Annotated in this window: 53 protein-coding genes (1 of these 53 only partly in view); 30 read left to right on the forward strand and 23 right to left on the reverse strand. The window is 71.2% G+C overall.

The features are described 5' to 3' along the window. Nucleotides 1-83 precede the first annotated feature (83 nt). From rplK to FPT20_RS02815, 3 genes are all read left to right on the forward strand, one after another. A complete protein-coding gene (rplK, locus tag FPT20_RS02805; RefSeq protein ID WP_158862351.1) occupies nt 84-515 on the forward strand; it encodes a 50S ribosomal protein L11 in 432 nt (143 codons plus the stop codon). A gap of 73 nt (nt 516-588) precedes the next feature. Beyond that, nucleotides 589-1,278: a 50S ribosomal protein L1 gene (gene rplA / locus FPT20_RS02810; RefSeq protein ID WP_158862353.1), complete on the forward strand. Its 690-nt coding sequence runs from the start codon at nt 589-591 to the stop codon at nt 1,276-1,278. Between the two features lie 111 nt (nt 1,279-1,389). Beyond that, nucleotides 1,390-1,938 (forward strand): GNAT family N-acetyltransferase, encoded by a 549-nt coding sequence (locus FPT20_RS02815; protein ID WP_158862355.1) that lies wholly within the window; start codon nt 1,390-1,392, stop codon nt 1,936-1,938. Here the strand turns inward: FPT20_RS02815 and FPT20_RS02820 are convergent. Beyond that, on the reverse strand, nt 1,919-2,887 hold the full coding sequence (locus FPT20_RS02820; RefSeq protein WP_158862357.1) for an NADP-dependent oxidoreductase: 969 nt from the start codon (nt 2,885-2,887) through the stop codon (nt 1,919-1,921). The genes FPT20_RS02815 and FPT20_RS02820 overlap by 20 nt on opposite strands. Before the next feature lie 194 nt (nt 2,888-3,081). Here FPT20_RS02820 and FPT20_RS02825 point away from each other — a divergent pair, with 194 nt between their 5' ends. Next, nucleotides 3,082-3,828 carry a DUF998 domain-containing protein gene (locus FPT20_RS02825; RefSeq protein WP_233265366.1) on the forward strand — a complete coding sequence of 249 codons (747 nt, stop codon included), beginning with the start codon at nt 3,082-3,084 and terminating at the stop codon, nt 3,826-3,828. Here FPT20_RS02825 and FPT20_RS02830 read toward each other — a convergent pair. The 5 genes from FPT20_RS02830 to FPT20_RS02850 all read right to left on the reverse strand — a co-directional run bounded on the left by FPT20_RS02830 (nt 3,769) and on the right by FPT20_RS02850 (nt 8,678). Then, the gene (locus FPT20_RS02830) at nt 3,769-4,473 is read right to left on the reverse strand and encodes a YqaJ viral recombinase family protein (RefSeq protein ID WP_442786467.1); all 705 of its coding nucleotides are present in this window, start codon (nt 4,471-4,473) and stop codon (nt 3,769-3,771) included. The genes FPT20_RS02825 and FPT20_RS02830 overlap by 60 nt on opposite strands. Before the next feature lie 35 nt (nt 4,474-4,508). Continuing rightward, nucleotides 4,509-5,540, reverse strand: a complete 1,032-nt coding sequence (locus FPT20_RS02835; RefSeq protein ID WP_158862361.1) for a Gfo/Idh/MocA family protein — start codon at nt 5,538-5,540, stop codon at nt 4,509-4,511. A 10-nt stretch (nt 5,541-5,550) separates the two neighbouring features. Beyond that, the gene (locus FPT20_RS02840) at nt 5,551-6,282 is read right to left on the reverse strand and encodes a ThuA domain-containing protein (protein ID WP_442786468.1); all 732 of its coding nucleotides are present in this window, start codon (nt 6,280-6,282) and stop codon (nt 5,551-5,553) included. Nucleotides 6,283-6,284: 2 nt separating this feature from the next. Next, nucleotides 6,285-7,391 carry a Gfo/Idh/MocA family protein gene (locus FPT20_RS02845; protein WP_158862363.1) on the reverse strand — a complete coding sequence of 369 codons (1,107 nt, stop codon included), beginning with the start codon at nt 7,389-7,391 and terminating at the stop codon, nt 6,285-6,287. Nucleotides 7,392-7,487: 96 nt separating this feature from the next. Beyond that, nucleotides 7,488-8,678 carry an ROK family transcriptional regulator gene (locus FPT20_RS02850; RefSeq protein ID WP_158862365.1) on the reverse strand — a complete coding sequence of 397 codons (1,191 nt, stop codon included), beginning with the start codon at nt 8,676-8,678 and terminating at the stop codon, nt 7,488-7,490. Nucleotides 8,679-8,827: 149 nt separating this feature from the next. On the opposite strand from FPT20_RS02850, the gene FPT20_RS02855 reads away from it, so the two are divergent. From FPT20_RS02855 to FPT20_RS02870, 4 genes are read left to right on the forward strand one after another with little or no spacing between them, the layout of a single operon-like run. Further along, entirely contained in the window at nt 8,828-9,571 is a 744-nt protein-coding gene (locus tag FPT20_RS02855; protein ID WP_442786469.1) for a sugar phosphate isomerase/epimerase family protein, read from the forward strand. Further along, the gene (locus FPT20_RS02860; RefSeq protein WP_158862367.1) at nt 9,568-10,665 is read left to right on the forward strand and encodes a Gfo/Idh/MocA family protein; all 1,098 of its coding nucleotides are present in this window, start codon (nt 9,568-9,570) and stop codon (nt 10,663-10,665) included. Before FPT20_RS02855 ends, FPT20_RS02860 begins: the two co-directional genes overlap by 4 nt. Next, nucleotides 10,662-11,756, forward strand: coding sequence for a Gfo/Idh/MocA family protein (locus FPT20_RS02865; RefSeq protein WP_158862369.1), 1,095 nt, complete (start codon nt 10,662-10,664; stop codon nt 11,754-11,756). The genes FPT20_RS02860 and FPT20_RS02865 overlap by 4 nt, the downstream gene beginning before the upstream one ends. Next, nucleotides 11,753-12,817 carry a sugar phosphate isomerase/epimerase family protein gene (locus FPT20_RS02870; protein WP_199245653.1) on the forward strand — a complete coding sequence of 355 codons (1,065 nt, stop codon included), beginning with the start codon at nt 11,753-11,755 and terminating at the stop codon, nt 12,815-12,817. The genes FPT20_RS02865 and FPT20_RS02870 overlap by 4 nt, the downstream gene beginning before the upstream one ends. Before the next feature lie 21 nt (nt 12,818-12,838). On the opposite strand, the gene FPT20_RS02875 is transcribed toward FPT20_RS02870, so the two are convergent. After that, nucleotides 12,839-13,390, reverse strand: a complete 552-nt coding sequence (locus tag FPT20_RS02875; protein ID WP_158862371.1) for an isochorismatase family protein — start codon at nt 13,388-13,390, stop codon at nt 12,839-12,841. 53 nt (nt 13,391-13,443) lie between these two features. Between FPT20_RS02875 and FPT20_RS02880 the strand changes: the two genes are divergently transcribed. Then, nucleotides 13,444-14,028, forward strand: coding sequence for a pentapeptide repeat-containing protein (locus tag FPT20_RS02880; protein WP_233265367.1), 585 nt, complete (start codon nt 13,444-13,446; stop codon nt 14,026-14,028). Between the two features lie 137 nt (nt 14,029-14,165). On the opposite strand, the gene FPT20_RS02885 is transcribed toward FPT20_RS02880, so the two are convergent. Next, on the reverse strand, nt 14,166-14,837 hold the full coding sequence (locus FPT20_RS02885) for an ABC transporter ATP-binding protein (protein WP_158862373.1): 672 nt from the start codon (nt 14,835-14,837) through the stop codon (nt 14,166-14,168). Nucleotides 14,838-14,860: 23 nt separating this feature from the next. Beyond that, nucleotides 14,861-16,429 (reverse strand): ABC transporter permease, encoded by a 1,569-nt coding sequence (locus tag FPT20_RS02890; protein ID WP_158862375.1) that lies wholly within the window; start codon nt 16,427-16,429, stop codon nt 14,861-14,863. Nucleotides 16,430-16,664: 235 nt separating this feature from the next. On the opposite strand from FPT20_RS02890, the gene FPT20_RS02895 reads away from it, so the two are divergent. The 9 genes from FPT20_RS02895 to FPT20_RS02935 all read left to right on the forward strand — a co-directional run bounded on the left by FPT20_RS02895 (nt 16,665) and on the right by FPT20_RS02935 (nt 23,854). Further along, the gene (locus tag FPT20_RS02895; RefSeq protein WP_325064800.1) at nt 16,665-17,420 is read left to right on the forward strand and encodes a response regulator transcription factor; all 756 of its coding nucleotides are present in this window, start codon (nt 16,665-16,667) and stop codon (nt 17,418-17,420) included. After that, a complete protein-coding gene (locus FPT20_RS02900; RefSeq protein WP_233265368.1) occupies nt 17,417-18,973 on the forward strand; it encodes a sensor histidine kinase in 1,557 nt (518 codons plus the stop codon). The genes FPT20_RS02895 and FPT20_RS02900 overlap by 4 nt, the downstream gene beginning before the upstream one ends. Next, nucleotides 18,970-19,743: an alpha/beta fold hydrolase gene (locus FPT20_RS02905; RefSeq protein WP_158862380.1), complete on the forward strand. Its 774-nt coding sequence runs from the start codon at nt 18,970-18,972 to the stop codon at nt 19,741-19,743. Before FPT20_RS02900 ends, FPT20_RS02905 begins: the two co-directional genes overlap by 4 nt. A 243-nt stretch (nt 19,744-19,986) precedes the next feature. Further along, nucleotides 19,987-20,502: a 50S ribosomal protein L10 gene (gene rplJ / locus FPT20_RS02910; RefSeq protein ID WP_158862381.1), complete on the forward strand. Its 516-nt coding sequence runs from the start codon at nt 19,987-19,989 to the stop codon at nt 20,500-20,502. Nucleotides 20,503-20,555: 53 nt separating this feature from the next. Then, the gene (rplL, locus tag FPT20_RS02915; protein ID WP_158862383.1) at nt 20,556-20,945 is read left to right on the forward strand and encodes a 50S ribosomal protein L7/L12; all 390 of its coding nucleotides are present in this window, start codon (nt 20,556-20,558) and stop codon (nt 20,943-20,945) included. A gap of 233 nt (nt 20,946-21,178) precedes the next feature. Further along, complete coding sequence (locus FPT20_RS02920; RefSeq protein ID WP_158862389.1) at nt 21,179-21,322, forward strand: hypothetical protein; 144 nt, start codon at nt 21,179-21,181, stop codon at nt 21,320-21,322. 57 nt (nt 21,323-21,379) lie between these two features. Next, on the forward strand, nt 21,380-22,024 hold the full coding sequence (locus FPT20_RS02925) for a class I SAM-dependent methyltransferase (protein ID WP_158862391.1): 645 nt from the start codon (nt 21,380-21,382) through the stop codon (nt 22,022-22,024). Between the two features lie 59 nt (nt 22,025-22,083). Next, nucleotides 22,084-22,548: a MarR family winged helix-turn-helix transcriptional regulator gene (locus FPT20_RS02930; protein WP_158862393.1), complete on the forward strand. Its 465-nt coding sequence runs from the start codon at nt 22,084-22,086 to the stop codon at nt 22,546-22,548. Between the two features lie 67 nt (nt 22,549-22,615). After that, the gene (locus tag FPT20_RS02935) at nt 22,616-23,854 is read left to right on the forward strand and encodes an MFS transporter (protein ID WP_158862395.1); all 1,239 of its coding nucleotides are present in this window, start codon (nt 22,616-22,618) and stop codon (nt 23,852-23,854) included. Nucleotides 23,855-24,019: 165 nt separating this feature from the next. Here the strand turns inward: FPT20_RS02935 and FPT20_RS02940 are convergent, their stop codons facing one another. The 5 genes from FPT20_RS02940 to FPT20_RS02960 all read right to left on the reverse strand — a co-directional run bounded on the left by FPT20_RS02940 (nt 24,020) and on the right by FPT20_RS02960 (nt 28,607). Beyond that, nucleotides 24,020-25,030, reverse strand: a complete 1,011-nt coding sequence (locus FPT20_RS02940) for a LacI family DNA-binding transcriptional regulator (RefSeq protein WP_158862397.1) — start codon at nt 25,028-25,030, stop codon at nt 24,020-24,022. A gap of 12 nt (nt 25,031-25,042) precedes the next feature. Further along, nucleotides 25,043-25,282: a hypothetical protein gene (locus FPT20_RS02945; protein ID WP_158862399.1), complete on the reverse strand. Its 240-nt coding sequence runs from the start codon at nt 25,280-25,282 to the stop codon at nt 25,043-25,045. Between the two features lie 4 nt (nt 25,283-25,286). Further along, the gene (locus FPT20_RS02950) at nt 25,287-26,198 is read right to left on the reverse strand and encodes a carbohydrate ABC transporter permease (protein WP_158862401.1); all 912 of its coding nucleotides are present in this window, start codon (nt 26,196-26,198) and stop codon (nt 25,287-25,289) included. Then, on the reverse strand, nt 26,195-27,235 hold the full coding sequence (locus tag FPT20_RS02955; RefSeq protein WP_158862403.1) for a carbohydrate ABC transporter permease: 1,041 nt from the start codon (nt 27,233-27,235) through the stop codon (nt 26,195-26,197). The genes FPT20_RS02950 and FPT20_RS02955 overlap by 4 nt, the downstream gene beginning before the upstream one ends. 85 nt (nt 27,236-27,320) lie before the next feature. Further along, complete coding sequence (locus tag FPT20_RS02960; protein ID WP_158862405.1) at nt 27,321-28,607, reverse strand: ABC transporter substrate-binding protein; 1,287 nt, start codon at nt 28,605-28,607, stop codon at nt 27,321-27,323. A gap of 159 nt (nt 28,608-28,766) precedes the next feature. On the opposite strand from FPT20_RS02960, the gene FPT20_RS02965 reads away from it, so the two are divergent. Beyond that, the gene (locus tag FPT20_RS02965; protein ID WP_233265619.1) at nt 28,767-30,647 is read left to right on the forward strand and encodes an ABC transporter ATP-binding protein; all 1,881 of its coding nucleotides are present in this window, start codon (nt 28,767-28,769) and stop codon (nt 30,645-30,647) included. A gap of 72 nt (nt 30,648-30,719) precedes the next feature. Beyond that, nucleotides 30,720-31,961 carry an Nramp family divalent metal transporter gene (locus FPT20_RS02970; protein WP_158862407.1) on the forward strand — a complete coding sequence of 414 codons (1,242 nt, stop codon included), beginning with the start codon at nt 30,720-30,722 and terminating at the stop codon, nt 31,959-31,961. Between the two features lie 73 nt (nt 31,962-32,034). Here the strand turns inward: FPT20_RS02970 and FPT20_RS02975 are convergent, their stop codons facing one another. After that, nucleotides 32,035-32,706 (reverse strand): metal-dependent transcriptional regulator, encoded by a 672-nt coding sequence (locus FPT20_RS02975; RefSeq protein WP_158862409.1) that lies wholly within the window; start codon nt 32,704-32,706, stop codon nt 32,035-32,037. Nucleotides 32,707-32,794: 88 nt separating this feature from the next. Between FPT20_RS02975 and FPT20_RS02980 the strand changes: the two genes are divergently transcribed. The 4 genes from FPT20_RS02980 to FPT20_RS02995 all read left to right on the forward strand — a co-directional run bounded on the left by FPT20_RS02980 (nt 32,795) and on the right by FPT20_RS02995 (nt 36,917). Then, a complete protein-coding gene (locus FPT20_RS02980; RefSeq protein WP_158862411.1) occupies nt 32,795-34,159 on the forward strand; it encodes a cystathionine beta-synthase in 1,365 nt (454 codons plus the stop codon). Between the two features lie 28 nt (nt 34,160-34,187). Continuing rightward, nucleotides 34,188-35,333: a cystathionine gamma-synthase gene (locus FPT20_RS02985; RefSeq protein ID WP_158862413.1), complete on the forward strand. Its 1,146-nt coding sequence runs from the start codon at nt 34,188-34,190 to the stop codon at nt 35,331-35,333. Nucleotides 35,334-35,464: 131 nt separating this feature from the next. Then, entirely contained in the window at nt 35,465-36,577 is a 1,113-nt protein-coding gene (locus FPT20_RS02990; protein ID WP_158862415.1) for a glutamate--cysteine ligase, read from the forward strand. A 70-nt stretch (nt 36,578-36,647) separates the two neighbouring features. Next, nucleotides 36,648-36,917 carry a hypothetical protein gene (locus FPT20_RS02995; RefSeq protein ID WP_158862417.1) on the forward strand — a complete coding sequence of 90 codons (270 nt, stop codon included), beginning with the start codon at nt 36,648-36,650 and terminating at the stop codon, nt 36,915-36,917. 22 nt (nt 36,918-36,939) lie between these two features. Here the strand turns inward: FPT20_RS02995 and FPT20_RS03000 are convergent, their stop codons facing one another. Together FPT20_RS03000 and FPT20_RS03005 are read right to left on the reverse strand one after the other, a co-directional pair. Beyond that, nucleotides 36,940-37,119, reverse strand: a complete 180-nt coding sequence (locus tag FPT20_RS03000) for a hypothetical protein (protein WP_158862419.1) — start codon at nt 37,117-37,119, stop codon at nt 36,940-36,942. 33 nt (nt 37,120-37,152) lie between these two features. Continuing rightward, complete coding sequence (locus tag FPT20_RS03005; protein ID WP_158862421.1) at nt 37,153-38,739, reverse strand: Na+/H+ antiporter; 1,587 nt, start codon at nt 38,737-38,739, stop codon at nt 37,153-37,155. Between the two features lie 143 nt (nt 38,740-38,882). Here FPT20_RS03005 and FPT20_RS03010 point away from each other — a divergent pair, with 143 nt between their 5' ends. From FPT20_RS03010 to FPT20_RS03030, 5 genes are read left to right on the forward strand one after another with little or no spacing between them, the layout of a single operon-like run. Beyond that, nucleotides 38,883-40,190, forward strand: a complete 1,308-nt coding sequence (locus tag FPT20_RS03010) for a bifunctional glycosyltransferase family 2/GtrA family protein (protein ID WP_158862423.1) — start codon at nt 38,883-38,885, stop codon at nt 40,188-40,190. Next, nucleotides 40,187-42,334: a glycosyltransferase family 39 protein gene (locus FPT20_RS03015; RefSeq protein WP_158862425.1), complete on the forward strand. Its 2,148-nt coding sequence runs from the start codon at nt 40,187-40,189 to the stop codon at nt 42,332-42,334. Before FPT20_RS03010 ends, FPT20_RS03015 begins: the two co-directional genes overlap by 4 nt. Before the next feature lie 54 nt (nt 42,335-42,388). Next, nucleotides 42,389-43,762, forward strand: coding sequence for an APC family permease (locus FPT20_RS03020; protein WP_158862427.1), 1,374 nt, complete (start codon nt 42,389-42,391; stop codon nt 43,760-43,762). Between the two features lie 22 nt (nt 43,763-43,784). Beyond that, on the forward strand, nt 43,785-44,795 hold the full coding sequence (locus FPT20_RS03025; RefSeq protein ID WP_158862429.1) for a LacI family DNA-binding transcriptional regulator: 1,011 nt from the start codon (nt 43,785-43,787) through the stop codon (nt 44,793-44,795). Nucleotides 44,796-44,827: 32 nt separating this feature from the next. Then, on the forward strand, nt 44,828-45,943 hold the full coding sequence (locus FPT20_RS03030; protein WP_158862431.1) for a glycerate kinase: 1,116 nt from the start codon (nt 44,828-44,830) through the stop codon (nt 45,941-45,943). A 51-nt stretch (nt 45,944-45,994) separates the two neighbouring features. Here FPT20_RS03030 and FPT20_RS03035 read toward each other — a convergent pair whose 3' ends face one another. From FPT20_RS03035 to FPT20_RS03060, 6 genes are all read right to left on the reverse strand, one after another. After that, nucleotides 45,995-47,455 (reverse strand): xylulokinase, encoded by a 1,461-nt coding sequence (locus FPT20_RS03035; RefSeq protein WP_158862433.1) that lies wholly within the window; start codon nt 47,453-47,455, stop codon nt 45,995-45,997. 107 nt (nt 47,456-47,562) lie between these two features. Then, nucleotides 47,563-48,753, reverse strand: a complete 1,191-nt coding sequence (gene xylA / locus FPT20_RS03040; RefSeq protein WP_158862435.1) for a xylose isomerase — start codon at nt 48,751-48,753, stop codon at nt 47,563-47,565. Between the two features lie 87 nt (nt 48,754-48,840). Further along, nucleotides 48,841-51,162, reverse strand: a complete 2,322-nt coding sequence (locus tag FPT20_RS03045) for a glycoside hydrolase family 3 N-terminal domain-containing protein (RefSeq protein WP_158862437.1) — start codon at nt 51,160-51,162, stop codon at nt 48,841-48,843. A 69-nt stretch (nt 51,163-51,231) separates the two neighbouring features. Then, a complete protein-coding gene (locus tag FPT20_RS03050) occupies nt 51,232-52,128 on the reverse strand; it encodes a carbohydrate ABC transporter permease (RefSeq protein WP_158862439.1) in 897 nt (298 codons plus the stop codon). Beyond that, nucleotides 52,125-53,159, reverse strand: coding sequence for a carbohydrate ABC transporter permease (locus tag FPT20_RS03055; protein ID WP_158862441.1), 1,035 nt, complete (start codon nt 53,157-53,159; stop codon nt 52,125-52,127). Before FPT20_RS03055 ends, FPT20_RS03050 begins: the two co-directional genes overlap by 4 nt. Before the next feature lie 10 nt (nt 53,160-53,169). Continuing rightward, nucleotides 53,170-54,456 carry an ABC transporter substrate-binding protein gene (locus FPT20_RS03060; protein WP_158862443.1) on the reverse strand — a complete coding sequence of 429 codons (1,287 nt, stop codon included), beginning with the start codon at nt 54,454-54,456 and terminating at the stop codon, nt 53,170-53,172. 145 nt (nt 54,457-54,601) lie between these two features. On the opposite strand from FPT20_RS03060, the gene FPT20_RS03065 reads away from it, so the two are divergent. Continuing rightward, nucleotides 54,602-55,523, forward strand: the 5' portion of a protein-coding gene (locus tag FPT20_RS03065; RefSeq protein WP_158862445.1) for a LacI family DNA-binding transcriptional regulator. 77 nt of this gene lie beyond the right edge of the window; only the first 922 of its 999 coding nucleotides appear in the window; the start codon lies at nt 54,602-54,604; its stop codon lies beyond the right edge, outside the window.

Below are 55,523 nucleotides of genomic sequence, written 5' to 3' on the forward strand. Positions count from 1 at the left end.
CCGGGTCTCGGAAGGGCCGAGAAACCGGGAGAGCGGGAAGGGCCGCGGTCCGCCCCGCTCGAACACACAAAGAAGGAAGAGACATGGCACCGAAGAAGAAGGTCACCGGTCTGATCAAGCTTCAGATCAAGGCCGGCGCCGCCAACCCCGCCCCGCCCATCGGCCCGGCGCTCGGTCAGCACGGCGTGAACATCATGGAGTTCTGCAAGGCGTACAACGCGGCGACCGAGTCGCAGCGCGGCAACGTCATCCCCGTCGAGATCACCGTGTACGAGGACCGCTCGTTCACGTTCGTCCTGAAGACCCCGCCCGCGGCCGAGCTGATCAAGAAGGCGGCCGGCGTCGCCAAGGGCTCCGGCGTCCCGCACACCACCAAGGTCGGCAAGCTGACCCAGGCGCAGGTGCGCGAGATCGCCGAGCAGAAGATGGTCGACCTCAACGCGAACGACGTCGACGCGGCGTCGAAGATCATCGCCGGCACCGCCCGCTCGATGGGCATCACCGTCGAGGCCTGAGGCCCCGGCTCCCCAGACATCACCGTGGAAGAGCCGGCCAGGCTCGCACCACATTCTCGTTAGGAGAAAACTCATGGCACAGAAGTCCAAGGCCTACCGGGCCGCGGCCGAGAAGATCGAGGCCGGCAAGTTCTACACCCCGGCCGAGGCCGTCGCGCTCGCGAAGGAGACCGGTTCCGCCAAGTTCAACTCGACCGTCGAGGTCGCGCTGAAGCTCGGCGTCGACCCCCGCAAGGCGGACCAGATGGTCCGCGGTACCGTCATTCTTCCTCACGGTACCGGCAAGACCGCGCGCGTCATCGTGTTCGCGACCGGTCCGGCCGCTGAGGCCGCCCTCGCCGCGGGCGCCGACGAGGTCGGCGGCGCCGAGCTCATCGAGAAGGTCGCCGGCGGGTACACCGACTTCGACTCGGCCGTCTCCACCCCGGAGCTCATGGGCCAGGTCGGCCGTCTCGGCAAGGTGCTCGGCCCGCGCGGCCTCATGCCGAACCCGAAGACCGGCACCGTCACCCCGGATGTGGCGAAGGCCGTCTCCGACATCAAGGGCGGAAAGATCGAGTTCCGCGTCGACAAGCACGCCAACGTGCACTTCGTCGTCGGCAAGGCGGGCTTCACCGCCGAGCAGCTGAACGACAACATCAAGACCGCTCTCGAGGAGGTCGTGCGTCTCAAGCCGTCCGCCGCGAAGGGCCGCTACATCCAGAAGGGCGCCGTCTCGACGACGTTCGGCCCGGGCATCCCGCTCGACGTCAACGCGATCTGACGAGCGGACGACCGCAGGACAGCATCACCGACGGGGTCGGTTCCGGCAGCAGCCGGGACCGGCCCCGTCGCCGTTCTCGCGACCGGGCGAAGCCGTCCTAGGCTGGACGCCATGCCCGCCTCCGTCCGTCGCGCCGTCCCCGCCGACGCCGCTTCGCTCGCGGCCGTCGCCCGCGTCACCTTCCCGCTCGCGTGCCCGCCGCACACGACCGAGGCGGCCATCGCCTCCTTCATCGCCACGGTCCTGTCGGAGGAGCGCTTCGCCGATTACCTCGTCGACCAGCACCGCATCGTCCTCGTCGCCGAAGACGACGCAGGCGCGACGGTCGGCTACAGCATGCTCGTGCTCGGTGAGCCGACCGACGAGGATGTCCGAGCCGCCATCCGCACGCGACCGACCGTCGAGCTGAGCAAGTGCTACGTCCTCCCCGGGCATCACGGCGCGGGCGTCGCCTCGACGCTGATGTCCGAGACGCTGCGGGAGGCGTCGCTCACCGGTGCCGCGGCCGTCTGGCTGGGGGTGAACCAGCTCAACGCGCGGGCGCAGCGCTTCTACGGCAAGCACGGCTTCGAGCGCGTCGGCGCGAAGCGCTTCCTCGTGGGCGATCGGTTCGAGGACGACTGGGTGATGGAGCGCTCGCTCAGCCCTCGGCGACCTTGAGGACGATCTTCCCGCGGGTGTGCCCCTCCTCGATCGCGCGGTGCGCCGCCGCGATGTCGTCGAGCCCGTAGATCTCGTCGACGTGCACGCGGACGTTGCCCGACTCGAGCAGTCTCGCGATGACCGCCAGCGTGTTCCCGTCCGGTGCGACCTTGAAGTCGGTGCCGCGGACGCCGGCAGCCCGGATCTCCTCCGCGAACCCCGGCCAGCTGCCGGTCGGGGCGTTCACGATGAGGCCGCCCGGTCGCAGGACGGACAGCGACCGGCTGCCGGTGCTGTCGTGCACGTTGCCCACGAGGTCGATGACGACGTCGACCTCCTGCACGACGTCCTCGAAGCGCGTGGTCGTGTAGTCCACGACCTCGGAGGCGCCGAGTGTGCGCAGCCACGACGCCTTCGACCCGGAGGCGGTGGCGACGACGTGCGCGCCGAAGTACGACGCGAACTGGACGGCGAAGTGCCCCACGCCGCCGCTGCCGGCGTGGATGAGCATGCGCTGCCCCTCGTGAGCCTTGGCGACCTCCACGACCATGCCCCACGCCGTCAGAGCGGCCAGCGGCACGGCTGCCGCCTCGATGTGGGACAGCGTCGCGGGCTTGCGGACCACGCTGAGGGAGGGAACGGACACGTACTCGGCGTAGCTCCCGCCGAGCCGCGGCACCATGACCATGCCGAACACCTCGTCGCCCGGGCGGATCGGGTGGGAGTCGAACGGCGATTCGACGACGACGCCGCTGAAGTCGTGGCCGAGGATCGTCGGGAACGAGTGGATGGCCCCGAAGACGCCGCGCCCGGCGCGGGTCTTGGCATCGATCGGGTTGACGGAGGAGGCGACCACCTTCACGAGGAACTCCGCGTTCACCCGGTCGGGGTAGGGGGCGTCGCCGAGCCGGAGGGACTCCGGGTCGCCGGCTGCCTCGAGAAGCGCGGCCCGCATGGTCTTCGGCATTCGTGGTCCCCTCGTCTCGGCCACCGTCGGCGTGGCTGTTCCCCAGTCAAACCCCCGAATGCGTCGCCGGTGTTACGGTCGGGTCACCAGTTGTGAACATCGTGTTTCGCATACCCCCAGGACGTTCCCAGTCGGGGTCCGGTTAGGATGCTGCGACCCGGAGACGGGTACCCGAGAACCGGAGGAGTGACGACGTGCGACGATTGCTGGGCATCGTCCGCCAGCCGTTCGGCGCGCCGCTGTTGGCGCGCGGCTGGCAGCGAGCGGTGCCTCTCCTGCTCGCCGTCGGCACCGTGTGCGTGCTCGGGGGTCTGACGATCATCTGGGCGGCGCGGCTGACCTACTCGTACCCGGTCTACGTCAGCGAGCTCGGTGCGGTCGGCGCGCCCACCGCCGGCGCTTTCCGCGTGGCGCTCCTCCTCATCGCGGCGGGCGGTTTCGCGATCGCCCTGGCGAGCGGGCACGTGCGGTCCTCGCACCGCCTGCTGAACCGGTGGGCGCCCGCGGTGTCGCTCGCCTTCGCGGCCGTATGCTTCGTGCTGGCGTCCCAGGTGACGTGCACCTCCTACTGCCCGGTGCCGCTCGTCGATCCGCAGTCGACGGTGCAGGATCTCGTGCACACGGTGTCCGCGGTGCTCGGTTTCGCCGCGGCCTGCTTCGCGATGCTCCAGGTGGCTTTCAGTGCGCGCCTGCCCCGCGTCGCCCGCATGTCGCTGATCAGCTGCGCCGCGGTCGCGCTGATCACGATCGTCGGGGGGCTGCTCGCGCTGCTCCGCTTCGGCACGGACGTCGGATCGTGGCTCGAACTCGTCGGGACGACGATAGCGATCGCGTGGATCGCGGTGTACTCGACCGCGCTCGCGCGGGGCCGGGACCGCGAGTCAGGCGCCGACGGGGCGCGCGGTCAGCTGCCGCAGAAGGTCGATGAGGTCGCCGGCTAAGGCGACGAGCTTCTCGATCTCGGCCTCGTCGCGGTCGACCCAGCGGCACTCCGGCTCGTCGCGCAGCGGGACGAAGCCGTCGTGCTGCTCCCAGACGAAGAGCGTCCGCTCGGCGCCGAGCACGTACTGCTGCCACCAGATCTGGCGGAGGTAGTGCCGCGGGATGCTGCGGAACGGCTTGTTGGTGGTCTTGATCTCGGCCAGCTCGATCCGCCCGTCGATCCGCACGACGAGGCCGTCGGGCGTCGCGAGGTGCCGGCGGTCGCGCTCGGCGTGGTAGAGCGCGTCCGACGGCTCGATGCCGTGGGTCGCGGCGACCCAGCCGGCGATCTCGGGCTCGCGTGAGCGGCCGTGCTGGGTGAAGACGTTCCCGGTGAAGCCGGTCCCGTTGAGCTTGTCGTGGGCGGCAGCGCGCACCGAGCGGGCAGTGGAGAGCTTGGCGACATCGGTCGCGGTGATGCCCCGGCTGCGCGCGTACAGCCAGCCGGCGCGGTCGCTCGCCCGAGCGACGACGCGGGCGCGGTGACCGGTGAGGCCGGGCACGGCCGGGATCACGGGGACGGGCGCCGGTCGCGACGGGCTCAGCTCCGCGAGGACTCCGGGCCGGTACAGTTCCCGGGTTCGGAGCGGAGCGGAGTCGAGCACCCCTCCATTGTGCCGCGTCCCACCGGCACCCGCTGTCACCCCACGCCAGCGGCGCCCAGCCGGCGGCGTGCCTCGTCGATGACGGCCAGCGTGCCGACGGTCTCGTCGAGCGAGTGGAGGGGCGACTCGGTCAGCCCGTCCGTCACGTAACGCGCCAGCGCCGCCGCCTCGTACGACATGCCGTCCCGGTACGGCCGGCCATACGGATCGCGCCAGACCGCGGCGGGTGCACCGTCGGCGGTGTGGAGGCGCAGACCGCTCGGACCCCAGAACGGGCTCTCGAGCTCGATCCGCCCCTCCGCGCCGCTGATGCTCGCGAGCGACGGGGTGCCCGCGCGCAGCGTCGTGCTGAGCAGGGCCTGCGCCCCGCTCTCCGTCGACAGCACGAGGGCGGCCTGGTCGTCGACGCCCGTGGGTGCGAGCGAGCCGGTGGCGATGACGGAGGCGGGCTCGCCGAGCACGAAGAACGCCCAGGAGACAACGTAGACGCCGAGGTCGAGCAGCGCCCCGCCGGCGAGCGCCGGGTTCCACAGCCGGCTCGACGGGTCGTACGGCGGGTGGCCGCCGAAGTCCGCCGTCACCACCCGTACCTCGCCGAGGGACCCATCGGCGAGCAGCTGCCGGACGATGTCGGTCTGCGGCAGGTAGCGGGTCCACATCGCCTCCATGGCGAAGACCCCGGCGGCGCGGGCTGCGTCGACGATGTCACGCGCCTCCCGAGCGGTCGCGGCCAGGGGCTTCTCGACGAGCACGTGCTTGCCCGCCGCGATGGCGAGCAGCGCGTGCTCGCGGTGCTCGCTGTGCGGTGTGGCGACGTAGACGACGTCCACCTCCGGGTCGCCGACGAGGGCCTCGTACGAGCCGTACGAGCGGCCGACGCCATGGGTGGCGGCGAACGCGGCGGCGCGCTCCTCCGACCGCGACCCCACCGCCACGACGCGCTGGCGCGTGTGACGGTGGAGCGCGTTCGTGAAGTCGCGGGCGATCTCACCGGGGCCGAGCACGCCCCACCGGAGGACCGGTGCGTCGGCCGGATCGGGGTGGCGTGGCTCGGGGAGGATCGTCATGGCGTCCGCCTCACACCGGCTCGGGGTTGGACACCTCGGGTGCCTGACGGACGCCCGGGACGGGTGCCGCCCAGCGGACGCCGTTGGCGAGCACCCGCCGCACCTGGGGGTGGAAGTACACCGGGTACTCCTGGTCGCCCGGGCTGAAGTAGAAGATCTTGCCGCGGCCGCGCGTGAACGTGACGCCCGAACGGAAGACCTCCCCTCCGGTGAAGGAGCTGATGAAGACGACGTCGTCGGGCTTCGGGATGTCGAAGAACTCGCCGTACATCTCCTGCGCCTCGATCACGATCGGCTGATCGATCCCCTCCGCGATGGGGTGCGTCGGGGCCACGGTCCAGACGAGCTCGCGCTCGCCGCCCTCCGGGTTGCGCCAGCGCAGGGAGCACGTGGTGCCGAGCATCCGGATGAAGATCTTCGAGAAGTGGCCCGAGTGCAGGACGATGAGGCCCATTCCCGCCAGCACGTGCTGCCGGACGCGCTCCACGACCTCGTCGGAGACCCGGTCGTGAGCGATGTGCCCCCACCAGAGGAGCACGTCGGTCTCGGCGAGCACCTCCTCCGTGAGGCCGTGCTCCGGCTCCTCCAGGGTCGCCGTCCGGATGACGGCGTCGTCGCCGAGCAGGCCGCCCAGGCCCTCCGCGATGGCGCCGTGGATCCCGTGCGGGTAGATCGCGGCGATGTCGGGCTGGGTCGCCTCGTGGACGCCCTCGTTCCAGACGGTGATGCGCAGTGCGGACATGCTCAGACCCCCTCGGGTGCGGCGACGGGCGCCAGGCGGACCTCGGCGCCGGCGGCGGCCGATTCGTAAGCCGCGTCGATGATCCGCGCGCGCTCGAGCGCGAGCGACCCGTCCCAACGTGACCAGTTCTCCTCGTCGGCGACGTGCTCGAGAAACGTCTCGACGACGGCGAGGTGGCCCCGGCCGGGATCGGCGGCGACGGAGACGTCCTCCGACTCCTCGCCCTCCCCGGTGAAGATCGTCAGCTCGCCGCTCGGCGCGTAGTCGACGACGCGCAGGTCCGCGCCTCCCTCGGTGCCGTAGAGCGTGATGCCGAACTCGTCGCCGGCCGGGCGGTACGCGGCCCAGCTGGTCTCGAGCACGATCGAGCCGCCGTCCTCGAGGCGCAGGAGGACGCTCGCCAGGTCCTCGACCTCGTAGGCGGACCCGACCTGCTGCTTGCCGCCGGACGCGCCGCCGCGCCCGCGGACGCCGAGCTCGGAGTGCGTCACGGCGGAGACGGCCGTGACGGTGGGCTCGCCGAACAGGTGCAGGGCGTAGTCGAGGACGTGCACGCCGATGTCGATCAGGGGTCCGCCTCCCGCCATCTCGCGGTTCGTGAACCAGCTGCCGAGCGCCGGGATCCCCGCGCGCCGGAGCCAGATGGCCCGCGCGTGATACGGCCGTCCGATCTGGCCGGCGTCGATCGCGGCCTTCAGCGCCTCGATGTCGCCACGGCGGCGGTGGTTGAACGCCACCTCCAGGACCTTACCGGAGCGGTGGGCGGCGTCCACCATGGTCTGCGCCTCGGCGGCCGTGCGCGCGATGGGCTTCTCGCTGAGCACGTGGATGCCCGCGTCGAGCGCACCGACCGCGATCGGGGCGTGGAGGAACGTGGGGACCGCCACGCTGACGACGTCGAGGTCCCCGTCGGCGACGAGGTCCTTCCAGTCGCGGTAGCGGCGCTCGACGCCGTAGGTGTCGCCGAGCTCGGCGCGGGGGCCGTCCTCCATCCCGGCGATGGCGACCAGCTCGACGCCGGGGATCGCCGCGTAGGCGTCCATGTGCTGCTGGCCGGCCCAGCCGAGGCCGATGACGCCGGCGCGGAGGGGGGTGTTCGAGGTGCTCAAGGCACTCCTTTCCTGGGGTGGGGTCGTTTCTTGCGGGTGAGGGTCGAATCGATTCGAGACGGTGTGGGGGACGGGGTTCCGGCGGAAGCTCCGGCGTCAGCGGAGCAGGGAGCCCGGCGCTCCGGCCCGCGGGTCGAGCGCCCGCTGGATCACCATGATCGCCGCGCCGATCGCGCCGCCGGTCTCGCCCGAGCGCGACTGCGTGATCGTGAGGTTCTGCGTGGCGAGCGGCGTCGACCGCTGGTAGACCACCTCCCGCACCCCGGCGAGCAGCTGCTCGCCGACGCGCGAGAGACTCCCGCCGACGACGATCATCGACGGGTTGAGCAGGTTCACGCAAGTGGCGAGCACCGCGCCGAGGTCGCGCCCGGCCTGACGCACCGCCTCCTGGACCTCCGGATTGCCCGTCCGCGCCAGGTCGACGACGTCCGCGCTGGTCTCCGCCGGGATCCCGGCCGCGCTCAGCCGGCGGGCCACGGCGGGGCCGCTCGCGACCGACTCGAGGTCGGCGTCGTCGGCTCCGTGCCGGGGCGCGTCGGTGCCGAACGGCACGCGGACGTGCCCGAGATCGCCCGCCGATCCGGCCGCGCCGCGCTGGAGGCGGCCGCCGCTGATGATGCCCGCGCCGACGCCGGTGGCGACCTTGACGAACAGGAGGTCCTGCTCCTCCGGCCAGATGAGCGCCTGCTCGCCGAGCGCGAGGAGGTTCACGTCGTTGTCCACGAGGACGGGGACGGGGAAGACGCGGCGGACGTAGGCCGGGATGTCGAACCGGTCCCACCCGGGCATGATGGGCGGGTTCACCGGAAGGCCGATCGAGTGCTCCACGGGGCCAGGGACGCCGATGCCGACGCCGATGAGGTCGGACAGGGGGCGACCAGTGGCCGCGAACAGCCGCTCCGCCGAAGACAGCGCCCAGTCGAGGACCGGCTCGGGTCCCTCCCCGATGCTCAGGCGGACGGACTCGCTGACGGTCAGGGTGCCCGACAGGTCCGCGAGGGCGACGACGCCGTGGGTCGCACCCAGGTCGATCGCTATGACGACGCGCGAGCCCGGGTTGAAGCGGATCCGTGCTGGCGGGCGTCCGCCGCTCGAGACGTCGTCGCCCGCGGGGGCGACGAGCCCGGCCGTCGACAGCGCGTCGATCCGGGCCGCGATGGTCGAGCGGGCCATTCCGGTGAGCTCGGCCAGCTGCGCGCGGGTACGCGGGAGGCCGTCGCGGAGGATGGCCAGCAGTTCGGCGGCGTCCTCGGCGACGAGCACGTCCTCGCGCGCGCCGTCGGTCATACCGGGTATTGAACCACAGTGTCCGGCGAGCACCCAAAGTTTCGGCACGAACGCGCGACTTTTGTTTGACAACCGGCAGAAGTAGGCGGTTGAATGATCCCACGCCCCGCTGGGCGACCCCGGTCCCAACCAACTCGACGAGGAGAACTGTGTCGACGTCCAAACTCTCCGTGCAGCTGTACACGGTCCGCGAGCTCCTGACGGAGGACACGGCCGGGACGCTCGAGCGCCTCGCCGAGATCGGCTTCACCCAGGTCGAGCCCTTCGCCTTCCTGTCCTTCGGTGAGAAGCTCCGCGATGGGCTGAGCCGTGCGGGCCTCTCCGCGCCGACCACCCACCAGGGCTTCATCGGCGGCGACCTCGACGAGGTGTTCGCCGCCGCCAAGGAGCTCGGCGTCGAGACCGTCATCGACCCGTACGTCGCGCCCGAGCGCTGGCAGACCGCGGACGACGTCGCCGCGATCGCCCGGCAGCTCAACGAGGCCGCCGAGGTCGCGGCGAAGCACGGCGTGCGCGTCGGCTACCACAACCACGCCCACGAGCTGGAGAGCACGATCGACGGCGTGACCGCGCTCGAGTTCTTCGCCGGCCGCCTGGCACCGGAGGTCGTGCTCGAGGTCGACACCTACTGGGTGACCGTCGGCGGCGTCGACCCCGTGGAACTCCTGCCGAAGCTCGGCGACCGCGTCGTCGCCCTCCACATCAAGGACGGCCCCGGCACCACCGAGACGAAGGACCAGGTCGCGGTCGGCCAGGGCTCCCTCCCGGTCGAGCAGATCATCGCGGCGGCGCCGGATGCGCTCCGGGTCATCGAGCTCGACGACTCGCGCGGCGACCGGTTCCAGGCCGTCGCCGACTCGTTCGCCTTCCTCACCGCCAAGGGCCTCGCATGAGCGGCGGCCGCGTGGGCGTCGGCGTCATCGGCGCCGGCGTCATCAGCAAGGAGTACCTGGGCAACCTGACGTCGTTCCCCGACCTGGAGGTCCGGTTCGTCGCCGACATCGACCTCGACCGCGCAAAGGCGCAGGCCGAGAAGTACGGCGTCCCGGGCTCGGGCACCGTGGAGGAGCTGCTCGCCGACGACACCGTCGAGATCGTCGTCAACCTGACGATCCCCAAGGTGCACGTCGAGGTCGCGCTGCAGGCGCTCGCCGCGGGCAAGCACGTCTGGAGCGAGAAGCCGTTCGCCCTGGACCGCGCGAGCGGCCGCGAGCTGCTCGAGACGGCGCAGGCGAAGGGCCTCCGGGTGGCCACGGCTCCCGACACCTTCCTCGGCGCGGGCATCCAGTCCGCGCGGCGGCTGCTCGAGAGCGGCGGCATCGGCGCACCGCTGTCCGCCCTCACCCTCATGCAGGGACCCGGCCCCGAGTCCTGGCACCCGAACCCCGACTTCCTGTTCCAGGAGGGGGCGGGCCCGCTGTTCGACATCGGCCCGTACTACCTGACCGCGCTGGTGCAGCTCTTCGGCCCGGTCCGCCGGGTCAGCGCCGTGGTCTCGAAGGCGCGGGAGACGCGCGTGGTGGGCTCCGGCCCGCGCGCGGGCGAGGAGTTCTCGGTCACGGTCCCCACGCACGTCAGCGCCCTCTACGAGTTCGAGAGCGGCCAGACGGCCCAGTCGGTGTTCAGCTTCGACTCGCACCTCAAGCGCACGCAGTTCGAGGTCGCTGGCCTCGACGCCACCGTCGTCGTCCCCGACCCCAACACGTTCGAGGGCGACCTGCTCCTCCACGGCCCCGACGGCATCGACACGCTGCCGTCCACGGGGACGACGAGCACGCGCGGCATCGGCGTCGTCGAGCTGGCTCGCGCCATCCGCGCCGGCGTCCCCGAGCGGGCCTCCGGCGAGCAGGCGTACCACGTGCTCGATGTCATGATCTCGACGATCGAGGCGGGCGAGTCTGGTTCCCCCGTGGAGGTGCGGAGCTCGGTGGAGATCGCCCCGGCCCTCCCCGAGGACTGGGATCCGCGCGCCGCGACCCTGGCATGAGCACCGCCGGTTCACGCCTGCGCGCAGCCGTCGTGGGCGGCGGGTTCATGGCCGAGGTCCACTCCCGGGCGGCCCGTGCCGCCCGGGCCGAGCTCGCCGGCATCGTGTCGTCGACGCCGGAGCGCTCGGCCGCTGCCGCCGAGCGTCTCGGCATCGGGCGCGCCTACGCCTCCCTCGACGAGCTGCTCGCCGACGACTCGATCGACGTCGTGCACGTCACCACGCCGAACGCGCTCCACGCCGAGCAGGCCTCCGCAGTGCTCGCGGCCGGCAAGCACGTCGTCTGCGAGAAGCCGCTCGCGACGACCACGGCCGACGCCGAGGCGCTCGTCGCCGCAGCCCGGGGCCGCACGGCCACGGTGCCGTTCGTGTACCGGTTCCATCCGATGGTGCGCGAGGCGCGGGCGCGCTTCGCGTCCGGCGCGGCCGGCCGTGTGCTCACGGTGAGCGCGTCGTACCTCCAGGACTGGTTGCTCGCCTCCGGTGACGACAACTGGCGCGTCGACTCGGCTCAGGGAGGCCGGTCCCGCGCGTTCGCGGACATCGGCTCGCACCTCGTCGACCTCGTCGAGTTCGTGACCGGCGACCGCGTCACGCGGGTGTCGGCGACGAAGAAGACAGTATTCACCGAGCGCGCGGCGCACTCCTCGATCACCACGGAGGACGCCGTCGCCGTGGTCATCGAGACCGCCGCGGGAGCGATCGGGACCCTGCTGGTATCGCAGGTGGCGCCCGGGCGCAAGAACCGCCTCCTGCTCGAGATCGCGGGCAGCGAGGAGAGCGTCGGGTTCGATCAGGAGCAGCCCGAGACGCTCTGGGTCGGCCGGCGGCGGGGGAGCCTCCTCGTACCGCGCGACGCCGATCAGCTCAGCGAGGACGCCGCGCGCCTCTGCGTCGTGCCGTCGGGGCACCCGCAGGGCTACCAGGAGGCGTTCGCCGCCTTCGTCGCCGACACGTACGCGGCCGTCGCGGGCGAGGAGCCCGACGGCCTGCCCCGCTTCACCGACGGCCTGCGGGCCGTCCGCATCACGGACGCGGTGATCGACTCGGCCGAGTCTGGCACCTGGATCGGATTGGAACAGAACGCATGACGGACGCACAGACCACCGCCGCGGGCGCCGAGTCGGGCGGCACCGAGTCGGGCCGCACCCACCCCGTGACCCTCTTCACCGGCCAGTGGGCGGACCTGACCCTGGAGGAGGTGGCGAAGCACGCCTCCGAGTGGGGCTACGACGGCCTCGAGATCGCCTGCTCGGGCGAGCACCTCGATGTGTGGCGGGCTGCGGAGGACGACGCCTACCTCCAGGGCCGGCTCGATATCCTCGACCGGTACGGGCTCAAGGTCTGGGCGATCTCGAACCACCTGAAGGGCCAGGCGGTGTGCGACGACCCGATCGACTTCCGCCACCAGGCGATCGTCGGGTCGAAGGTGTGGGGCGACGGCGACCCGGAGGGGGTGCGGCAGCGTGCGGCGGAGGAGCTCAAGCTCACCGCCAAGGTCGCGCGCAAGCTCGGCGTCGACACGGTCGTCGGGTTCACCGGGTCGAGCATCTGGCCGTACGTGGCCCAGTTCCCGCCGGTGCCCGCCTCCGTCATCGACGCCGGCTACCAGGACTTCGCCGACCGCTGGAACCCGATCCTCGACGTGTTCGACGGCGAGGGGGTCCGCTTCGCGCACGAGGTTCACCCGTCCGAGATCGCCTACGACTACTGGACGAGCGTGCGCACCCTCGAGGCGATCGACCACCGCGAGGCGTTCGGCTTCAACTGGGACCCGTCGCACATGATGTGGCAGGACATCGACCCGGTCGGGTTCATCGTCGACTTCGCGGACCGCATCTACCACGTCGACTGCAAGGACACCCGTCTGCGGCCGAAGAACGGGCGCGCCGGTGTGCTCGGCTCGCACCTCCCGTGGGGCGACCCGCGCCGCGGCTGGGACTTCGTGTCGACCGGGCACGGCGACGTGCCCTGGGAGGACGCCTTCCGCGCGCTCGAGTCGATCGGCTACGGCGGCCCCATCTCGATCGAGTGGGAGGACGCCGGGATGGACCGCCTGCACGGCGCGAAGGAGGCGGTCGGGTACATCCGGTCGCTCCTCTGGAAGCAGCCGACGGCCTCCTTCGACGCGGCCTTCAGCAACCAGGACTGACGGCCGCCCGCCGCGCGCCGATCACTCGAAGCGGACGGCGGAGGCGTCGACGACCTCGGCCGTGCGGCCCGGAGCCCGGTGGTTCGCCCAGTACAGATTGGTGTGGGCGATCATCAGGTCGGGGGAGGGTGCGCCCCACGGGCTGAGGTCCTCGGTGGTGTGCGCGTCGCCGACCAGGGTCACGTCGTAGCCGCGCGTCAGTCCGCCGTGGATGGTCGACCGGATGCACTCGTCGGTCTGCGACCCCGTGACGACGATCCGGGCCGCCCCCAGGTCGGCGAGCACGGCCTCGAGGTCCGTCGCCTCGAAGGCGTCCGGGTAGTTCTTCGGCACGAGCGGCTCGGACGCGGCGGGCTCGAGCTCCGGCACGATCCGCCACTCCTCGCTGTCGACGGCGAGGTGCTCGTCCGAGTGCTGGACCCAGACCACCGGAACCTGCTCGCTGCGCGCGCGGTCGACCAGCTCCCGGATCGTGCCGACGACCTCGTCGCGACGGTGCGCGCCTCCGATCACGCCGTTCTGCACGTCGATCACCAGCAGTGCCGTGCCGTCGCGCCCCTCCAGAGTCGTCATCGTCCCGCCCCTCTCGTCACAGCGATGGTACTCGCCGCGGCTAGGCTCTGCGCGTGGAGACGATCCGGGGCGAGGACTGGTACGGGCGCGAGCTGGAGGGGGCGGAGTTCACCGGTGCCGTGTTCGACGACGTCGATATGACCGAGCTGCGCAGCACCGGCGCGGCCTTCACCGACTGCGTCTTCCGGAAGGTGCGGTTCAACGTCAGCGAGCACAGCGACTCGGCCTTCGTGAACTGCCGGTTCGAGCGCTGCAACTTCTTCGACGCGGCCTTCCGCCGCTGCAAGCTGACGGGAAGCGTCTTCACGGCGTGCGAGTTCGCGCTGCTGAAGGTGGAGGGAGGCAATTGGTCGTTCGTCTCGCTCGCGCGTGCCGAACTGCGCGGCGCGGCGTTCGAGGGGGTGCGGCTCCGGGAGGCCGACCTCTCGCGGGCAAAATGCCGGGAGGCGCGGTTCGAGGGCTGCGACCTCTCGGCCGCCGCCCTGGTCGGCGCGGACTTCAGCGGAGCCTCCCTCGTCGGGAGCGATCTGACGGGCATCGAGCCCGCAGACCTCGTGCTGCGGGGTGCGATCATCGACGAGCGCCAGGCCGTTGTCCTCGCCGAGGCGCTCGGGGTGGTCGTCGTGCCGGCGCGGTAGGCAACGGAGGACGCATATCGCGACACACCGTTGACGAGCGGGCAAGGGAGGGGATCCGGAGCGTGTCGACTCCGGATCCCCTCCCTTAGCCGCCGCGGACAGGAGCGAAGCGGGCAGGACCGGCGCGCCGTGCCGCGTCAGGCCACTTCGCGCAGCTGCCCGTGCTTGATGTGGAGGCGGCGCTGGGCTCGCTTCGCGACCGCACTGTCGTGGGTCACGATGATCACGGTGAGCCCGCGGTCGCGCCAGAGGCCCTCGAGCAGCTCCATGATCTCGTCGCGGGTCTCCTCGTCGAGGTTGCCCGTCGGCTCGTCGGCGAGGAGCACGTCGGGGTCCTTCACGAGGGCGCGCGCGATCGCGACACGCTGCTGCTGGCCTCCCGAGAGCTCCGAGGGGAGGTGATTCGCCCGGTCGGCGAGTCCGACCGAGGCCAGCGCCTCCGCGGCCCGGCGCCTGCGCTCAGCGGCCGTCACGCCGAGCGGGGCCAGCGCCGTCTCGACGTTCTCCTGCGCTGTCAGCGTGGGGATGAGGTTGAAGCCCTGGAAGACGAAGCCGATCTCCTCCGCCCGGATGCGGGCGAGCTTCGAGTCGCGCAGCTGCGACAGGCTGGCGTCGCCGAGCTCGACCGACCCCGAGCTGGGGCGGTCGAGCGCGCCGAGCATCTGGAGGAGCGTCGACTTCCCGCCTCCCGTCGGCCCCTGGATGGCGACCAGCTGCCCGTCCGGGATGGTGAGCGTGACGTCGTTGAGGGCGACGACCTGGCGCTTCGACTGCGTGTACGTCTTCGTGACGTTGGCGAGGGTGTACATGTTCTGCTCCTGGTGGGGTCGGTTCAGGCCACCGACCGCAGCGCGGCCGCCGGACGGAGACGGGAGGCGCGCCAGCCGCCGATGGCGCCGGCGAGCAGGCCGCCGAGCACCGCGAGGCCGACCGCGCCCACGATGATCCAGAAGGTCACGGGGGCGTGCAGGGCGACCTCGGTGGAGGTGGTGGCCGCCCGGCGCAGCGCGCTGAACGGGCCGGCGCCGCCTCCGCTCGCGGCGCCTCCGTTCCCGGCGCCTCCGCCGAAGCCCGCGCCTCCACCGAACCCGCCGCCGTTCCCGGCACCCGCGCGCCGGCCGGCAGCAGTGGCGAAGCCGTTTCCGATGCTGCCGGTCAGGGTGGGCGCGAGGGCGTTGACGACGAAGACCCCGAGGAGTCCGAGGGCGACGCCGATCACGCCGCCGATGACGCCCTGGACGACCGATTCGCCGGCGACCTGGCCGACGATGCGCCGGTTGGTCCAGCCGATCGCCTTGAGGGTGCCGAACTCGCGGGTGCGCCGGGTGACGCCGGAGATGGTGAACAGGATCGCGATGAGGAAGGCGGCCGCGAGCACGATGACCGAGAGCCACGTGCCGAGGTTGCCGACCAGCTGGCCGGCCGAGCCGAGGGAGCCGGACACGGTGGAGGCGAGATCGGCCTGGGTGCTCACGGTCGCGCCGGGCACCGCCTTCGTGAGCGCCGACTTGACCTGGTCGATGTCGTCGGCCGACGCGGCCTTCACGTAGACGGCGGAGATCTTCCCCGTCTGGCCGGAGAGCTTCTGTGCGACATCGAGCGGGATGTAAGCGTTGGAGGCGGTGGTCGAGTCCGACCCGGTGGCGGCGACGACGCCCACCACCGTGAAGTCGGTCCCGCCGACGGTGAGGGTGTCGCCGACGGCCTTGCTCGCGGTCTTCGCGTAGGCGGCGTCGAGGACGACGACGTCCTTGCCGGTGTCCGCGGCGGTCAGCCCGCGCCCGCTCGTGAGGGTGACCGAGGCGAGCGGCCCGACGGACTGCCCGGCGGGGTCGACGCCGAGCACCGAGAAGGCGTCGACCGTGAAGGAGCTGCCGCCCGCGCCGTCCGCCCCGCCTGTCGGGGCCGGCGTCGGCACGGCACCAGACTGGGCGGCCTGACGCTGCTGCCGCAGCTGCTGGAAGTTGGGGAGCGTTCCGCTGAAGCTCGTGTTCGTCAGCGACAGCACGCCCGCCGCCGACTGCACGTGCGCGACCTTCTTGGTGGCCGACAGCGTGGAGGCGTCCATCACCGTCGCCCCGCGCGTCGGCTGGAGGCGCGAGGTGTTGATCTGCCTCCCGGTGCCGGTGTCCGAGCCCGCGCCCGCGCCGAAGTCGAACCGGGGACCGCCTCCCTGCCCCTGCAGCGCGCCGGCGCCCTGGGCGGTGGCCGGCTCGGTCACCGTGATGTCGGTCCCGACGCCGTAGACCGACTGCAGAACGCTCTCCTGCGCCTGCTTCACGCCGGCCGAGACCGCGTTCACGATGATGACGAGGGCGATCGCGAGCGCCATGCCGATCGCGATGATGATCGTCTGTTTGCGGCGGCCGAGCAATTCCCGCCGCAGATAGGTCCCGAACATTGGCTTCCAAACTGTGAGATCGGACGAACTCTTTGCGGGAGGTTAAGGACCGGCGTTCGCAGGCGACTATGGCGTGCCTATGGATCAGCCGTGCGGCGGCCCTGGTTCCGGAGGGAGATCACAGACAGCGGGAACCACCTCGTGTTCGCCCCCACGCTGATCGGTAGCGCTCAGATACTTCATAGGTTCCGCAAAGTCAGCACGCAACGCCCTCCGCATAATGAGAAAGGTGACGATGAACACCCGAGCCGCGACCGGCGCCTCCACCCAGCCCCGTTCCCTGCTGCGCCGCGCCGACGGCACCTCGATCCGCGTGCTCGTCGTCGACGACGAGGCCACGCTGACCGACCTGCTCGCCATGGCGCTGCACTACGAGGACTGGGACGTGAAGACCGCCTCGAACGGCCAGCAGGCGCTGCAGCTGTCCCGCGAGTTCAAGCCCGACGTCGTGGTGCTCGACATCATGCTGCCCGACATCGACGGGCTCCAGGTGCTCTCGCGGATGCGGGCGGACGGCAACGAGGCCCCGGTGCTGTTCCTCACCGCGAAGGACTCGCTCGACGACCGCATCGCCGGGCTGACCGCGGGCGGCGACGACTACGTCACCAAGCCGTTCAGCCTGGAGGAGCTGGTCGCGCGCCTCCGCGGGCTGCTCCGCCGCTCACGCGCGGCCGTCGCGGACCAGGAGGACCCGGTGCTCATCGTCGGCGATCTCGTGCTCGACGAGGACAGCTACGAGGTCCACCGCGGAGGCGAGCAGATCCAGCTGACCGCCACCGAGTTCGAGCTCCTCCGATTCCTGATGCGGAACCCGCGCCGCGTTCTCAGCAAGGCGCAGATCCTCGACCGGGTGTGGAGCTACGACTTCGGCGGCTCGTCGAGCGTCGTCGAGCTCTACATCTCCTACCTGCGCAAGAAGATCGACGCCGGCCGGCCGCCGATGATCCACACGGTCCGCGGTGCGGGCTACATGGTGAAGGCGGCGCAGTGACCGCAGCCCGCGATGCGGGCGCTCCGACGGCCGGCCGGAAGCGCCGGTGGCCTCCGTTCGTCCGCCCCGTCCGGTCGTGGACGATCCGAAGCCGCGTCGTCCTCGTCGTCGTCGCCATGCTCGCCGTGCTCGGCGCCGTCATCGGCACGGTGAGCGTGTTCGCGCTCCAGAGCTCCCTGATGGAACGGCTGGACGCCCAGCTCACCAGCGCGCTCGTCCGCGGCCAGCACGCGGCCGACCGGATCAACGGGGGAGGGCCGACCAGCCCCGAGACGCAGGGCGTCGTCCAGACGCCCGGCCAGCCGACCGGGACGCTCGGTGCGGTGCGCAGCGCCAACGGAGGTCTGCTCTTCCCGCCCGTGGTGCTCTCCGATCACCCGCGGGGCAGCGAAGGCGACCAGCCGCTCGGCCCGCAGCAGGTCGCGATCAACGGCCTCGCCCTCCTGACCGTGCCCTCGGACGGCAAGCCCCGCACGGTCGACCTCGGGTCGGCCCTCGGGTCGTACCGGATCGCGGCCGCCACGCTCGACAACGGCGACAGCGTCATCATCGGGCTGCCCCTCAGCGACGTCCAGGCGACGATGAACCAGCTGACCCTCGTGATCGCGCTGGTGACGCTCGCGGGACTCGTCTTCGCGTTCCTCCTCGCGAACCTCGTCGTCCGGCTGGCGCTCAGGCCGCTCGAGCGCGTCGCGGGGACGGCCGAGCAGGTGGCACACATGCCCCTCGACCGCGGAGACGTCGCGCTCTCCGTCCGCGTCCCCGAGGAGGACACCGACCCGCACACCGAGGTCGGCCTCGTCGGGTCCGCGCTCAACCGCATGCTCGAGCACGTCGCCTCCGCTCTGACCGCGCGCCAGGCGAGCGAGCAGAAGGTGCGCCAGTTCGTCGCCGACGCGAGCCACGAGCTCCGCACGCCGCTCGCCTCCATCCGCGGCTATGCCGAGCTGACCCGGCGGTCGCCCCACGAGCTGCCCGCCGACGTCACCCGATCGGTGGGGCGGATCGAGTCGGAGGCCACCCGGATGACCTCGCTCGTCGAGGATCTGCTCCTCCTCGCCCGGCTCGACGAGGGCCGCGAGCTCGATCACGACCCGGTCGACCTGTCCCTGCTGCTGATCGACGCCGTCAGCGACGCGCACGCCGCCGGGCCCGGGCACGAGTGGGCGATCGACCTCCCGGAGGAGCCGGTGGAGGTGCTCGGCGACGCCCCGAGGCTCCACCAGGTCGTGATGAACCTCCTCGCCAACGCGCGGGTGCACACCCCCGAGGGGACCAAGGTCACGGCCGCGCTCGCCGTCGACCCCGAGGCGCGTGAGGCCGTGATCACGGTCGCAGACGACGGACCCGGCATCCCGGAGGGCCTCGAGTCGACGCTCTTCGAGCGGTTCGCCCGCGGCGACAGCTCGCGCAACCGGGCGACCGGGTCGACCGGGCTCGGACTCGCCATCGTGCAGGCGGTGGTGGAGGCGCACGGCGGCACGGTCGGCGTCACGAGCGTGCCCGGTGACACCGTCTTCACCGTGCGCCTCCCGCTGGCGGAGTCCGGATGACGACGGTGCTGCACACCGTCGCCTACGGCGATCCCGCCTCGCCGCCGCTCGTGTACCTCCGCGGGCTGCCCTCCGATCCCGGCCGGGCGCGCGGGCTTGACGCGGTGACCGAGCGCGTGATCCTCCGGGGCGCCTCCCGGTCGCACCGCGTGCACGCCGTCGGGCGTCCGGACCGGTTGACGAGCGGGATGGGGATGGCCGACGTCGCAGCCGTCTACGCCGAGGTCCTCCGGCGCAGGTTCGCCGGCCCCGTCGCCGTGATGGGCGTGTCCACCGGGGCCAGCATCGCCTTGCAGCTGGCCTCCGACCACCCGGGGCTCGTCGGGGCGCTCGTCGTGGCCGCGGGCGCCGCGACCCTCGGAACGGAGGGACGCGCCCTGCAGCGGCGGTACGCCGACCTTCTCGCGACGGGCCGTCGGGAGGCGGCGAGCGAGTTCGCTCTCGCGACGATGGATTCGCCGCTCCTCGCGCCCGCCGTCCGCCTCCTGACCCGGATCCTCCCCGGCCCGACGGATCCGGAGGCCGTCCGGATGCTGGTGGAGGCCGAGGACGGCTACGACGTCCGCGATCGGCTTCACCGCGTGTCCGCCCCGGTCCTCGTCGTATCGGGAGGGCGCGACCTCTTCTACCCGCTGACCGTGGCCCGCGACACCGTCCGGGCCCTCCCCGCTGCCGCGCACATCGTCTACCCGGGACGGTCGCACGCCGGGGTCCCGTTCCACCCCCGCTTCGGCTGGGACGTCGGCGCGTTCCTTCGACGGAACCCTTGATTTGCGCGGAGGGGCGCGCGTCCCGTACCCTTGACGAAGCCAAAGACCGCTGGTCGTCGTGCTCGCACGATCGAAGTCCCACTCCGGTGGGGGCCCGCGCAGGTGTATGAAGTGAACTCCGCGGTCCCTGTTCCAGGTTCCGCGTCGCCAGCTCCGTGCCTCTGCGCCGGAGCTTTTTTCTTTTCCCGCGGTCGAGGCGCACACCGCTCCCGCGGTGTGCGACAAGAAGATTGAGGAGTAGCCATGGCGAACAAGGAAGCCACGGTCGCCGAGCTCGAGACCCTGTTCACGAACTCGACCGCCGTTCTGCTGACCGAGTACCGCGGGCTCACTGTCGCTCAGCTCAAGACGCTGCGCAAGTCCATCAGTGAGCACGCGACCTACGCCGTGGTGAAGAACACGCTGACCAAGATCGCGGCCAACAACTCGGGAATCTCGTCGTTCGACGAGGAGCTCGTGGGGCCGTCCGCGATCGCCTTCGTGCACGGTGACCCGGTCGCCGTCGCGAAGTCGCTGCGTGACTTCGCCAAGGCAAACCCTCTGCTGGTGGTCAAGGGCGGTTACTTCGACGGTAACGCCCTGACCGCAGAAGAGGTAGGCAAGCTCGCCGACCTCGAGTCCCGTGAGGTTCTGCTGGCCAAGCTGGCCGGCGCCTTCAAGGCCTCGCTGTTCGGAGCCGCATATCTGTTCAACGCACCGCTGTCGAAGGCCGTTCGCACGGTCGACGCGCTGCGTGAGAAGCAGGAGTCCGCTGCCTGAGTCCGCAAGGACCGGGCCAGCGGTGAGTAACCACACACACTAAGGAGAGAACAATGGCAAAGCTGTCGACTGAGGAGCTGCTCGACGCGTTCAAGGAGCTCACCCTGATCGAGCTCAGCGAGTTCGTCAAGGCGTTCGAGGAGACCTTCGAGGTCACCGCCGCCGCCCCCGTCGCCGTGGCCGCCCCGGCCGCCGGTGGTGCGGGTGCCGCCGCCGAAGAGGTCGAGGAGAAGGACTCGTTCGACGTCGTCCTCGAGGCCGCCGGTGACAAGAAGATCCAGGTCATCAAGGAGGTGCGCGCCCTCACCAGCCTCGGCCTCGGTGAGGCGAAGGCTCTCGTCGACGGTGCTCCGAGCACCGTCATCGAGGGCGCCAACAAGGAGACCGCCGACAAGGCGAAGGCCCAGCTCGAAGAGGCTGGCGCCACCGTCACCCTCAAGTGATCCGGGCCCGCAAGGGCACCCATCGCTGACGAGCTGACAGGCTCGTCTGATCGCGACGCGGACTCCTCCCTAGAGAGTGTCCGCGTTGTGGAGGGCGTCGCCCCCGCTGCGGGGCGACGCCCTCCGTGCGTTTAAGCGACGTGCGGGCGCGGATGCTCATCCATCCACCGCGTCCGATCACGCCCGCCCGCGTGCATCGGTGTGCAAGGACGCACAACCGGAAGAGATCAACGATGAGTACCAGCACCTGGCGCGATATCCGCGCCGCCCTGCGTGACCTCGGTCACGCTTTGCTCCACGGCGAGGCCGTCGACGACGGCCGCCACCCGCCGGATACGCACCGCAGGCTCCTGCTCCACACCAGGCACCTGCGGTGACACCCCGAAGCGCCCCCGGCCGACCGGCCGGGGGCGCTTCCCGTCTAGACTCCGACCGTGATCGAACCAGCGGATGTCGCGCAGACCCGAGCCGCATACGACCTCGTCGCCGAGGACTACGCCGACCTGCTGCGCGGCCTTCTGGCTGAGAGCGCGGAGGACCAGGCCATGCTCGGCGCCTTCGCGCATCACGTTCTGGCAGGAGGCGGGGGAGCGGTCGCCGACCTCGGCTGCGGGCCCGGCCGGATCGCGGGACACCTCGCCACGCTCGGCCTCGATGTCTTCGGCATCGACCTCTCGCCCGGGATGATCGAGGTCGCCCGTCGCGACCACCCGGGGATCCGGTTCGGTGTCGCTTCGATGACCGACCTTCCCCTTGCCGATGGCTCGCTGGGCGGCGCCGTCGGCTGGTACTCGATCATCCACACTCCGGAAGAGCGGCAAGCGGGGCTGTTCGCGGAGTTCGCACGCGTAGTGCGGCCGGGCGGGTGGCTGCTGCTCGCGTTCCAGGTGGGCGATGAGGTCATCCACCTGACGCGCGCCTATGGTCACGACGTCGACCTCGACACGCGGAGGCAGCGACCGGAACGCGTGCGCGAACGGCTGGCGGCCGCGGGGTTCGAGGCCTTCGCGGAGCTCGTGCGGCGGCCCGTCCCTCCGGAGAAGTCGGAGCAGGCCTACGTGCTCGCTCGGCGCGCGTGACCGGGCCGACGCTCGCGTCGCCGATTGATTTATATAGGCTAACTATATATAATGGGTGCATGCCCGAGATCACTGAACTCCGTACGACTCTGGGCGACCTCGTGGTGGCCGCTCACCGTCTCACCCGTCTCGCCGCCCGCGTCACCGGCAGCACCGAGTCGCCCGCCACCTGGCGGACGCTGAGCGTCCTGCAGAGCACGGGCGCCATGCGACTCGGCGAGCTCGCGACCCACAGCCGGGTGGCCCAGCCCACCATGACGAAGATCGTCCGCAATCTGGTCGACGCCGAGTGGGTCAAGCGCATCGCCGACACCGACGACGCGCGCGCCTGGCAGATCGCCATCACCGCGAAGGGCGCCGCGGCGCTCCAGGCCTGGCGCGACGAGCTGTCCGCGGCCCTCGTACCCATGTTCGACGATGTCAGCGACGACGAGCTCGCGGCCATGAGCCGCACCGTCGAGATCATCGCCGCGCGCACCGAGCAGGCCCTCTCGCGGCCCGCGCTCGCCGGCGCCGCCGGCTGACCAGTCCCTCCCCACTCACCGCCTCCCGCCGGAGGCCCCACCAGTCGTCAGGAGCCACCGCATCTCCATGTCCCACGAACGCCCCACCAGCATCCTCAAGCAGCCCACCGCGGTGTGGGCCGTCGCCTTCGCGTCGGTCATCGCCTTCATGGGCATCGGCCTCGTCGATCCGATCCTCCCGGCAATCGCCCGCAGCCTCGACGCGACACCGACCGAGACCGAGATGCTCTTCACGAGCTACCTCCTCATCACCGGCGTAGCCATGTTCTTCACCAGCTGGATCTCCAGCCGGATCGGCGCCAAGCGCACGCTCCTCATCGGCCTCGCGCTCATCGTGGTCTTCGCGCTGCTCGCCGGGCTGTCGCAGAACGTGCCCTCGATCATCGGGTTCCGCGCGGGGTGGGGGCTCGGCAACGCCCTCTTCATCTCCACCGCGCTCGCGACGATCGTGGGGGCGGCGTCGGGAGGCACGTCCGCCGCGATCATCCTCTACGAGGCGGCGCTCGGGCTCGGCATCGCGATCGGGCCGCTGCTCGGCGGCCTGCTCGGCAGCTGGAGCTGGCGCGGCCCGTTCTTCGGGACGGCGACCCTCATGGCGATCGGTTTCATCGCGATCGTCGTGCTGCTGAAGAAGAATCCCGAGAAGCCAACCCCGACGAAGCTCTCCGCCCCGTTCCGAGCGCTCGCCCGACCGGCGCTCGGCTTCCTGGCCGCCGCCGCCCTGTTCTACAACATCGGCTTCTTCGTGCTGCTCGCCTACACGCCCTTCGCGCTCGCCCGCCTCGGCGTCGAGGACGCCCTCACCCTCGGCCTGATCTTCTTCGGCTGGGGAGTCGCGCTCGCCATCACCTCGGTCTGGGTTGCGCCCCTCCTCACCGCGCGGATGCCGCGCACCCGCGTGCTGTGGGTCGTCATGCCGCTGCTCGCCCTCGACCTGATCGCCGCGGGCCTCCTCATCGGCTCGATCGTCGCGCTCATCGTCGCCGTCGTCGTCGGCGGACTGCTCCTCGGCATCCTGAACACCGTGCTCACCGAGTGCGTGATGGAGGCGACGGATCTGCCGCGCTCGGTGGCGTCGAGCGCCTACTCCGGCGTGCGGTTCCTCGGCGGTGCCATCGCTCCGCCCGCGGCGACCCTCCTCGCCGACACGATCAGCCCGGCCACGCCGTTCTTCGCGGGAGGCGTCTCGGTGCTGATCGCCGCAACGCTGATCGTGCTCGGCCGCAAGCACCTCCAGCGGGTCGACGCGCCGCAGGAGACCGCCGTCCAGGAGGCGGAGGTGCTCAGCCTGGCCGACGCCGACTGAGCGGACGAGAGCAGAAGAGCCGCTCCGCCCGAAGGCGAAGCGGCTCTTCCCCGCCGGTCCAGGACCGGATCGGGCGGTCGCATCGGCGTCGGACGTGCCTACCCGAAAGGCGCGTCCGGCCGGAGACCGCACCTCATTCTGCCAGACTCTCGCCGGACGGGCCCGTCACACGCGGGGCGGGGCGGTCGACGTCCGCACGATGAGCGTGACGGGGGAGCGCACGGAACGGGTGCGGGGCTCGGCTCCACCGAGTTCGTCGAGCAGGATGCGCGTGGCGACGGCCCCCTGCTCGAACGGGTCCTGCGCCATTGTCGTCAGGCCGAACGACGGGGAGTAGTCGTGATCGTCGATTCCGATGACCGACAGATCCTCCGGCACGCGGAGACCGTGGTCTCCCGCGGCGAGGATCGCGCCGAACGCCATCTCGTCCGAACCCGCGAAGACCGCGGTCGGCCGGGGCCCCGGGCGGGAGAGCAGCCGGTTCATCGCGGTGCGTCCCTCCGGGAGGGAGAACCCGCCGGGGATGATCCACTCGCTGCGCACCGGCAGCCCGGCATCGACCATGGCCTGCGTGAAGCCGCGGAGGCGTCCCGCGGGCACCTGGCTGTTGAGCCCCTCCTCGTCCTCCCCGCCGAGGTGGGCGATGTCGCGGTGGCCGAGCCCGATGAGGTGCTCGGTGGCGCGGCGAGCGGTCGCCTTCTCGTCGATGCCGACGCTGCGGAGGCCCCGGACCGGGCCACCGACGACGATGGTCGGGTGGCCCAGATTCGTCAGCTGCTCCCGTTCCTCCGCGGTGAAATCGAGGCACAGGGCGAGGAGGGCGTCGGTGCGCTTCCGCAGGATGCTCCGGTGGAACACCCGCTCACGGTCTCCGCGATGACCGCCGAGGTTGAACAGGATCATGTCGTAGCTCGCGGCGCGGAGCTCCGCGTCGACCCCCTCCAGGACCTGCGTGTAGAACCACCGGCTCACCGACGGGACGACCACGCCCATCGCGAGCGTGCGCCCGCTGGCCAGCCCGGAGGCGCTGGACGATGCGACGTAGCCGAGCTCGTCTGCGGCACGCCGGACCGCGGCCCGGGTGCGCTCCGAGACGTTCGGAAGCCCGCGGAGCGCGCGGGACACGGTGGCCGTGGAGACCCCGGTCGCGCGCGCGACCTCCTCGATTCCAGCCATGACGACCCCGGGTCAGGAGTTCCGCTGGAGCTCGCGCTCCTCCTCCGCGCGCAGGCGCGACGCCACGATCCGGCGCCGCGCCTGCAGCAGCAGGACGAGGACGAGCACGAGTACCAGCAGCACCATCGCCCACGCGAACGCCGGCTGACCGGTCACCTCGCAGGCGACCGTGATGATCAGGAACGCGAGTGCGAAGAAGCCGACGAAGCCGATGCCGATGTCGACGGCCTCCCGCGAGTCGTTCCAGCGCATGCGATCAGCCCTTCACTCCACCGGCCGTCAGGCCCGCGACGATCCGGCGCTGGAAGATCAGCACGAGGATGATGAGCGGGACAACCACGATGGTTCCGGCGGCCATGATCGCCGTGTACGGCTCCTGGTGCGGCTGGCTTCCGGTGAAGGAGGCGATCGCCACGGTGACCGGCTGCGTGCGGTCGCTCGACAGCTGGCTGGAGATCAGGAACTCGTTCCACGAGGAGATGAACGCCAGGATCGCGGTGGTGAACACGGCGGGCGCGGCCAGCGGGAGGATCACCTTGCGGAACGCCTGCGCCTGTGTGCAGCCGTCGATGCGCGCCGCCTCCTCGAGGTCCCACGGCATCTCGCGGAAGAACGAGGTGAGGGTGTAGACCGTCAGCGGCAGGGCGAACGAGATCTCCGGGATGATCAGCGCCTGGTAGGTGCCCATCCACCCGATGTTCGTGAACAGCTGGAACAGCGGGGTGATCAGCGCGACGCCGGGGAACATCGACGCGGCCAGGATGACTCCGAGCACGACGCCCTTGAACCGGAACTCCAGCCGGGCCGACGCGTAGGCGGCGAAGATGCCGACCACGAGCGAGATGATCGTCACGCAGACACCGATGAACAGCGAGTTCAGCAGCGCGCCGGGCAGGTTGTTCCCGAGTTTCGTGGACAGGGCGGTCGCATAGTTGTCCCAGGTGAAGTGGGTGAACCACGGCGTGTTGTCGTTGGTGTAGCCGACATCGCGGAACGAGGTGACGACCATCCAGTAGAAGGGCAGCAGGCACCAGAGGACGACGACGAGCGCCTGGATGCCGGTGCGGATGCCCTGGTTGCGGCGGCGCGCCTGGGAGCGGTTCTTGGTGGCGGGCCGGGGGAGGGCCTTGCCCTCCGCGGTGGCTGCGGGGCCGGCGACGGTGGTCATCCCTTCGCTCCCTTCTGCTGGGCCTCCTGGGTTCGGACCACGTTCGTGCCGAGGAACCGCACGAAGATGAACGCGACCAGGAAGATGAGGATGAATGTGATGGTCGAGAGGGCGGCAGCGCTGTTGAAGCCCTGCCTGATCTGATCGACGACGAGGATGGAGAGCGTCGTCGTGGCGTGCCCGGTTCCGCCTCCACCGCCGGTGAGGATCTGCGGCAGGTCGTAGATGCGGAGCGCGTCGAGCACGCGGAACAGGATCGCGACCATGAGCGCGGGCTTCAGCAGCGGCATCGTGACCCGCCAGAAGCGCTGCAGCGTGCTGGCGCCGTCGACCTTGGCCGCCTCGTAGACGTCCTCGGGGATGAGCTGCAGACCGGCGAGGATGAGCAGCGCCATGAACGGCGTGGTCTTCCAGGTGTCGGCGATGATCACCGCGAACCGGGATGCCCATTCGTCGCTCGTCCAGAGGATGCGGGCCCCGATGAGGGCGTTGGCGACGCCGGCGACCGAGAAGATGAAGAACCACAGCTTCGCGGTGACGGCGGTCGGGATCGCCCACGGGATGAGGATCGCGGCGCGGACGAAACCGCGTCCGCGGAAGGCGCGGTTCATGATGATCGCGAACCAGAGACCGAGGATGGTCTCGAGGATCACGGTGGTGACGGTGAAGAAGAAGGTCACGCCGACCGCGCTCCAGAACGTGGAGCCGAGGTTGCCCGGCGGGCACGTGATCGTGGTCCCGTTGGGCCCCTGGCACTGCTGGAGCAGCCAGTGGGCGTAGTTCTGGAAGCCGGCGAAGCCGCCCTGCACGAACAGGCCGGTGGCGGGATCGAGGCCCGCATCCTTCTGGAAGGACATCACGATCGCGCTGACGACCGGGTAGCCGATGACGATCGCGAGGAGGATGAGCGTGGGGATGATGAGGTAGAGCGCCCAGCGACTCTGCTGGCGGCGGTTGTGCTTGACTCCGGCCCGGGCCTCAGGGGGCTTGCCGGCCTTCTTGGTTGGTGCTGGGGAGACGACGTTCGACGTTGACATGTGTGCCTCCGAGAGGATGTCGGTGTGGTGGGGGACCGGGCGGCGGGAGGGTTCCCGCCGCCCGGTGACCGTCACGCGGCTGGGATCAGCCGGCGCTCGCGGTCTTGATGGCGGACTCCATGTCCTTCAGTGCCTGGTCGACCGTCTTGTCGCCCTTCAGAGCCGCGTACGCGTTGTCCTGGACGGCCTTGGTGATGGCCGGGTAGAACGGCGAGACCGGACGCGGGACGGCGTTCGAGATCGACGTCTTCAGGGTGGACAGGTACGGCAGCTGGCTGTTCAGCGACGCGTCGTCGTACAGCGACGACAGGACCGGTGCGAGCGAGCCCTGGGTGACGAAGAACTTCTGGGTCTCCTCGCTCTGCAGGAACTTCAGGAACTCGAACGCGGTGGCCTTGTGCTTCGAGTACACGCTGATCGCCGCGTTGTGACCGCCGAGGCTCGAGACGCCCGGCTTGTCGGCGCTCACGCCCGGCAGCGGGGCGATCCCGAAGGTGTCCTTCACGGTGGAGGACCCGTCGGTCTTCGCCAGGTTGTAGACGTACGGCCAGTTGCGCAGGAACATCAGCTTGCCGGCCTCGAACGCCTGGCGGCCCTGCTCCTCCTGGTAGGTGATGGCCTCAGCCGGGATCTGCCCGTTCTTGAAGCCGTCGACCAGGCGGCCGAGACCCGCCTTCGCCTCGGGGCTGTTGACGGTGACCGTCTTGCCGTCGGAGCCGACGATCGTGCCGCCGTTCGTGTTGATGGCCTCGGCCGCGTTCACGGTCAGACCCTCGTACTGGGCGAACTGACCGGCGTAGCAGCCGATGCCCTTCGCCTTGGCGATGTCGCAGTCCTTGAGCATCTCATCCCACGTCTTGGGAGGCGTCGGGACGAGGTCCTTGCGGTAGTACAGGATGCCGCCGTCGGAGGTCTGCGGCGCCGCGTACTGCGTGCCGTTGTACGTGCCCGACTTGACGGTCGGCGCGAGGAGCGCCGAGTTGTCCATCTTGAACTTGCCGGTGAGCGGCTGGAGCCAGCCCTTCGCGGCGAACTCACCCGTCCACACGACGTCGACGTCGACGACGTCGTAGTTCGCGTCCTTGGCCTGGAAGTGCTGGACGAGGTCGTCGTGCTGCTGGTCGGCCTGGTCGGTCTGCTCCTTGAAGGTGACCTTCTCGTTCGGGTGAGCGGCGTTCCACTTCTCGATGAGGGGTCGGACGACGTTGGAGTTGTCCTTGCCCTGGACGTACGTGATGGGGCCCTTGCTGTCGAGATTCGCGTTGGCGTCGCCGCCACCGCTGCCCGAGCCGCTGCCGCCGCCGGTGCATCCCGCCAGGGTGAGGCCGATCAGGGCGGCCCCGGCGATCACGGAGAGACGTGCTGCTTTCATTTCACTCCTCGTTGAGCTCTTGGTGCAGGCGCAGGTGCGCCCGAGGGAACGGTACCCCCACCATCGCGTTCGCTGCAAGCGTTTACGTCAAGCGCTTGCATCACGGTTCCGTCACGACCGGGCGTCGGCGGCTCGCGTTAGGCTGAGCCGGTGAGCGGGATGCGCGGGATGGGCGGAGCCGCCGGCGGAGGCGGCATGCGATCCCGCGTGAGCGCCGGCGACGCGGAGGCGCAGCGGGCGATCAACGCTCAGGCGCCCAAGATCCCGCACCTGTTCCGCCGGATCGTCGCGCTGTTCGCCTCCCACAAGGCCGCCATCGTGACCACCATGGTCCTCGTGCTGATCGGGGCGGCGCTCTCGGTCGTCCCGCCGCTCCTCACGCAGCGGGCGTTCGACGACGGCCTGTTCCCGAAGAGCGGCGGCCCGGACATGCCCGTGCTCGTCGAGATCGTCGTGCTCATGCTCACCGTGTTCGTCGCCTCCGCCCTGCTCGGCGTCTGGCAGACGTACCTGACGGCGTCGGTCGGCAACAAGGTGATGGGCTCCCTGCGGGTCCGGCTGTTCTCGCACCTCCAGTCGATGGAGCTCAGCTTCTTCACCAAGACGAAGACGGGCGTCATCCAGTCGCGCCTCCAGAACGACGTCGGCGGGGTCGCGAGCGTGCTGACCAACACGATGTCGAGCATCCTCGGCAACACGGTGACCGTGATCGCCGCGCTGGTCGCGATGCTCCTCCTGAACTGGCAGCTCACGGTCGTCGCGGTGATCCTCATGCCGATCCTCGTGATCGCGCAGCGGCGGGTGGGCCAGGTGCGCGCCCGGATCGCGACGCGGACGCAGGAGTCGCTGTCCGACATGACGGCGATCACGCAGGAGACCCTCAGCGTCTCGGGCATCCTCCTGTCGAAGAGCTTCAACCGGGAGGCGGCGGAGGTCGAGCGATACTCGGACGAGAACCGCACCCAGATCCGCCTCCAGGTGTCGCAGGCGATGAGCGGCCAGTGGTTCTTCGCCATGGTCAACATCTTCCTGTCGTCCATCCCGGCGATCGTCTACCTCGTCTCGGGCTGGCTGATCCTCGGCGGCGCGACGGACATCACCGCGGGCACCATCGTCGCCTTCACGACGGTGCAGGCGCGGCTGCTGTTCCCGCTGCTCGCCCTGATGCGGGTCGCCCTCGACCTGCAGACCTCCGGCGCGCTGTTCGCGCGCATCTTCGAGTACCTCGACCTGAAGCCGGCGATCGCCGACAAGCCCGACGCCGTGCCGGTCGATCCGTCGCGCGAGCTCGGCCGGATCGAGTTCGACCACGTCGTCTTCCGCTACCCCGACGCGCGGCCGGGCGAGCGGAACACCCTCGACGACGTCTCCTTCGTCATCGAGCCCGGGGAGTTCGCCGCCTTCGTCGGGCCGAGCGGTGCCGGCAAGACCACGGTGTCGTACCTGATCCCGCGGTTCTACGACACCACCGGCGGGCGCATCCTGTTCGGCGGCACCGACGTGAGGGACCTGAAGCAGGAGTCGCTCGTCTCGCACATCGGCGTCGTCAGTCAGGAGACCTACCTGTTCCACGCGACCATCGCCGACAACCTCCGCTACGCCCGGCCGGGCGCCTCGCAGGAGGAGCTGGAGGCGGCGGCCCGGCAGGCCAATATCCACGACACGATCATGAGGTTCCCCGACGGGTACGAGACCGTGGTCGGCGAGCGGGGGTACCGGCTGTCCGGAGGTGAGAAGCAGCGCATCGCGATCGCCCGCGTCCTCCTCAAGGACCCGGAGGTGCTCATCCTCGACGAGGCCACGAGCGCCCTCGACACGATCTCGGAGCGGGTGGTGCAGCAGGCGCTGGACGCCGCCTCCCACGGGCGGACGACGATCGCGATCGCACACCGGCTCTCGACCATCGTCGCGGCCGACGTCATCTTCGTGATCGACCACGGGCAGGTGGTCGAGCGCGGGACGCACCGTGAGCTGCTCGAGCTCGACGGCATCTATACGCGCCTGTACCGCGAGCAGACGGAGACGGCGCTGCTGGACTGAGCCGGGCCCTTCACCCCGGCTGATCCGAGTGTTAGGTTGGGCTAACATTCGGTCGGACGAGGGTGGAGGCCAGTGACGGTCGAGCTGACACGGAGGCCGGCGGGCACGGTGAGGAGGGTGCTCCTCCTGCTCGGTCCGGCGTTCGTCGCCGCCATCGCCTACGTCGACCCGGGGAACGTCGCCGCGAATCTGACCGCGGGTTCGCGGTACGGCTACCTGCTCGTGTGGGTCATCGTCGCGGCCAACGCCATCGCGGTCTTCGTGCAGCACCAGTCGGCGAAGCTCGGGATCGTGACCGGGAGGAGCCTCCCGGAGCTGATCGGCGCCCGCCTCGGAACCGGCGCGCGGCGGGCGTTCTGGGTGCAGGCGGAGCTCGTGGCGGCGGCGACGGACATCGCGGAGGTGATCGGCGGCGCGATCGCCCTGAACCTGCTGTTCGGCCTGCCTCTCGCGCTCGGAGGCCTCATCGTCGGCGCCGCCGCGATCGGCATCCTCGCCGTGCAGTCGCGGCGCGGGCAGCGGTCGTTCGAGGTCGTGATCCTCGGGCTGCTCGGGGTGATCGCGGTCGGGTTCCTCGCCGGGCTGTTCGTGAGCCCGGTCGATTGGCTGCAGGCCGCCGGGGGGCTCGTGCCGAGGTTCGACGGCGCGCCCACCGTGCTGCTCGCGGCCAGCATGCTCGGGGCCACCGTCATGCCGCACGCGATCTACCTGCACTCGGCGCTCAGCCGCGACCGCCACGGTTCGCCGGCCGAGGCCGGGCACCGGAAGTTCCTGCTGCGCGCGACGCGAGTCGACGTCGTGCTCGCGCTGCTCCTCGCCGGAGCGGTGAACCTGGCGATGCTGCTGCTCGCCGCCTCCTCACTGCGCGGGGTCGCCGGGACGGACACGATCAGCGGCGCCCACGCGGCGATCAGCTCGGCGCTCGGGCCCGTCGTCGGGGCCGTGTTCGCGATCGGCCTGCTCGCGTCGGGCCTCGCCTCCGCGTCGGTGGGCAGTTACGCGGGCGCGACCATCATGAGCGGGCTGATCCGGGTGCGAGTCCCGTTGCTCGTGCGGCGGCTCGTGACGCTGATCCCGGCGGTGCTCATCCTCGCGGCCGGCGTGGACCCGACGTGGGCGCTCATCCTGTCGCAGGTGCTGCTGAGCCTCGGGATCCCGTTCGCGATGATCCCGCTGCTGCGGCTCACCGCCTCCCGGACCGTCATGGGCGAGCACGCCGACCACGCGTGGGTGCGGGTCGCTGGCGGGCTCGTGGCCGGCCTCGTGGTGCTCCTCAACCTCGCGCTCGTGGTGCTGACCGTCGCCGCGCTGTGACGCGCCGCGTGCGCTGGGCCCCGCTCCGCGCCTCCGCCCCCCCACCTCTCCCTCCGCGGAGGCCCGAGGGGCGTCAGGAGGGGCGGGAGACCCAGACGGCGGAGGCGGCGGTCGCGCCGAGCACCACGGGGGCGTCTCCGATCAGCACCGCGATGTCGCCCGCGAACTCGCGGCGCTCCTCCACGGTGACGTCCGTGTCGAGCCCGACGCCCAGGTCTGCGAGGTAGCGCAGCACCGCGGGGTCGGCGTCGGAGATGCGCGCCACGGTCAGCCGGGCACCGGTCGGCGCGTCGAGGAGGCGGACGGCATCGGTGCGTCGCGGGGTGCCGTCCGCGGTCGGGATCGGGTCGCCGTGCGGGTCGCGGGAGGGGAAACCCAGCCGGCGGTCGATGCGCGCGACGAGCTCGTCGGAGACCGCGTGCTCGAGCACCTCGGCCTCGTCGTGCACCTCGTCCCAGCCGTAGCCGAGCTCCTCGACCAGGAACGTCTTGATGAGGCGGTGCCGTCGGACCATGGCGACGGCGTGGCGGCGCCCGGTGTCGGTCAGCTCGATGCCGCCGTAGGGCTCGTGCACGAGGAGGCCCTGCTCGACGAGGCGGCGGATGCCGTCGGACACCGTCGCCGCGCGGACGCCCATCCGCTCCGACAACTGCTTGACCGTCACCGGGTCGCCGGACCACTCGGTGGCCGACCAGATGATCTTCAGGTAGTCCTGCGCGACGGCGGACAGGTCGGAGACGGCCATGAGCCGATTGTAGGCGGCGCCCCCGCAGCCGCCCGCGCCGCAGCCGCCCGCGCTCCGCCCCTCCCGCCCCGCTGTTACCGTTGGTCGGGTGAAGTACGCAGAGACCATCATCGACTTGGTCGGCGACACTCCGCTCGTGAAGCTGACCCGGCTGACCGAGGGGATCACGGCGACGGTGCTCGTCAAACTCGAGTACCTGAACCCGGGAGGCTCGTCGAAGGACCGCATCGCGCGAAGGATCATCGACGCGGCCGAGCAGGAGGGCAAGCTCGCCCCCGGCGGCACCATCGTCGAGCCGACGAGCGGCAACACCGGCGTCGGGCTGGCGCTCGTCGCGCAGCAGCGCGGCTACCGGTGCGTGTTCGTTCTGCCGGACAAGGTCGGCGAGGACAAGCGGAACGTGCTCACCGCTTACGGCGCGGAGATCGTCGTGACCCCCACCTCCGTGCCTCCGGATCACCCCGACTCCTATTACTCGGTGTCCGACCGGCTCGCCGCCGAGATCCCGGGCGCCTTCAAGCCCAACCAGTACGCGAACCCGAACGGCCCGCGCAGCCACTACGAGACGACCGGACCGGAGATCTGGCGCGACACCGACGGGCGCATCACGCACCTCGTCGCCGGCGTCGGCACGGGCGGCACGATCTCGGGCACCGGACGCTACCTCAAGGAGGTCTCCGATGGCCGCGTCCGCGTGATCGGCGCCGACCCGGAGGGGTCGGTCTACTCGGGAGGCTCGGGTCGCGCCTACCTCGTCGAGGGCGTCGGCGAGGACTTCTGGCCGGGCGCGTACGACCCGAGCGTCGTCGACGACGTCATCGCGGTGTCGGACGCCGACTCGTTCCACATGACCCGCCGGCTGGCGCGCGAGGAGGGCATCCTCGTCGGCGGCTCGTCGGGAATGGCCGTCGTGGCCGCCCTCCGCGCCGCGACGGAGCTCGGCCCCGACGACGTGATGGTGGTCATCCTCCCGGACGGCGGCCGCGGCTACCTGGGCAAGATCTTCAACGACAAGTGGATGCGCTCCTACGGCTTCAGCGAGGCGCCCGACGGCTCGACCGTGCACGACGTCATCCGCACGAAGCGCGGCGACCTGCCCGACCTGGTCCACACCCACCCGGGCGAGACGGTGCACGACGCGATCGGGATCATGAACACGTACGGCGTCTCGCAGCTGCCGGTGCTGACGGCCGAGCCCCCGGTCGTCATGGGGGAGGTGGCGGGCTCGATCAACGAGGCCGACCTGCTGGAGGCCGTGTTCAGCGGCCGCGCCAAGATGAACGACCCGGTCGGCGCCCACCTCGGGGCGCCCCTCCCGCTGATCGGCGCCGGCGAACCGGTCGCGGCGGCCCGCGCGGCCCTCGCCGCGGCGGACGCGCTGCTCGTCACTGAGGGCGGGAAGCCGCTCGCGGTGCTGACCCGGCAGGACCTCCTCACATTCTTCAGCGACTGACCTCACACCGACAGAGAGAACAGATCCCATGACCCACGGCTTCGCCACCCGCGCCATCCACGACGGCCAGGAGTTCGACCCGACGACGGGCGCGATCATCCCGCCGATCTACCAGACCTCGACCTTCGTGCAGGACGGCATCGGCGGTCTGCGCGGCGGCTACGAGTACGGTCGCGCCGGCAACCCGACGCGCACCTCGCTGGAGGTGCTGCTCGCCTCCCTCGAGGGCGGCGTCCGCGCTCTCTCGTTCGCGAGCGGGCTCGCCGCCGAGGACGCCCTCCTCCGCTCCGTGCTCGCCCCTGGCGACCACGTCGTGCTCGGCAACGACGTGTACGGCGGCACGCACCGCCTGATCGAGCGCATCCACGGCGCCTGGGAGGTGCGCAACACCACCGTCGACCTGACGGACCTCGACGCCGTGCGGGAGGCGCTGGGGGTCGACCGCACCCGCGTGCTCTGGATCGAGACCCCCAGCAATCCGCTCATGAAGATCAGCGACCTGGCGGCTCTCGCCGAGCTGGGACACGCCGCAGGGGCGCTCGTCGTCGTCGACAACACGTTCGCGTCGCCCGTGCTGCAGCAGCCGCTCTCGCTCGGCGCGGACGTGGTCGTGCACTCGACGACGAAGTATCTCGGGGGTCACTCCGACGTGATCGGAGGAGCGCTCGTGTTCGCCGACGAGGCGCTCGCCGAGAAGGCTCAGTTCATCCAGTTCGCCGCGGGCGCGGTGTCGTCGCCGATGGATGCGTGGCTCACCGTGCGGGGCATCAAGACGCTCGACGTCCGGATGAAGCGTCACTCCGAGAACGCGCAGGCGATCGCGGAGGCGCTGGTCGGCCACGACGGCGTCGACGCCGTCTTCTACCCGGGACTGCCCGAGCACCCGGGCCACGAGCTGGCGGCACGGCAGATGAGCGGCTTCGGCGGCATGCTGTCGGTGGCGCTCTCGGGAGGCGCACCGGCCGCGCGCCGGTTCGCCGAGTCGACGCGCGTGTTCCAGCTGGCGGAGTCGCTGGGCGGGGTCGAGTCGCTCATCGGCTACCCCTCCGAGATGACCCACGCGTCGGTGCGCGGGACGGCGCTCGAGGTGCCTGACACCATCGTGCGCCTCTCGGTCGGCATCGAGGACGTGACCGACCTGCTCGCCGACGTGGAGCAGGCGCTCGAGGGCTGAGCACCGTCTCGGCGCCGCCGACGGGCGGACGCTCGGCGGCGAGCCGACGCTCGGCGGCGCGCCGCCGTCACGGCGGATTCACGGCGTAAGGGGGATTGCCCCTCACGGACCCCGGCCGCGATAGTGGTGGGGTGAGGACCTTTGGGGTGGAGGAGGAGCTCCTCCTGGTCGACGAACGGGGGCTGGCGGCACCGGTCGCTCCGGCGATGCTCGGCGACGCGCCGCCCGTGGTCGACGGCCCGCGTGTCGACTCCGAGATCCAGCAGGAGATGATCGAGACGCAGACCCGTCCCCTCCTCACGACCGGCGACCTGTTCGCCGACATCGTGGCGGGCCGCGAGCTGGCGGACGGCCTCGCACGTCCGCACGGCGCGCGCGCCGCCGCCGTCGCCATGTCTCCGATGCGGCTGCGCCCGCACGCCACCGACGACCCGCGGTACGCGCTCATGATGCAGCGGTACGGTCTCACGGCGACGAACACCCTCGTCTGCGGCTGCCATGTCCACGTGGTGATCTCCTCCCGGGAGGAGGGCGTCGCGATCCTCGACCGGATCCGCAACTGGCTCCCGGTCCTCCTCGCGCTGAGCGCGAACTCGCCCTTCTCGGGCGGCGTCGACACCGGGCATTCCAGCTACCGCTTCGTCGCGTGGCACCAGTGGCAGAGCGCCGGCCCCAACGACGTGTTCGGTTCGGTGGAGGCGTACGACCGGTTCGAGCGCCAGCTCGTCGAGACCGGCGTGATCCTCGACAAGGGCATGCTCTATCTCGACGCCCGGCTCTCCCTCAAGCAGCCGACGGTGGAGGTGCGGGTCACCGATGTCCCGCTCGACGCGCGGGACACGGTCGTGCTCGCGGCGATCGCGCGCGCCCTCGTCGACACGGCCGTGGCCGAGTGGCACTCGGGCGCTCCGGTGTGCGTGCTGCCGTCCGCCGTCCTGCGCCTCGCCGAATGGCAGGCCGCGCTGACCGGGGTGAGCGGGCGCCTCCCTCACCCGGTGACGGGCCGCGAGGGCACCGCGGGACAGGCGGTCGCGGCGCTGCTCGAGCACGCGAGGCCGGCGCTCCAGCGCAACGGGGACTTCGATTTCGTCCGCCGGGGGCTGGAGCGGATCATGGCGACCGGTGGCGGCGCGGGCCGTCAGCGCGCCGCCTTCGCGCGCCGCGGCCGCATGCGCGACGTGGTCGGCGCCGCCGTCGAGGCGACTCACGAGCAGGCCACCGCCGACGACGATCTCGTCGCGTGACGCCGCGGGTCGGGAGCACCTTCCGCGCCGACAGGAAGACGCCTATCCTGCCGAACATGACGGGGCGAACATGACCGGGAAGGAACTCGACCACCAGCACGCGGTCTACAGCTACGGGTCCCTCCCGCTGACCCTCATGTACAGCCCGACCGCGACCGCCGCGTGGGAGGTCTACTACGGAGGCGAGTACCTCGGTCTGATCGAGGAGGAGCACCGCTCAGGAGAGCTCTGGCCCTCGTTCGTCGCGCGTTTCCCGGGCGAGGAGGAGGACGGGGAGGGGATCCCCGCCAAGGATTGGCGCGTCGCCGTCGAGACGCTCGCGGCGCGCGCCGGGCTGTGACGCGCACCGCGGAGCCCCACCGCTAGCCGCGATCCCCGCCGTCGCCCCGGTCGTCGTCCTCGTCGTTGGCGAACTCGTCGTGCTCGGGCTCGAACACGCCGTCAGCGTCGTAGGGCCCGCGGCCGTGTCCCTCCGCGATCGCGTCGACGTCGATCGGCTCGCCCGACGCTGTCTCCGGGAACTGCTCCTTCGCGTCGCTCATGGTGGACTCCTTCCGTTCCGGGTGCCGCGCACTCTACTCTCCCGGCTCCTGCTCGGTGAGCCGCACCTCCTCGATGTCGAGCCGCCGCTGCAGCTCGCGGAGCACGATGTCGTCGATGCGCCCCTGGTCGCGGAGACGGAGCATCTCCTCACGCTTCCGCGCGAGCAGGGCGAGTCGCAGCTCGGTGTCCTGGCGGATGCGCTCGGCGGCCTGCTCCGCGTCCTCCGTCTCGTCCTCGAGCTCGAGGAGCTCCAGGTGCTCCTCGTACTCGCGCCGGATCCGGTCGCTGACCTCCCGGTCGACGCGGAGTTTGCGGGCCAGCGCCGGGAGTTCGTCCAGAGCGGCCCGCGCGGCGGCGGTCTCGGCCAGCGAGCGCTCCTCCACGACCGACTCGTCGCCGGAGAACTTCGCCCAGCGGACGAGGCCGGGCAGAGCGAGCCCCTGCACCACGAGGGTGACGACGATGACCCCGGTCGTGACGAATACGATGAAGTCGCGGCCCGGGAACGGGTGGCCGCCTCCGATCGTCGCGGGCACGGCGAGGGCCGCCGCCAGCGAGACCGCTCCGCGGAAGCCCGAGAAGCCGCTGACCACCCGGGCCCGGTTCGTCAGGCGCCGGGTGCGCTGCTTGGGGCGGCGGTCGACCAGGCGGAGGAAGTAGGCCGTTCCGAAGAGGTACGCGAACCGCACGGCGATGATGAGGGCCGAGACGGCGGCGATCGCCAGGAGCCCCATGCCGAGGTCCGAGCCGGCGAGGGCCGCCGTCGCCCGCGGCAGCTCGATGCCGACCAGCATGAACAGGCTCGCGTTGAGGAGGAACGTTGCCAGGGTCCAGAAGGCATCCGTCTGCCTCCGCCCCTCCGCTACGCCCGTGCGGGGCCCGGCCTGGCTGATGATGAGCCCCGCGACGACGACGGCGAGGACGCCCGACGCGTGGATGGTCTCGGCCAGGAGGTAGGCGAGGAAGGGGGTGATGAGCACGGCGATGTTCTGCGTGAGGCCGTCGCCGAGCCGCTTGCGGGCGAGGATGGCGAGCCACGCGACGAGCGCGCCGACCAGGGCGCCGCCGCCGTACGCGAGGACGAACGTGAGCGCCACGGCGCCGAAGGTGACCTGCGTGTCGCCGACGGTGAAACCGACCGCCAGCGACCACAGGACGAGCGCCGTGCCGTCGTTCACGAGGCTCTCCGCCTTGAGGATGGTCACGTTGCGCCGGGGGAGCTCGCGCGTGAGCGAGGTCACGGCGGTCGCGTCGGTGGGAGCCACGGCGGCTCCCAGCACCCAGGCGGGACCCCAGGGGAGCCCCATGGTGTGCGCGAGCGCGGCGACGGCCGCCGCGGTGATGAAGACGAGACCGGTGGCGTTCAGGATGATGCCCCGGAAGTTGTGCCGGATCTCACGGAGCGACGTCGTGAGGCTCTCCCAGTAGAGGAGCACCGGCAGGAAGAGGAACAGCACCACCTCCGGGTCGAGCTGGATCTCGCGGAACAGCGGGATCAGCCCGATGAGGACGCCGAACGCGACGAGGAGCAGGGGCTGCGCCAGTCCGGTCTTGTGCGCGACGACCTTGGTGAGCAGGGTCGTCAGACCGATCACGACGACGAGCTCGAGACCCAGCATGCGGCCTCCCTTCCGACACATCCTCCCGCGATCCCGGGCGCGGCTGAACCCTGCCTCGCTCATAGGAAGCCCTGAGAAGACCCGTCATCGGCGCATAGGTCCACCAAAGGTCACGGAAGTGTAACGGCGACAGGGTGTCCTGCATGTCGCAAGAACCCGTCCCTCCCGCCCTCGACATCGTGGTGCCCGTCCACAACGAGCAGGCGACGCTCGAGACGTCCATCGAGCGGCTCCACGCCTACCTGACCTCGGCCGTCCCGCAGAGCTGGCGCATCACGATCGCGGACAACGCCAGCACCGATGCGACCCCCGAGCTCGCGGACCGCCTCGCCGCGCGCCTCCCGGGGGTCGTCGCCGTCCACCTCCCGCTCAAGGGCCGCGGCCGCGCGCTCAAGACCGTGTGGAGCGCGTCGCCCGCGGAGGTGCTCGTCTATCTCGACGAGGACCTCTCGACCGATCTGGCCGCCCTGCCGCCGCTGGTGGCGCCTCTCCTGTCGGGGCACTCCGATCTCGCGATCGGCACCCGGCTTGGCCGCAGCTCGCGCGTCACCCGCGGGGGGAAGCGCGAGTTCATCTCGCGCAGCTACAACCTCCTGCTCCGCCGGACGATGGCGGTCGGGTTCTCCGACGCGCAGTGCGGGTTCAAGGCGATCCGGCGGGAGGTGGCCGAGCGCCTCCTCCCGCTCGTCGAGGACACGGGGTGGTTCTTCGACACCGAGCTGCTGATCCTCGCCGAGCGCGCGGGTCTCCGCATCCACGAGATCCCGGTCGACTGGGTGGACGACCCGCACAGCTCGGTCGACATCGTCCGCACGGCGCGCGAGGACCTGAAGGGCATGATCCGAGTGGGAGCAGGCATCGCACGCGGCCGGATCCCGCTCGAGTCGATCTACGCCGAGCTCGGGAGGCGCCCCTTCGCGCCGCCCCGGGCGCCCAGCTTCTTCGGCCAGGTCGTCCGCTTCGCGGCGGTCGGGGTGCTCTCGACAGCGGCGTACGGGCTGATCTATCTGGCGCTCCGACTCGTGCTCCCGCCGCAGGTGGCGAACTTCGCGTCGCTCCTCATCACCGCGGTCGCGAACACCTGGGCCAACCGCCGGTTCACGTTCGGGGTCCGGGGGCGCGGTGCCGTGCGGCACCAGTTCCAGGGCCTCGTCGTGTTCGGCATCGCGTGGGCGCTGACCAGCGGCTCGCTCGCGGCGCTGCACGCGACGGTTCCCGGCGCCTCCGCCCGGCTGCAGCTGGCAGTGCTGACCGCGGCGAACCTGCTCGCAACGCTGGTGAGGTTCGTGCTCCTGCGGCTCTGGGTGTTCCGCGGGGCGCGGGCGAGCGCCTCCCACCCGCACTCCGACGCCCACTCCGACCCCGCGCCCGCAGTGCCCGCGCTGCCTGTCGCGCCCGCCCCGACCGAGCTCCGCCGACCGGCGCTCACGACCGAGAAGGAAGCATCATGACCATCACCGCACCTCCCACCGGCCCGACCCGCACGACCGTCGCCCCCGCCGTTGCCGGCGCCCCTCCGAGCGGACCGCGCTCGCTCCTGCGGCGCCTGGTGCGCGGCCGGGCCGACGCCGCGGCCTGGGAGCGACCCGCGCTGCTCGGACTGCTGCTGGCGACCGCGCTGCTCTACCTCTGGGACCTGTCCGCGAGCGGCTGGGCGAACTCCTTCTACTCGGCCGCTGTGCAGGCCGGATCCGTCAACTGGGAGGCGTTCTTCTACGGCTCGAGCGACGCGGCGAACTCGATCACGGTCGACAAGCCCCCGGCGAGCCTGTGGATCATGGCGCTCTCGGTGCGGTTGTTCGGGCTGAGCTCCTGGAGCATCCTCGTGCCCGAGGCCCTTATGGGCGTCGCGACCGTCGCTCTCGTCTACGCGACGGTGCGCAGGCACTTCTCGGCGCGAACAGCGCTGCTGGCCGGCGGCGTGCTCGCCATCACGCCGGTCGCCGCGCTGATGTTCCGCTTCAACAATCCCGACGCGCTGCTCGTGCTCCTGACCACCCTGGCGACCTCCCTCACCCTGCGCGGCATCGAGTCGGGGCGGATCCGCTGGGTCGTGTGGGCCGGCGTCGCGGTCGGCTTCGGATTCCTGACGAAGCAGCTGCAGGCATTCCTCGTGCTCCCGGCGCTCGCCGGGGTGTACCTGGCGGCGGCCCCGGTGCGGCTGCGGAAGCGCTTCGGCCACCTGCTCGCGGCCCTCGGAGCCGTGATCGTCTCGGCGGGCTGGTGGGTCGCGATCGTCGAACTGGTGCCGGCCTCCCTCCGGCCCTACATCGGCGGTTCTCAGACGAACAGCTTCCTCGAGCTGACGTTCGGCTACAACGGGCTCGGCCGGCTCACCGGGAACGAGACCGGAAGCGTGACCGGCGGTGCCGGGGGAGGCGCGGCCGGCGGCGGCATGTGGGGTGCGTCCGGCATCCTGCGGCTCTTCGAGAACGAGGTCGGCGGTCAGATCGCCTGGCTCCTCCCGGCGGCGCTGGTGCTCCTCGTCGTCGGCCTCCTGCTCGGGAGGCGGTGGACGCGCACCGACGGACGGCGCGCGACGCTGCTGCTGTTCGGTGGGACGCTCGTGGTGACCGCGCTCGCTTTCAGCTTCATGGCCGGGATCTTCCACGCCTACTACACAGTGGCGCTGGCGCCCGCGCTCGCCGTGACCGTCGCCGTCGGCGCCTCGCTCGCGTGGGGTGCCCGGCGCCTCCTCGCGGTGCGGATCGTGTCGGCGCTCACGGTGCTCGGAACGGGCGTGTGGGCCTGGGTGCTCCTCGACCGGGCGAGCGCCTGGCTGCCATGGCTCAAGGTGGTGGTGCTGGTCGCCTCCGTCGTGGCCGCGGTGCTGCTGCTTCTCCCGCCGCGGGGGAAGGGGCTCGGCGCCGCCACCATCGCGGTGTCGCTGACCGCCGCTCTGCTGGCGCCGCTCGCCTACACGCTCCAGACCGTGACGACCGGGCACTCGGGCTCGATCGTGACCGCGGGACCGACGGTCGCCGGAGCGGTGGGCGGTCCGGGAGGGGGTCGCGGGTTCGGCGGGGCGCCGAACGGCGCGGGGGCGAACGGCGCGCCGAATGGCGCCGCGCCGAACGGGGCGGGTGCCGCCGGCGGCTTCGGCGGACCGCAGAACGGGGCGGCGCCCGGTGCGGGCGGGGCTCCGGGCGCGGGCGGGGCTCCGCGTGCGGGCGGGGCTGCCGGGACGGGCGGCGCCGTGCCCGGTGGTGCGGGTCAGGCCCTCGGAGGCGGGCGGGCCGGCGGTCTGCTCGATTCCGCCACCGTGGGCTCGGCGCTCGCGACACTTCTGAAGACCGACGCCTCGTCGTACACGTGGGTGGCAGCGGCGATCGGATCGAACTCCGCGGCGGGCTACCAGCTCGCCACGCAGGAGGCGGTCATGCCCATCGGGGGCTTCAACGGCTCCGACCCGTCGCCGAGCCTGACGCAGTTCGAGCAGGACGTGGCCGCGAAGAAGATCCACTACTTCATCGCGGGCGGCGTGGGTCGCGCGAACGGCGGGAGCAGCACCTCCAGTGAGATCGCCACGTGGGTCGAGCAGAACTTCACGGCGAAGACCGTCGACGGGGTGACCGTGTACGACCTGACGTCGTAGCGGGACCCGGTGCGGGCGCGGCCCGGTGTCGGAGGTGTCGGCCAGGATGGGAGGATGACCGACAGCAGCACCGGGTCGCCGGCCCCCGCCCCCGGGGGCACGACGCTGCCCGACCCGCGCGTCCCCGAGCCGTCCCACGGCAGGCTCGGAGTCGCGGGAGGGACGGCCCTCTACGTCGCCGCGGTGCTCGGCACCGGAATCCTCGTGCTGCCGGCGCTGGCGGCCGCCGCGGCCGGCCCGGGGGCCATCATCGCCGTGGCGGCGCTGGCGGTCATCTCGATCCCGCTCGCCGCGACGTTCGCGGCGCTGTCCCGCCGCCACCCCGACGCGGGAGGCGTGGCGACCTTCGCCCGCCGAGCCTTCGGACCGACGGCGGCGCGGATCATCGGGTACTGGTTCTTCTTCGGCACACCGATCGGCGCTCCGATCGCCGCGCTCATGACGGCGCGCTACGTCGTCGCGGTCACCGGGGGCGACGCCGGCACGACGACGCTGATCGCCATCGGCCTGATGGTCGTCCCGTTCGCGGTCGCGGCGTTCGGCGTCCGGTTCACGGCATCGGTGCAGCTGGTGCTCTCGGGGGCCCTGGTGGCGGTGCTCGTGCTCGTCCTCGCGGCGGCGGCGCCGCACGCGCGTCCCGAGAACCTGCAGCCGCTCCTCCCGCACGGATGGGGCGGGGTCGGGCTCGCCATGAGCCTCTACATCTGGGCTTTCGCCGGCTGGGAGGCGGTGGCCGGCATCGGCGGCGAGTTCCGTCATCCACGTCGCGACATCCCGCGCGCGACGACGTTCGCGCTCATCATCGTGTCGGTGGCGTACCTCGCCATCCAGACCGTGACCGTGACGGTGCTCGGCGGTCGCGCGTCGGGGAGCACCGTCCCCCTGCTCGATCTCGTCGAGGTCGCCACCGGTCGCGGAGGCGGGGTCGTGGTGGCCGTGATCGCGGCGATCGTCGTGACCGGGGTCTTCAACGCCTACCTCGCGGCCTTCAGCAAGCTCGGGGCGGCCATGGGCCGAGACGGCGACCTTCCGGTGTGGTTCGGCCGCGGCGCGGAGAACGGCGCCGTCGCCCGGCGCGGTCTGCTGCTCTCCGTCGTCGTCACCGGGCTGTACTCGGTGCTCGTGCTGTGGAGCGGCGATCTCCAGCCGTTCATCCTCGTCCACACCAGCATCGCCGCCGCGGTGTACGGCCTGGGCGTCGCCTCCGCCGTGGTCCTCCTCCCGCGTCGTTCCGCCGGGTGGTGGATGGCCGTGCTCTCGACCGTGTTCGCTGCGGGGCTCCTCCTGCTCGCCGGCTGGCACCTCGTCTTCCCCGCGGCGATCGCCGGAGTGGCCGTAGCCGTCGGTCTCGTGCTGGCGCGCCCGCGGCGCCGCCCGGCTCGCGGCGCCGGGCGAGGCCCGGAGAGCACATCGCGCATAATGGGGTGAGCCGCCGACCGGAGGGGACCGTGTGACCGAGCACCAGCGCGCGGCCAGCATGCGCGACGTGGCCGTGCTCGCGGGCGTCTCGCACCAGACCGTCTCCCGCGTCATCAACGGGCACCCGAGCATCCGGGAAGCGACCCGCCAGCGGGTCCTCGCCGCGATGGACGAGCTGAACTACCGCCCGAACCGTGCCGCCCGGGCTCTGGTGACCGCCCGATCCCGGACGATCGGGGTGCTCTCCACCTCGGCCGCCGCCCTCTACGGTCCCGTGTCGAGCATCAACGCCATCCAGGACGCCGGCCGCGCAGCCGGATACTACGTCGCCGTCGCGCAACTGCCCGACCTCGGCGCCCCCTCCATCGCCGACGGGCTCGACCACCTGCTCGCCCAGTCCGTCGAGGGCATCATCGTGATCGCGCCGCAGGAGGTGGTGCTCGAACAGCTCGAGCACGCCCGGATCGACGTGCCCTACGTGACGCTCCAAGGGGGCGCCTCCACCGTGCAGCGCGAGCTCACCGTCGACCAGCAGGCCGGGGCGCGGGCGGCCACGCGGCATCTCATCGAGCTGGGCCACCAGCGCATCGCGCATGTGTCCGGTCCCCTGCTCTGGTTCGAAGCGCGAGCGCGCGTCGGCGGCTGGGCGCTCGAACTCGAAGCCGCCGGGCTGGAGGCGATTCCGGCGTTCGAGGGCGACTGGACAGCCGAGTCCGGCTACCGCCGCGGTCTGGAGGCTCTCGACGACGACCGGGTCACCGCAGTCTTCGCCTCCAACGACCAGATGGCCCTCGGGGTGTACCACGCGGCGTACGAGCGCGGCCTCCGCATCCCGGAGGATCTGAGCGTGGTCGGTTTCGACGACATCCCGGAGGCGGCGCACTTCTGGCCCCCGCTCACGACCGTCCTGCAGGATTTCACCGAGCTCGGCCGCCGCAGTGTCGGCAGTCTCGTGGCCGAGATCGAGGGAGGGCAGGAGCCGACACCGGTCAGCATCCGTCCTGAACTCGTCGTCCGCCGGTCGACGGCTCCCCGCTCCTGACAGGCAAGGGCGGACCGTGGCAGGGTGGGCACATGCGTGAAACCCCCGCGACGGTCGTCATCGCTCCCGACTCGTTCAAAGGAAGCGCGAGCGCGGCGACCGCGGCGCAGGCGCTCTCGGAAGGATGGCGAGACGTCCGGAGTGCGGACCGCGTGATCCTCGCGCCGATGGCCGACGGCGGCGAAGGCACCCTCGACGCATTCGCGACGGCCGTTCCGGGCGCCGAACGCCGGACCGTCCGCGTGCTCGGCCCCGACGGCGACGACGTCCGGGCGAACTGGTTGTTGCTTCCCGACGGCACCGCGGTCGTCGAGCTCGCCGAGACGAGCGGGCTCGGCCTGATGCGGCAGCTCCGCCCAAGCCACGCGCACACCGTCGGGTTCGGGGAGGCGATGCGAGCGGCCCTCGATGCGGGCGCCCGCTCGTTGCTCCTCGCGATCGGAGGAAGCGCCTCCACCGATGGTGGCGCGGGCATGCTCCAGGCGCTCGGCGCCCGGCTGCTCGATGTGTCGGGCGCACCGGTGCCGACCGGCAACAGGGGGCTGGCGAGCATCGCCTCCGTCGATCTGTCCGCGATGCGCGCCCTTCCGCCGGGCGGCGCCCGCGTGCTCACGGACGTGACGAATCCGCTGCTGGGGCCGAACGGGGCGGCAGGCGTTTTCGCTCCGCAGAAGGGTGCCTCCCCGACGGATGTCCCCGTGCTGGAGGCGAACCTCCGGCGCTTCGCAGCGGCCGTCGCTGCGGCGGGGTCTCCGGCGGACCCGCGGACGCAGGGCGCCGGAGCCGCGGGCGGCGCGGGCTTCGGCCTTCTCGTGTGGGGCGCACAGCTGGTGCCGGGCTCGTCGGAGGTCGCGCGGGTGATCGGGCTCCCGGCGCTGATCGGGCAGGCCGACGTCGTCATCACCGGGGAGGGACGGTTCGACGAGCAGTCGGCGGCCGGGAAGGTTCCCGACCAGGTCGCTGCGCTCGCGCGCGAGGCCGGTGCGACGGCGCTCCTCGCGGCCGGGCTCATCACTGCCGCGACGAGTGCTTTCGAGGGCGCCGTGGCACTGACCGACCTGGCCGGCGGCTCGGCGGCGGCACTCGCCGAGCCGGCGCGGTGGCTCAGAGAGGCCGGGGCCGTGCTCGCTCGGGCGTACTCCGACTGAGCGGACGGCGCAGGGCGTGCGCGCCTCCCCGTCGGGTGGTCCCTCCGCCGCTTAGCGGCCGCCCGCCTCCCGAGCCGCGGCCTCTCGCGCGGCCGCGTACTGCTCACGGATCACGGGTCGCGTGTCGACCGGAAGGGCGGGTGCCGCCTCCACCGTCCACGCCGGGCGTGTCCCGGTCAGCGCCCACCCCGCCTGCACGGCACCGCCGTCGGCGACGTACTCGCCGGGGGCCGGCACCACGACCGGCGCGTCGAACACCTGGGAGGCGATCGTGGCGACAGCGGGGTTCTGCGCCGCTCCGCCGATCAACAGGACCCGCTGCTCACGCACCCCGACCGACCGCACCGCGTCGAGGCCGTCGGCCAGGCCGCAGAGCATGCCTTCGATCGCGGCCCGGGCGACGTTGGGCTGCGTCGTCGAGGCGAGGGTCAGGCCGTGGAGGCTCGCCGTCGCGTCGGGCAGGTTGGGGGTGCGCTCGCCCTCGAAGTACGGCACGAGCACGACGCCGCCCGCGCCCGGCTCGGCCGAGAGCGCGAGCGTCGAGAGCCCGTCATGGTCGACGCCGAGCACGCTCGCAATCGACCCGAGCACGCGCGCCGCGTTGAGGGTCGCGATGAGGGGGAGGGACAGGCCGGACGCATCGGCGAAACCGGCGACCGCGCCCGAAGCGTCGGCGACCGGAGCGTCCGTGACGGCGAACACGGTGCCGGACGTGCCGATCGACACGACGACGTCGCCATCCGTGGCGCCGAGCCCGAGGGCGGCGCCCGCGTTGTCGCCGGCGCCGGGTCCGACCAGCAGGCCACCGGAGGTCCGGCCTGCGGCCTCGCTCGGGGCGAGGACCCGCGGCAGCACGACGGTGCCGTCGGCACCGGCCGAGCCGGCCTCGCGCCCGGGCCGCCCGAGCGCCCGCTCGAAGAGGTCCAGATCGTATTCGCCGGACCGCGCGCTCCAGTAGGCCGTCCCGGAGGCGTCGGAGCGGTCGGTGGTGAGCGCCTCCAGGTCGGGTCCGAGCTCCGACTCGTTCGCGGGCCCGTACCCGAGCAGCCGCCAGGTCAGCCAGTCGTGGGGTAGCGCGACCGCGGCGACCCGCGCCGCGTTCGAGGGCTCCGCCTCCGTCAGCCAGCGCAGCTTGGTCGCCGTGAAGGAGGCGACCGGGACCACGCCGACGCGCTCCGCATACCCGGCGGCGCCGACCTCGTCGATCAGGTCCCGAGCGGCCTGCGCCGACCGCGTGTCGTTCCAGAGCAGCGCGTCGCGGATGACCCGCCCCTCGGCGTCGAGCACGACCATCCCGTGCTGCTGGCCGGCGATCGAGAGGGCGGCCACGTCCTCCAGGCCGCCCGCGGCCGCGACGGCCTCCTGGAGGGCCGACCACCAGGCCGCGGGGTCGACTTCCGTGCCGTCCGGGTGCGACGCCCGGCCGGACCGCACGAGGGCGCCGGTCTCGAGGTCGCGGACGACCACCTTGCAGCTCTGGGTCGACGAGTCGACGCCCGCGACGAGTGTCATGCGGATCCTTCGGTCGAACGAGGTGCTCGCAGGTGCGGTCGACACGCCGGTCGGGTCCGCACCTGCGAGCACCTCGAGGAGAAGCGGGAGGGAGGGAGGGAGGCGGGTTACCGCGCGCCGATGAGGTGCTCGAGCGCGAGCTGCTGCAGACGCACGAAGCCGAAGCCCTTGCCGCCGAAGTACACGCTCGGGTCGAAGTCCTCGTAGGCGCTGCGGTCGGCCAGCAGGTCGTCGTAGCTCTCGCCCTCGCCGAGGGTCGGGCGCGCCAGCTCGGTCACGCGCGAGGCCTCGAGCGCCTCCTGAACCTCCGGGTCGGCCCGGAAGGCCTTCGCGCGCTCCTTGAGGAGGAGGTAGGTGCGCATGTTCGCGGCGGCGGAGTCCCAGACGCCGGTGCTGTCCTCGGTGCGGGACGGCTTGTAGTCGAAGTGGCGCGGGCCGTCGTAGGCCGGACCGCCGTCGGGGCCGCCGTTCTCGAGGAGGTCGACGAGCGCGAAGGCGTTCTGGAGGTCGCCGTGCCCGAACACGAGGTCCTGGTCGTACTTGATGCCGCGCTGGCCGTTGAGGTCGATGTGGTAGAGCTTGCCGTGGTACAGCGCCTGGGCGATCCCGGCGGCGAAGTTCAGCCCGGCCATCTGCTCGTGGCCGACCTCGGGGTTGAGACCCACGAGCTCCGGCCGCTCGAGCGAGTTGATGAAGGCGAGCGCGTGGCCGACGGTCGGCAGGAGGATGTCGCCGCGCGGCTCGTTCGGCTTCGGCTCGATCGCGAAGCGGATGTCGTAGCCCTTGTCGGTGACGTAGTCGCCGAGCAGGTTGACGGCCTCGCGGTAGCGCTCGAGCGCCGCGCGGATGTCCTTCGCGGCGTCGTACTCGGCGCCCTCCCGGCCGCCCCACATGACGAACGTCTTGGCGCCGAGCTCGGCCGCCAGGTCGATGTTGCGCAGCACCTTGCGGAGCGCGAAGCGGCGCACGGCGCGGTCGTTGGAGGTGAAGCCGCCGTCCTTGAAGACCGGCGCGCTGAAGAGGTTGGTGGTCACCATCGGGACGATGAGGCCGGTGTCGGCCAGCGCCTGCTTCAGGCGGTCGATCTGCTTCTGGCGCTCCGCGTCCGTGGAACCGAAGGCGAACAGGTCGTCGTCGTGGAACGTGAGGCCGTACGCGCCGAGCTCGCTGAGCCTGGTCACCGCCTCCACGACGTCGAGCTGCGGGCGGGTCGGGCCGCCGAACGGGTCGGTGCCGTTGTAGCCGATGGTCCACAGACCGAACGAGAACTTGTCTTCGCGGGTGGGGGTGGGGCTCATGGAATGCTTCCTTCAGCGTCGTCGGTGATTTGTTGTTTCAATAAACTTATAGCAGGAGTCGGGCCGCGGCGCGACCCCGGAGCGCGATCAGATCGCCGCGTCGGAGAGGGCGGCACTCACGTTAGCCGCCTCGACCCGGGAAGTCACGAGGCGGGCGTCCGCCGGAGTGACCGCGTGAACGGCACCGGTCAGCTCGATGCTCGTCTCCGTCTCCCGCTCGTCGCAGGAGGGGCCGACCCAGAGCTCGACCGCGCCCGGCTCGACCACGCGGCGGAGCGAACGGTCGCTGAAGGCGAGCCGTGTGCTCGGGACCTCGAACGAGACCGACACCTCCTCACCCGGCTCGAGCTCCACCCGGTGGTACGCCAGCAGCTGGGCGACCGGCCGCGTGACGCTCGCGTGCACGTCGCGGGCGTAGAGCTGCACCACGTCCGTGCCGGCACGCGAACCCGTGTTCCGGACGCGCACGCTGGCGGAGAAGGAGGCGCCCGCCTGCACCTCGGCATCGGCCTTCAGAGCCGTGCGCTCGAACGTCGTGTAAGTGAGCCCGTGGCCGAACGGCAGCACCGGGGTGCTGTCTGCGCTCGTGATCTCGTTCGGGCCTCCGAGGATCGGGTGGAGGTACGAGTACGGCTGCGCGCCGGCCGATCGGGGGAGGGTCACGGGCAGATGCCCGCTGGGCGCCGAGGCGCCGGACAGCACGCGGGCGATCGCCCGGCCGCCCTCCTCGCCCGGGAAGAACGACTGGAGGAGCGCGGACGGCGCGACCGCGCCCGAGGTCGCCCAGCCGAGTGCGTAGGGCCGTCCCGAGAGGACGACCATGACGACCGGGGTGCCGGTGCTCACGATGCGCTCGACGAGCTCGCGCTGCACGCCCGGGAGCTCGAGGCTCTCGACGTCGTTCCCCTCACCGACCGTTCCGCGGCCGAAGAGCCCGGCGCGATCGCCCACGACCACGATGGCGACGTCCGCCTCGGTGGCGGCGGCTGTGGCGGCAGGAATGCCCGAGCGGTCGTCTCCCTCGACCTCGCACCCGCGCTCGTAGACGATCGAGGCCTCGGGGAACTCGTCGCGCAGCCCCGACAGGACCGAGGGGATCTCGAAGCCGAGCGGCACCTCCGGGTGGTGCGCGAGCACGTGGTTCGCGAACGAGTAGCAGCCCATGAGCGCTTCGGGATCGTCGGCGTTCGGCCCGACGACGGCGATGCGCGCCGGGCGCGAATCCAGCGGCAGGGTGCCGTCGTTGGTCAGCAGGACGAGCGACTCCTCCGCGAGACGACGCGCGACCTCGCGATGGGCGGGCGTGTCCAGGTCGATGGAGGTCGGAGGCGAGTCGAACGTCGCGTCGAGGAGTCCGAGCTCCTCCTTCTGGCTGAGCACGCGAAGCACCGCGCGGTCGACGAGAGCCTCGTCGACCGCGCCGGACCGGACGGCGGCGGCCAACGGCTCGAGGAAGGCGTCGCCGGTCGGGAGCTCCACGTCGATGCCGGCCGCGAGCGCAAGAGCCGCGGCTTCACCTAGGTCGGCCGCGACGCCGTGCATGGTGTGGAGGAACGCGACCGAGAAATAGTCGGCGACGACGACCCCGTCGAAGCCCCACTCGTCGCGCAGGACGCCCGTGAGGTACTCGGGGTTCGCCGCGGTCGGGACGCCGTCGATCTCGGCGTACGAGTTCATGACCGAGCGCACGCCGCCGTCGCGGACCGCCATCTCGAACGGTGGGAGGAGCGTGTCGCGCACCTCCCGCGGCCCGGCGTGCACGGGGGCGTGGTTGCGCCCCGCCTGGGAGGCCGAGTAGCCCACGAAATGCTTGAGGGTCGCGTGGACGCCCGCGCCCTGGAGCCCCCGCACGTACGAGGTGCCGATCGTGCCGACCACGTACGGGTCCTCGGCGATGCACTCGTCGACGCGGCCCCAGCGGGGGTCGCGGATGACGTCGAGCACCGGCGCGAGGCCCTGGTGGATGCCGAGCTCCCGCATGGAGGCGCCGATCAGGCCGGCCATCTCCTCCACCAGGTCCGGGTCGAACGACGCGCCCCACGCGAGCGGTGTCGGGAACGTGGCGGCCTTCCAGGCCGCGAGGCCGGTCAGGCACTCCTCGTGCACGAGCGCGGGGATGCCGAGGCGCGTCTGCTCCTTCAGCCGGCGCTGCTCGCTCCACAGCCACTCCGCGCGCTCGCCCGGGTCGACCGGCCGGGTGCCGTAGACGCGCGTCAGCTGGCCGATGCCGTTGCGGGTGGTCTCCTCGTACGAGCCCGGGTTGCCCATCTCGCCGGCCATCGGAGCGACCAGGTCGTCGCCCTTGTCGACCCAGTAGCCGACGAGCTGCGCCAGCTTCTCGTCGAGGGTCATCTGCTCGTGCAGCGCGCGGACGCGCTCCGTCACGGGCGGAAGCACGGGTTCGGTCATGGAATCACTCACAGTTCTCTTGCACGGCGCGTCGCACACGCCACGGGTGGAGCCGGGGGAGCGCGGGCGTCAGCCCTTGACCGCTCCGGTCAGTCCGCCGACGATGCGGCGCTCGAACAGGCTGAAGAAGATCAGCGCCGGGATCATGGACAGCGACGTGAACGCCAGCACCTTGGCCGTGTCGACGGAGTACTGCGACGAGAACGCCTGGACCCCGAGCGGCAGCGTGAACGTCGCCTCGTTGTTGAGGAGGAACAGGGGCAGCAGGTAGCTGTTCCAGCTGGCGATGAATGCCAGGATCCCGACGGTGATCACGCCGGGCATCGACAGCCGCAGCACCATCCGCCAGAAGAAGCCCAGCCGGCTGCAGCCGTCGATGAAGGCCGCCTCCTGGATCTCGTCCGGGATGGCCCGCAGGAACGGCACCAGGATGATGATGGTCGTCGGCAGCGCGAAGGCGATCTGCGGCAGGATGACGCCGGCCAGCGAGTTCATCAGGCCGATGTTGCGCACCACGATGTACAGCGGAGTGATGGCCACCGTGATCGGGAACATCAGGCCCGCGGCGAACAGCGCGTACAGCACGCCCCGCCCGCGGAAGCTGTAGCGGGCGAGCACGTAGCTCGCCATCAGGCCGAGCAGGATGACGCCGATCGTGGTCACGACCGCGACGATCGTCGAGTTGCCGACCTCGGCCCAGAACGTGCCGCCCGTGAGGACGTCGAGGTAGTTCTGCACGTTCCACGGGTGGGGGAACCCGGCCGGGTCGACGGTGATCTGCGAGTTGGTGCGGAATCCGCCGAGCACGATGTACACGATCGGGGTCAGCATCAGCGCGATCACGACGAGGGCGATGAAGTAGACGCTGGGGGAGCCCCAGGGCAGCGTCTTCGCCTTCTTGCGGCTCGGAGCCTCCAGGACGCCGGGGGCGTCGGGAGCGTCCGGGATGACGACCATCGCGCTCATCGCTTCTTCCTTCCGATGCGCCTGTCACCCGTGATGGCGCCCTCGGTGTCGCGACGGAGCACGAACCGCTGGTAGAACAGCGCGACGATCAGGGAGATCAGGAAGATGACGACGGCGACGGCGTTTCCGTAGCCGAAGTTGCCGGCGTTGCGGCCGTTGGCGACCATGTAGGTCGCCATCGTGGAGGTGCCGGCGGTGGAGGCGACGTACTGGCCCCAGATGATGTAGACGAGGTCGAACAGCTGCAGGGCGCCGATGATCGACAGGAACGCCCAGATGCGGAGCGTCGGGCCGAGCAGCGGGAGCGAGATCCTGCGCTGGATCTGCCAGTAAGAGGCGCCGTCGAGGGCGGCCGCTTCGTACAGCTCCTCCGGGATGCCCTGCAGGCCGGCGAGGAAGAGGATGACGGCGAAGCCGACGTACTTCCAGGTCAGGATGGCGAGCAGAGTCCAGATGGCGATGCTCGGATCGGACAGCCAGTCGTGGGCGAGGAAGCCGAGACCGACATTCTTCAGGAAGCCGTTCAGCGCGCCGTTCGTGGCGAGCATCAGGCTCCAGCCGGTGCCGACCACGACCTCGGCGATGACGTACGGGACGAAGATCAGGACGCGGATGAGGGACTGGCCGCGCATCTTGCGATTGAGCAGCAGGGCCAGCAGGATGGCCACCGGTCCCTGCAGGACCAGCGAGCCGATGACGATCAAGCCGTTGTGCATCAGGGCCTGCTGGAACGCGGAGTCCTCGAGGATCGTGACGTAGTTCTGCAGGCCGACGAAGTCCGTCGCCGGACCGTATCCCTGCCAGCGGAAGAAACCGTAGTAGGCGGCGATCACGACCGGGAAGATGACGAAGGCCACGAAGACGATCGCCGCGGGACCGGCCAGCAGGAGGATCTCGAGGCGCATGGCCCAGCCGGTACGCCGGCGGCGCCGCGGCGACGGGAGCGACGCGACCGCGCCGCTCCCGTCGTGCTGCGCGAGACCCGACTTCGGCAGGACGCCGGTGGTGGTGTTCTCGCGGGTACTGCTCACGGTGCTGTCCTCAGCCCTTCTTCGCGGCGTCGTTGGCCGCCTGGATGAGGCCCTTCGGGTCGCTCTTGCCGGCGAGCATGTCGACCACGGCCACGTTCAGGGCGTTGCCGACGTTCTGGCCGAGCACGGTGTCCAGCCACTGCGAGACGTACGGGGCCTTGTTGTAGGCGGCCAGCACATCCTTCAGGTACGGCTCGGTGACGACCTTCTGCGCCTCCGTGTTCACCGGCGGGGCGTTGAAGGCCTTGTAGTACGCCTCCTGCTGGTCGGTGGTCGCCACGAAGTTGAGGAAGTCGACGCACTCCTTCGGGGCCTTGACCGAGCACGAGTAGCCGTCGACGCCGCCCATGATCGAGCCCGGCTCGCCCTTGCCGCCCGGAACCTCCGGGAACGGGTAGAAGCCGAGGTCGGGGAGGGGCTTCTGGTCGGGGGTCAGCGACGCGATCACGCCCGGGTCCCACGCGCCCATGAGCTCCATGGCGGCCTTGTGGTTGGCGACGAGACCCGCGGAGCTGCCCGCGCCCTGCTGGGCGGAGGTGGTGAGGAAGCCGTCGTTGTAGGGCTTGGTGGAGGCGAACTTCTGGAGGTCCTCCGCAGCCTTCAGCCAGCAGCCGTCCGAGAACGACTTCGAGTCGGCCGTCTTCTCCATCGTCGAGCCGGCGCACTCGCGGAGCGCGAACCAGTAGAACCAGTGAGCCGCGGGCCACGCGTCCTTGCCGCCGAGCGCGATGGGTGCCACGCCCGTGGCCTTGAGCTTGGTCACGTCGCTGTTGAGGTCGTCGATGGTCTTGGGAGCCTCGGTGATCCCGGCCGCCTTGAAGAGGTCCTGGTTGTAGAAGAGCCCGCCCGGGAGCACGGCGATCGGCATCGCCCAGACCTTGTTCTGGTAGGTCTCCGCCTTGAACGAGCCGGACGAGATGTTCTTCTTCGTGTCGGCGCTGACCTTGTCGGTGATGTCCATGACCTGGCCGGCGTTGACCATAGCGGCCATCTTGCCGCCGCCTCGCTGCAGGAAGATGTCGGGCGCGTCTCCGGAGTTCAGCGCCGTCTGCAGCTTGCCGTCGAGGTCCTCATTCTGGATCGCCTGGATCTTGATGGTGACGTTCGGGTTCTTCTTCTCGAAGGCCGCGACCGCGTTCTTCCAGAACTCCTGGCCGGGGCCGGTGGTGGAGTTCTGCCAGAGCGTCATACTGACCTTGCCGCCTGCGGCGTTGTCGGAGGTCCCGCTGCACGCGCTGAGCGCGAGAGCGCCGGCCATCATGACGGCCGCTCCGGTCAGGAGCTTGGTGGCTTTCATGTGATTCCAACCTGTTCTCTTCGTTGAGCGGCATCCACCGTGGATGCCTCGGGTGCGGTTAGCAGTGTTACAACCGGCTCTGACGGTGTCAAACGTTTTCGATACCGTTTTCGACAACGTTTTTTCCTGCTACGCTCCGGTGTCCATGGGACGGCGTCCAACCATCAACGACGTGGCCGCTGCGGCCGGCGTCTCGGTCGCCACCGTGTCGAAGGCCGTCAACGGCCGGTACGGTGTGGCGATCGAGACGGTCGAGCGCGTGCTCTCGGTCGTGCAGGAGCTCGGGTACGAGTCGAGCCTCGTGGCGAGCAGCATGCGGGCACGCAAGACGGGCGTCATCGGAGTGCTCGTCGCGGACTTCGAGCCCTTCAGCGCCGAGGTGCTCAAGGGCGTCGCCGCGGCGCTGCAGGACTCCCGGTACGACCTGCTCGCCTACAGCGGCTCGCGCCAAGCCTCCCCCGAGGGGTGGGAACGGCGCTCGCTCAGCCGCCTCAGCGGAACCCTCATCGACGGCGCCATCATGGTGACGCCGACCGTCGTCAACGTGAGCGCCGAGGTGCCGATCGTCGCGATCGACCCGCACACCGGCCGCGCCGACCTCCCGACCGTCGAGTCCGACAGCTTCGGCGGCGCGCGCCACGCGACCGAGTACCTGATCGAACTGGGCCACCGCCGCATCGGCTTCGTGGCCGGTCGTCCCGACCTGCGCTCGTCGATCCTCCGCGACGCCGGCTACCGGCGGGCCCTGGAGGCGGCCGGCGTTCCCTTCGACCCGTCCCTCGTCGCCGTCGGTCGCTACGAGCACGACACGGTCCGGGAGGTGGCCCACCGCCTCCTCAGCCGACCCGACCGGCCCACGGCCGTGTTCGCGGCGAACGACCTCTCCGCGATCGCCGTCATCGAGGTCGCCACGGAACTCGGGCTCGCCGTTCCGCGCGACCTGTCGGTCGTCGGCTTCGACGACGTGCCCGACGCCTCCCAGTCGTCGCCGGCGCTCACCACCGTGCATCAGCCGATGCAGCGCCTCGGCGCGGAGGCGGTCAAGCTGCTGACGGCCCTCATGAACG

The organism is Leifsonia sp. AG29, assembly GCF_009765225.1.
GTDB lineage: Bacteria > Actinomycetota > Actinomycetes > Actinomycetales > Microbacteriaceae > Leifsonia.

Excerpts from the sequence above, each read along its gene's own strand:
- FPT20_RS03005 (WP_158862421.1), bottom strand. The coding sequence starts at position 38,739 with ATGCTGGGTCTCGAGCTCGTCGTCGTGATCGGTCTGACGACCCTGCTC.
- FPT20_RS03030 (WP_158862431.1), top strand. The coding sequence starts at position 44,828 with ATGCGTGAAACCCCCGCGACGGTCGTCATCGCTCCCGACTCGTTCAAA.
- FPT20_RS02965 (WP_233265619.1), top strand. The coding sequence starts at position 28,767 with ATGCGCGGGATGGGCGGAGCCGCCGGCGGAGGCGGCATGCGATCCCGC.
- FPT20_RS02815 (WP_158862355.1), top strand. The coding sequence starts at position 1,390 with ATGCCCGCCTCCGTCCGTCGCGCCGTCCCCGCCGACGCCGCTTCGCTC.
- FPT20_RS02985 (WP_158862413.1), top strand. The coding sequence starts at position 34,188 with ATGACCCACGGCTTCGCCACCCGCGCCATCCACGACGGCCAGGAGTTC.
- FPT20_RS03010 (WP_158862423.1), top strand. The coding sequence starts at position 38,883 with ATGTCGCAAGAACCCGTCCCTCCCGCCCTCGACATCGTGGTGCCCGTC.
- rplL (WP_158862383.1), top strand. The coding sequence starts at position 20,556 with ATGGCAAAGCTGTCGACTGAGGAGCTGCTCGACGCGTTCAAGGAGCTC.
- FPT20_RS02835 (WP_158862361.1), bottom strand. The coding sequence starts at position 5,540 with ATGACGATCCTCCCCGAGCCACGCCACCCCGATCCGGCCGACGCACCG.
- FPT20_RS02945 (WP_158862399.1), bottom strand. The coding sequence starts at position 25,282 with ATGCGCTGGAACGACTCGCGGGAGGCCGTCGACATCGGCATCGGCTTC.
- FPT20_RS02950 (WP_158862401.1), bottom strand. The coding sequence starts at position 26,198 with ATGACCACCGTCGCCGGCCCCGCAGCCACCGCGGAGGGCAAGGCCCTC.
- xylA (WP_158862435.1), bottom strand. The coding sequence starts at position 48,753 with ATGAGCCCCACCCCCACCCGCGAAGACAAGTTCTCGTTCGGTCTGTGG.
- FPT20_RS02995 (WP_158862417.1), top strand. The coding sequence starts at position 36,648 with ATGACCGGGAAGGAACTCGACCACCAGCACGCGGTCTACAGCTACGGG.
- FPT20_RS02885 (WP_158862373.1), bottom strand. The coding sequence starts at position 14,837 with ATGTACACCCTCGCCAACGTCACGAAGACGTACACGCAGTCGAAGCGC.
- FPT20_RS03035 (WP_158862433.1), bottom strand. The coding sequence starts at position 47,455 with ATGACACTCGTCGCGGGCGTCGACTCGTCGACCCAGAGCTGCAAGGTG.
- FPT20_RS02960 (WP_158862405.1), bottom strand. The coding sequence starts at position 28,607 with ATGAAAGCAGCACGTCTCTCCGTGATCGCCGGGGCCGCCCTGATCGGC.
- FPT20_RS02840 (WP_442786468.1), bottom strand. The coding sequence starts at position 6,282 with ATGTCCGCACTGCGCATCACCGTCTGGAACGAGGGCGTCCACGAGGCG.
- FPT20_RS03050 (WP_158862439.1), bottom strand. The coding sequence starts at position 52,128 with ATGAGCGCGATGGTCGTCATCCCGGACGCTCCCGACGCCCCCGGCGTC.
- FPT20_RS03045 (WP_158862437.1), bottom strand. The coding sequence starts at position 51,162 with ATGACCGAACCCGTGCTTCCGCCCGTGACGGAGCGCGTCCGCGCGCTG.
- FPT20_RS02975 (WP_158862409.1), bottom strand. The coding sequence starts at position 32,706 with ATGGCCGTCTCCGACCTGTCCGCCGTCGCGCAGGACTACCTGAAGATC.
- FPT20_RS03015 (WP_158862425.1), top strand. The coding sequence starts at position 40,187 with ATGACCATCACCGCACCTCCCACCGGCCCGACCCGCACGACCGTCGCC.
- FPT20_RS02865 (WP_158862369.1), top strand. The coding sequence starts at position 10,662 with ATGAGCACCGCCGGTTCACGCCTGCGCGCAGCCGTCGTGGGCGGCGGG.
- FPT20_RS02930 (WP_158862393.1), top strand. The coding sequence starts at position 22,084 with ATGCCCGAGATCACTGAACTCCGTACGACTCTGGGCGACCTCGTGGTG.
- FPT20_RS02890 (WP_158862375.1), bottom strand. The coding sequence starts at position 16,429 with ATGTTCGGGACCTATCTGCGGCGGGAATTGCTCGGCCGCCGCAAACAG.
- FPT20_RS02850 (WP_158862365.1), bottom strand. The coding sequence starts at position 8,678 with ATGACCGACGGCGCGCGCGAGGACGTGCTCGTCGCCGAGGACGCCGCC.
- FPT20_RS02870 (WP_199245653.1), top strand. The coding sequence starts at position 11,753 with ATGACGGACGCACAGACCACCGCCGCGGGCGCCGAGTCGGGCGGCACC.
- FPT20_RS02920 (WP_158862389.1), top strand. The coding sequence starts at position 21,179 with ATGAGTACCAGCACCTGGCGCGATATCCGCGCCGCCCTGCGTGACCTC.
- FPT20_RS02860 (WP_158862367.1), top strand. The coding sequence starts at position 9,568 with ATGAGCGGCGGCCGCGTGGGCGTCGGCGTCATCGGCGCCGGCGTCATC.
- FPT20_RS03020 (WP_158862427.1), top strand. The coding sequence starts at position 42,389 with ATGACCGACAGCAGCACCGGGTCGCCGGCCCCCGCCCCCGGGGGCACG.
- rplA (WP_158862353.1), top strand. The coding sequence starts at position 589 with ATGGCACAGAAGTCCAAGGCCTACCGGGCCGCGGCCGAGAAGATCGAG.
- FPT20_RS02935 (WP_158862395.1), top strand. The coding sequence starts at position 22,616 with ATGTCCCACGAACGCCCCACCAGCATCCTCAAGCAGCCCACCGCGGTG.
- FPT20_RS03000 (WP_158862419.1), bottom strand. The coding sequence starts at position 37,119 with ATGAGCGACGCGAAGGAGCAGTTCCCGGAGACAGCGTCGGGCGAGCCG.
- FPT20_RS02905 (WP_158862380.1), top strand. The coding sequence starts at position 18,970 with ATGACGACGGTGCTGCACACCGTCGCCTACGGCGATCCCGCCTCGCCG.
- FPT20_RS03060 (WP_158862443.1), bottom strand. The coding sequence starts at position 54,456 with ATGAAAGCCACCAAGCTCCTGACCGGAGCGGCCGTCATGATGGCCGGC.
- rplK (WP_158862351.1), top strand. The coding sequence starts at position 84 with ATGGCACCGAAGAAGAAGGTCACCGGTCTGATCAAGCTTCAGATCAAG.
- FPT20_RS02940 (WP_158862397.1), bottom strand. The coding sequence starts at position 25,030 with ATGGCTGGAATCGAGGAGGTCGCGCGCGCGACCGGGGTCTCCACGGCC.
- FPT20_RS02875 (WP_158862371.1), bottom strand. The coding sequence starts at position 13,390 with ATGACGACTCTGGAGGGGCGCGACGGCACGGCACTGCTGGTGATCGAC.
- FPT20_RS02820 (WP_158862357.1), bottom strand. The coding sequence starts at position 2,887 with ATGCCGAAGACCATGCGGGCCGCGCTTCTCGAGGCAGCCGGCGACCCG.
- rplJ (WP_158862381.1), top strand. The coding sequence starts at position 19,987 with ATGGCGAACAAGGAAGCCACGGTCGCCGAGCTCGAGACCCTGTTCACG.
- FPT20_RS02955 (WP_158862403.1), bottom strand. The coding sequence starts at position 27,235 with ATGTCAACGTCGAACGTCGTCTCCCCAGCACCAACCAAGAAGGCCGGC.
- FPT20_RS02895 (WP_325064800.1), top strand. The coding sequence starts at position 16,665 with ATGAACACCCGAGCCGCGACCGGCGCCTCCACCCAGCCCCGTTCCCTG.